Origin of the sequence: Burkholderia catarinensis (assembly GCF_001883705.2) — a bacterium.
Lineage (GTDB): Bacteria > Pseudomonadota > Gammaproteobacteria > Burkholderiales > Burkholderiaceae > Burkholderia > Burkholderia catarinensis.
Genome location: NZ_MDEQ02000041.1, coordinates 1 through 45508 on the forward strand (window position 1 = coordinate 1; position 45508 = coordinate 45508).

Below are 45508 nucleotides of genomic sequence, written 5' to 3' on the forward strand. Positions count from 1 at the left end.
GGGCGGTATACCGCTCCGTTGGGTGGTGAGTGGTGTCAGATCCATTGCTCGAACCACTCCGCCCGCCTGACTGGCGCGGACACTTAGGCGCGGTCCACTTCGGGAGCCATGGCACCGGGAAGTCATGTGTTATCCGAGCGCCTTTCTTTTGGTTACTTTTCTTTGGCAAGACAAAGAAAAGTGACCGCTGCCCCGCGCAGGGGCGACGCTAATAGACCGACACGATCGCAGGTGCTTCACGCCAAACGCTGCTGATCGACCGCCAAAACCGGCACCGCCCCTACCGGGAGGGGCAAAATAGCGAAAGGAAAAGGGCTTCCGATAGAACCCGTCGCAATTCCGCAAGACGCTTGCGTCACCCTTACCTAAACTTGATCCTGTTGAACCCTCTTACGAAACCGAAAGGAACGACCATGACGACCTCGACCGTGAACCGCCAGACATTCGACGAAGTGATGGTGCCGGTATTTTCCCCCGCGCCGTTCGTGCCGGATCGCGCAGAGGGCTCCCGCGTGTGGGACACGGCCGGCCGCGAGTACCTCGATTTCGCCTGCGGCATCGCCGTGACGTCGCTCGGCCACGGCCACCCGGAACTGCTGAAGGTCCTGGACGAACAAGGCCGCAAGCTCTGGCACATCGGCAACGGCTACACGAACGAACCGGTGCTGCGCCTCGCGAAGCGCCTCGAATCGCTGACCTTCGCCGACCGCGCATTCTTCGCGAACTCGGGCGCGGAAGCAAACGAAGCCGCACTGAAGCTCGCACGCCGCGTCGCGTTCGATCGCCACGGCGCCGATAAAGCGGAAATCATCTCGTTCGTGCAGTCGTTCCACGGCCGCACGTTCTTCACGGTCAGCGTCGGCGGCCAGCCGAAGTACTCGGAAGGCTTCGGCCCCGTGCCGGCCGGCATCAAGCACCTGCCGTACAACGACATCGAAGCCGCAAAGGCAGCGATCGGCCCGCAAACCTGCGCCGTGATCGTCGAGCCCGTGCAGGGCGAAGGCGGCGTGATCCCCGCCGATCCGGCGTTCCTGAAGGCGCTGCGCGAAGCATGCGACGCACACGACGCACTGCTGATTTTTGACGAAGTGCAAACGGGCGTCGGCCGCACGGGCCAGTTCTACGCGTACATGGACACGGGCGTCACGCCGGACATCCTGACGACCGCCAAGGCGCTCGGCAACGGCTTCCCGATCGGCGCGATGCTGACGACGAACGAACTGGCCGCGCACTTCAAGGTCGGCGTGCACGGCACGACGTACGGCGGCAACCCGCTCGCATCGGCGATCGCCGACAAGGTCGTCGAACTGATCGGCGACCCGGCACTGCTCGAAGGCGTGCGCGAACGCAGCGTGCGCCTGAAGGGCGCGCTCGAACGCATCAACGCACGCTTCGGCATCTTCAAGGACGTGCGCGGCAAGGGCCTGCTCGTCGGCGCCGAACTCACCGCAGCGTTCGACGGCCGCGCGAAGGACTTCGTCAACGCAGCCGCCGAGAACGGCCTGATCATGCTGATCGCCGGCCCGAACGTGCTGCGCTTCGTCCCGTCGCTGGTGATCCCGTTCGACCTGCTCGACGAAGGCATGAAGCGCTTCGAGAAAGCGGTCGAACAAGTGCTCGCCGCGCAGGAAGCCACCGCGCGCTGATCGGCGCACCCATCGCAGACAGGAACGACGATGCTATTTGTTCGCCCCGGCAAACTCACGGATCTCGATGCGCTCGCGCACATGGCGCGCACCGCGCAGCCGGTCCTGCACTCGCTGCCGCACGACCGCGCGGCGCTCGAAGCACGCGTGGCGCTCTCCGAGGATTCGTTTCGCGCGGACGTCGACTTCGCCGGCGAGGAGTTCTACCTCTTCGTGCTCGAGGATGCGTCGACGGGCAAGCTGCTCGGCACGGCGAGCATCGTGGCCGCGGCCGGCTACTCGGAACCGTTCTACGCGTTCCGCAACGACGCACTGATCCACGCGTCGCGCGAGCTGCACGTGAACCGCAAGATCCACGCGCTCACGATGTCGCACGAGCTGACCGGCAAGAGCCGGCTCGCCGGCTTCTACGTCGATCCGTCGCTGCGCGGCGACGCGGCCGCGCACCTGATCTCGCGTGCGCGAATGATGTATATCGCCGCGAACCGCCGCCGCTTCACGCCCGAAGTGTTCACGCTGCTGCTCGGCGTGAGCGACGGCAACGGCGCATCGCCGTTCTGGGAAGCGGTGGGCCGCAAGTTCTTCGGCCGCGACTTCACCGACGTGGACATCGCGTCGGGCGGCCGCAGCCGCACGTTCATCGCGGAAGTGATGCCGGCCTATCCGCTGTACGTGCCGCTGCTGCCGGAAGCCGCGCAGCGCGTGCTCGGCGAGCCGAACGAGACGGCGCTGCTCGCGTACGACATCCATCTCGAAGAAGGCTTCGAGCCCGACCGCTTCGTCGACATCTTCGACGCGGGCCCGGTGCTGACCGCGCAGGTCGACCGCACCGCATGCGTGAAGCACGGCACGGAGCGCGTCGTGCGCGAGGCCGCACACCAGCAAGGCGACGTCGCGTACATGGTGTCGACCGGCAGCGGCGAATCGTTCCGCTGCGTGCTGGCCGACCTGCCGGGCGACCCGGGCGACCCGGGCGACCCGGCCGACGCGCGGGGCGCCGATGCGCCGCTGGCCGGCGACGTGCGCGCGGCGCTCGATGTAAAGGACGGCGATATCGTGCGCTGCGTGCCGCTGCATCGCCGCGACGATGAAGATTTGAAGGGAGACGCAGCATGATCGTCGTTCGGGTCGTACAAACGGGCGACGTCGACGCGCTCGTATCGCTCGCGAAGGAAACCGGGCCGGGCCTGACCACGTTCAAGCCGGACCGCGACGCGCTCGCCGCGCGCATCGAACGTACGCGCCGCACGCTCGAAGGGCAGGCGGCGGCCGGCGAGGCCGGCTACTTCTTCGTGATGGAAGAATCGAAGACGGGCGACATCGCGGGCGTGTGCGGGATCGAGGCGCAGGTCGGCCTCGAACAGCCGTTCTACAACTATCGCGTGAGCACGGTCGTGCACGCGAGCCAGGAGCTCGGCGTGTGGACGCGGATGTCCGCGCTGAACATCTCGCACGACCTGACGGGTTACGCGGAAGTGTGCTCGCTGTTCCTGAGCCCGCGCTATCGCACGGGCGGCGTCGGCGGCCTGCTGTCGCGCTCGCGCTTCATGTTCATCGCGCAGTTCCGCGACCGCTTCCCGGAACGCATCTGCGCGGAGCTGCGCGGCCACTTCGACGAAGACGGCACGTCGCCGTTCTGGCGCGCAGTCGGTTCGCACTTCTACCAGATCGATTTCAACGCGGCCGACTATCTCAGCTCGCACGGCCGCAAGTCGTTCCTCGCGGAACTGATGCCGCGCTACCCGGTGTACGTCGATCTGCTGCCGCAAGACGCGCAGGACGCGGTCGGCCTCACGCATCGCGATACGCTGCCGGCCCGCAAGATGCTCGAGGCGGAAGGGCTGCGCTACCAGAATCACGTCGACATCTTCGACGCGGGCCCCGTGCTCGAATGCCACGTCAACGACCTGCGCACGGTGCGCGAGAGCGTCGTCGTACCGGTCTCGATCGGCGTGCCCGACGCACGCGACGATGGTTCGAAGTCGCTCGTGTCGAACACGTCGCTCGCCGACTTCCGCGTCGGCGTCGCGCCGGGCGTGGTCGCGAACGGCGCGTTCGTGCTGTCGGCCGACGATGCCGCCGCGCTCGACGTGCAGGCCGGCGATCCGGTCCGCGTGCTGCCGCTCAAAGTCAAACAGGGATAAACGAATCATGACGGAACTCTTCATCGACGGCGCCTGGGTCGCAGGCTCGGGCCCCGCCTTCGCTTCGCGCAACCCGGGCACCGACGAGATCGCATGGCAGGGCGAAAGCGCGTCGGCAGCCGATGTCGATCGTGCGGTCGCGAGCGCGCGCCGCGCATTTGCCGGCTGGTCGGCGCTCGATTTCGAAGCGCGCTGCGCGATCGTCAAGCGCTTCGCGGCCTTGCTCAACGAACGCAAGGAAGCGATCGCGACCGCGATCGGCCGCGAGACGGGCAAGCCGCTGTGGGAAGCGCGCACCGAAGTCGCGTCGATGGCCGCGAAGGTCGGCATCTCGATCCAGGCGTACCAGGAACGCACGGGCGAGAAGCGCCAGGACATGGCGGACGGCGTCGCGGTGCTGCGCCACCGCCCGCACGGCGTCGTCGCGGTGTTCGGTCCGTACAACTTCCCCGGCCACTTGCCGAACGGCCATATCGTGCCGGCGCTGATCGCCGGCAATGCAGTCGTGTTCAAGCCGTCGGAGCTCGCGCCGGGCGTCGCGCGCGCGACGGTCGAAGTGTGGCAGGAAGCCGGGTTGCCGGCCGGCGTGCTGAACCTCGTGCAGGGCGAGAAGGACACGGGCATCGCGCTCGCGAACCACCGGCAGATCGACGGGCTGTTCTTCACGGGCAGCTCGGACACCGGCACGCTGCTGCACCGGCAGTTCGGCGGCCGTCCGGAAATCGTGCTCGCGCTCGAGATGGGCGGCAACAACCCGCTCGTGATCGGTGAAGTCGAGGACATCGACGCAGCCGTGCATCACACGATCCAGTCGGCGTTCCTGTCGGCCGGCCAGCGCTGCACATGCGCGCGCCGCATCTTCGTGCCGCAGGGCGCGTTCGGCGACCGCTTCCTCGCGCGCTTCGCCGACGTCACGTCGAAGATCACGGCCGACGTGTTCGACGCCGATCCGCAGCCGTTCATGGGCGCGGTGATCTCGGCACGCGCCGCGGCGAAGCTCGTCGACGCGCAGTCGCGCCTGATCGAACAGGGCGCGAAACCGATCGTCGCGATGACGCAGCGCGATCCGCGCCTCGGCTTCGTGAACGCGGCGATCGTCGACGTGACGGGCGTGGCCGACCTGCCCGACGAAGAGCATTTCGGGCCGCTCGCGCAGATCGTGCGCTACGCGACGTTCGACGAAGCGATCGAGCGCGCGAACGACACGGCGTTCGGCCTGTCCGCCGGCCTGCTCGCCGACGACGCGCACGCATGGGAGCACTTCCGCCGCACGATCCGCGCCGGGATCGTCAACTGGAACCGGCCGACCAACGGCGCGTCGTCCGCCGCGCCGTTCGGCGGCACCGGCCGCTCGGGCAACCATCGTCCGAGCGCGTACTACGCGGCCGACTATTGCGCGTATCCGATGGCGTCGGTGGAAAGCACGCAACTGACCTTGCCCGCGAGCCTGTCGCCGGGCCTGCATTTCTGATCGAGGGAACGACGATGAACGCACAAGAAGCCAATTTCGACGGGCTCGTCGGCCCGACCCACAACTACGCCGGGCTGTCGTTCGGCAACGTGGCGTCGCTCAACAACGAAAAGTCGGCCGCGAACCCGAAGGCCGCCGCGAAGCAGGGGCTGCGCAAGATGAAGCAGCTCGCGGATCTCGGTTTCGCGCAAGGCGTGCTGCCGCCGCAGGAGCGGCCGTCGCTGCGCCTGCTGCGCGAGCTCGGTTTCTCGGGCAAGGATGCGGACGTGATCGCGAAGGCCGCGAAGCAGGCGCCCGAACTGCTCGCCGCGGCGAGCTCGGCATCGGCGATGTGGACCGCGAACGCGGCCACCGTCAGCCCGTCGGCCGATACGAGCGACGGCCGCGTGCACTTCACGCCGGCGAACCTGTGCAGCAAGCTGCATCGCGCGATCGAGCACGACGCGACGCGCCGCACGCTGTCGACGCTGTTCGCCGATCCCGCGCATTTCGCGGTGCACGAAGCGCTGACGGGCACGCCGGCGCTCGGCGACGAAGGCGCGGCGAACCACACGCGCTTTTGCGCCGAATACGGCCAGCCGGGCATCGAGTTCTTCGTGTACGGCCGCGCGGAATATCGCCGCGGCCCGGAACCGAAGCGCTTCCCGGCACGCCAGACCTTCGAGGCGAGCCGCGCGGTCGCGCATCGCCACGGGCTGGCCGAAGAAGCGACGGTCTATGCGCAGCAGGATCCGGACGTGATCGACGCGGGCGTGTTCCACAACGACGTGATCTCGGTCGGCAACCGCGACACGCTGTTCACGCACGAGCGCGCGTTCGTCAACAAGCAGGCGATCTACGATACGCTGACCGCCGCGCTCGACGCCCGCGGCGCGCGCCTGAACGTGATCGAGGTGCCCGATGCGGCCGTGAGCGTGAACGACGCGGTGACGTCGTATCTGTTCAACAGCCAGCTGCTGTCGCGCGCGGACGGCTCGCAGGTGCTCGTCGTGCCGCAGGAATGCCGCGAGAACGCGAACGTCGCGGCCTATCTCGACCATCTCGCGGCCGGCAACGGCCCGATCCACGACGTGCTCGTGTTCGACCTGCGCGAAAGCATGAAGAACGGCGGCGGCCCCGCGTGCCTGCGCCTGCGCGTCGTGCTGAACGAAGCGGAGCGCGCGGCCGTCAAGTCGAACGTGTGGATCAACGACACGCTGTTCGCGTCGCTCGACGCATGGATCGACAAGCACTATCGCGATCGCCTCGCACCGGAAGACCTCGCCGATCCGGTGCTGCTCGACGAATCGCGCACGGCGCTCGACGAGCTCACGCAGATCCTGCGCGTCGGTTCGCTGTATGACTTCCAGCGCTGATTCCCGCATGACCGGCGCACTGCTCGACGATTTCCTCGCATTCACGCTCGCGGGCGATGCGCCGGCCGCGAAGGACGGCGCGTGCGCGGGCGGCGCGGTGCGCTGGCAATGGCTCGGCGACGGGTTGCTCGTGCTCGAACCGGCCGCGACCGTCGACACGGCGCGTGCGAGCGTGCTCGTGTCGGCCGGCGTGCACGGCGACGAGACGGCGCCGATCGAGCTGCTGTCGATGCTCGTGCGCGATCTCGCGGCGGGCGCGCTGCCGCTCGCGTGCCGGCTGCTCGTCGTGCTCGGCAACGTGCCGGCGATGCGCGCGGGCGAACGCTATCTCGACGACGACCTGAACCGGCTGTTCAGCGGCCGTCACGTGCAGGTGCCCGCGAGCCGCGAAGCGCCGCGTGCCGCGCAGCTCGAAGCGGCCGCGGCCGCGTTCTTCGCGGCGGCGCCGGCCGGTGCCGAGCGCTGGCACATCGACATGCACACGGCGATCCGCGCATCGGTGTTCGAGCAGTTCGCGCTGCTGCCGCACACGGGCACGCCGCCGACGCGCACGATGGTCGAGTGGCTCGGCGATGCGCGCATCGCGGCCGTGCTGCTGCATACCGCGAAGGGCAACACGTATTCGCATTTCACGGCCGAGCACTGCGGCGCGCTCGCGTGCACGCTGGAACTCGGCAAGGTGCGGCCGTTCGGCCAGAACGACCTGACGCGCTTCGCGCCGGTCGACCGCGCGGTGCGCCAGCTCGTGTCGGGGGCGAGGGGCGGCCATCCGGCGCGCGATGCCGATGCCGCGGGCGGCCACCCGTCGCTGCCGCGCGTCTTCACGGTGATCGACCAGATCACGAAGCGGAGCGACGCGCTCGAGCTGTTCGTCGCGGCCGACGTCGCGAACTTCACTGCGTTCGCGCGCGGCACCGTGCTCGCGCAGGACGGCGACTACCGCTATACGGTGACGCACGACGAGGAACGGATCGTGTTTCCGAACCCGGCCGTGAAGCCGGGCCTGCGCGCGGGCCTGCTCGTCATCGACACGACGCGCGAGACGATCGCGGCACTCGTCTGACTGGTCGGCGCGGCCGCGCCTTGCGTATTTGCGACATCGTCTTGCCAGTTTCGCGGCCGGCCCGGCCGGCGTCGTGTGCGCACCGCAGCATCGCTCACTGACGGCTGCTTTGCCATGCCGGGCCGCGCGGATTGGTACAATCGCGGCCTTGCGGCTGTTGCGCCGCATCACGGCGCGGCAGCGGCATTGTCGTGATCATCCGACCCTGCAATGATGCATGCGCCCGTAGTTCCGGAACATTCGAGTATCGAGGAGAGCACCTGATGAAGTTGGATTGGCGTAAAGTGGCCGCGCATGCGGTGGTGGCGGCATCGGCCGTGGCGGCAGGCAGCGCGATGGCCGCGGATCTGAAAGAGATCCGTTTCGGCGTGGAAGCCTCGTACGCGCCGTTCGAATACAAGACGCCCGACGGCAAGCTGACCGGCTTCGACATCGACATCGGCAACGCGGTGTGCGCGAAGCTGAAGACGAAGTGCGTGTGGGTCGAGAACGACTTCGACGGCCTGATCCCCGCGCTGCAGGCGCGCAAGTTCGACGCGATCAACTCGGACATGACGATCACCGACCAGCGCAAGCACGCGATCGCGTTCACCGATCCGATCTACACGATTCCGAACCAGCTCATCGCGAAGCAGGGCGTCGGCCTGCTGCCGACCCCGCAATCGCTGAAGGGCAAGCGCGTGGGCGTGCTGCAGGGCACGATCCAGGAAGCGTACGCGAAGAAGAAGTGGGCGCCGGCCGGCGTCGAAGTCGTGCCGTACCAGACGCAGGATCTGGCCTATGCCGACCTGAAGTCGGGCCGTCTCGACGCGACGTTCCAGGATTCGGAAGCCGGTTCGAAGGGCTTCCTGACGAAGCCGCAAGGCCAGGGCTTCGCGTTCGCGGGCGGCACGGTCAGCGACACCGAGATCCTCGGCTCGGGCGTCGGCTTCGGCCTGCGCAAGAACGACGCGGCGCTGAAGACCGCGCTCGATCAGGCGCTGAAGGAACTGAAGGCCGACGGCACGATCGACAACCTCGCGAAGAAGTACTTCAGCGTGCCGGTGACGCTCAAGTAAGCGTTTCGTTCGATCGCACGATGCAAGCAAACCGGCCGCTGATGCGGCCGGTTTGCTTTTGGAGGCGGGAAACGGCGGCGCCGGCCGTCAGCCGTGCTGCGCAGGAAAGAACCGGCCCAGTTCGCGCGCGAGCTCGTTGAGCACGCCCATCTCCTGCTGGGTGATCTTGCGCGCGGGCTGCGCGCCGGACCAGTCGCCGTACAGCAGCGCGACGGTCGTCGTGCCGACGCGCACGGGCAGCAGCACGAACGCGCGCGTATCGTCGAACACGTCGAGATACCACGCGGGCAGGCGCTTGAGCATTTTCGGTTCCTGCGCCTGCTCGATGAAGATGCCGACCGAGTTCGAGATCGCGAGATGAAATACGTCGGGCTCGAAGCGCTCGTCGAAGCGCAGCCGGTCGAGCGCCGTATCGACGTCGGGACCGAAACCGAGGCGCGCGGCGAACGTGCCGTCGTCGTGACGCACGAACATCACGGTGCGCGTGAACGCGAGGCCGGCCAGCAGGCTTTCCGACGCGAGCGCGAGCACCGGCGTCAGCACGTGCTCGGACGGCAACGCGCGCAGGTCCGCCAGGCCGGCTTCGAGACATGCCTCGGGCTCGGCCTGCGCGCGCGCGATCGCATCGGCGTTCGCGCGCAGCTCGACGATCTCGCGCATCACGGTGTCGCTCGCTTCCTCGCGCGCGAGCCGCTCGGCGATCTCGACGAGCGCGTCGGGCTCCATGTCGAGTTCCGCGCCGAAGTGCTGCGCGAGCGCCGCGATGCGCGCGTCGCGCTGCGGGCTCGCGGGCATCACGAGCGCGCTCGCGACGTCGGTCGAGCAGCGGCTCACCGCGCGCAGCCAGCGGACGCGGTCGGCCGGGCCGTCATCGGTCGCATGGCCCGCGTTGCGGTGGTCGCCTTCGTCGTCGAACGCGTCGGTGCGGGCCGCGTGGTCGTGGTCGGCCATCCCCGCGCGGATCATGTCGGGCAGCCGCCAGCGCGCGGCTGCCTCGAGCCCGATCTCGTCGAAGCCGACGCCGAGCACGTCCGCGCAGGCAGCCGATTCGTCGCCGTTCAGCTCGGCCGCGCGGCGGCGGATCCGGTCCCACTCGCTGTCGAGATAGCAGACCACGAGCAGCTTGCCGACCTGGCGCATCAGCGTGCAGACGACGGCTTCCTCGCCCCCGCGCAGCTCGGCGCGCTCGGTGAGCTTGCGCGCGACGCAGCCGGACAGCAGCGCGCGGTTCAGTTCGAGCTTCGCGTCGATGCGCCGCGGCGTGCTGTGGTGGAAATGGTCGACGAGCTTCAGCCCGACGACCAGATGGCCGACGGCGTCCATGCCGAGCACCATCAGTGCGCGGGTAACGGTCGTGATGTTGCCGCCGAACGCCATGTACATCGCGGAGTTCGCGAGTCGCAGCACTTTCTGCGTGAGCGCGAAATCCGACAGCACGACGCGCACGAGCGCGGTGAAGTCGAGGTCGTCGTTCTTCATCGCGGCCATCGTCGCGCGCAGCGATTCCGACAGCAGCGGGAAATCGCCCCGTTCGCTCATCTGGGCCCACAGCTTGTCGAGCAGTGCGGTGCGGGGCAGGTATTCGGTGGTTGACATACGGATCTGTCCGGTTCGCCGCGCGCGTCAGGCGGCGGCGTGCAGGTGCAACTGCTGCGCCTCGAAGCGCCGCGCGAGCTCCTCGGACGGCAGCGCCTGGCAGACGAGCCAGCCCTGGATATGATTGCAGCCCATCTCCGTCAGCAGCTCGCGCTGCGCCTCGGTCTCGACGCCTTCGGCGACGAGTTCGAGATCGAGCGTCTGCGCGAGGCCGACCACCGCCGACACGATCGCACGGTCATTGCGCGAGGTCAGCAGGTTCTCGACGAAACTGCGGTCGATCTTCAGCTTCGCGAGCGGGAAGCGCTGCAGATACGCGAGGCTCGAATAGCCGGTGCCGAAATCGTCGATCGCGAAGCGGATGCCGAGATCGGTCAGCTCCTCGAGCAGCCCCTTCGCATGCGCGGGATCGTGCATCAGCAGGCTTTCGGTGATTTCGAGCACGATGCGGCGCGGGTCGATGCCCGTCAGCGCGATCGCCTCGCGCACGCTCTGCGTGAAGCGCGGGTCGCGGAACTGCTGCGGCGACACGTTGACCGCCACGTACTGCAGCGCGAGCCCCTGGCGGTCCCATGCGACGAGCTGCATGCACGCGGCCTTGAGCACCCAGTTGCCGAGATAGTTGATCAGGCCGATCGATTCGGCGAGCGGAATGAAGGTCGCCGGCGGCACGAGACCGTGCACCGGATGGCGCCAGCGGATCAGCGCCTCGACGCCGACCACCGCGCCCGACTGGCTGCGCGTGATCGGCTGGAAATGGAGCGAAAACTCGCCGTTGCGCACGCCGTCGTACAGGTCGGCTTCGAGCTTCAGCCGTTCGGCGTCGGCCGGATCGTCGACGGGCGCATGGAACGCGAGCGCGTTGCCGCCCGATGTCTTTGCCTGCGCGAGCGCATGGTCGGCGCGGCGCAGCAGCGGGCTGTGGTGCTGCGCGCGATGCGGCGCGGCACGTTCGTCCGGGTAGAGCGCGATGCCGATGCTCGCGGACAGGTGCACGGTCTGCCCCTGGTACACGTAGGGCTCGCGCACGGCGGCCTGCAGCCGGCGCGCAAGCGCGTCGGCTGTATTGCTCGCCTGCGTGCGGTCGGATGCGCTGAGCACGACCGCGAACTTGTCGCTCGCGACGCGCGCGAGCTGTTCGTTCGGCGTGACGAGCGCCTTCAGCCGCTGCGCGGTTTCGCGCAGCAGCGTGTCGCCCGCGTCGTAGCCGAGCGCGCGGTTGATCCGCTGGTAGTCGTCGAGGTCGAGCAGCAGCAGCGCCGCGCAGGTGCCGTGCTCGTCGGCGGCCTGCTGCGCGCGCATCAGCGCAGGCACGAGCGCGGACAGGTTGTCGAGCCCCGTCATCGGATCGTGGTGCATTTCGTATGTCAGGCGCGCCTCGAGCGCGCGCCACGACGACACGTCGAACGCCGCGATCGCGAAGCCGTCGACCCCGAGGTGGCGGCTCTTGAACGCGCGGACCTCGACGTCCAGCGGGTAGGTGAGCGACTTGACGATGCACATCGTCGCCTTCTCGACCAGGCCGGAACGCGCGGCGCGCGCAAGCAGGCCTTCGAGCGCCGGGGTATCCTGTTCGGCGATCAGGTCGCGCAGCGTCAGCGTGTGCAGGTAGTCGCGGTGGTAGCCGATGAAGCGCAGGCTCGCGTCGGACACGTACAGAAAGCGCAGCTCGCGGTCGACATGGGCGAGGAAATCCACCGTGCCGACCGTCTGTTCCAGCCAGTTGCGCACGGAATCGTCGCGGCGCGGCGCGCCGGCGCGCGCGGGCATCAGCGCGCCGCCCGACCAGGCGAAGCGGCGCAGCGTATGCAAGGCGCTGCGCCAGGAGCCCTTGCGTGGCGTCTGTTTCCTGTTGGCTTCCATGTTTCTCGCTGACGTGAAGGGCTGGAACCGGTTGTCCGGAAGGAATAACGGCAGACTGTGCGGAATCTTTAACGGGCCGGCCGCGGATGGCGCTGCCGCCGGGCCGGATTCGGGTACCGGGCGTTCGACAGGCGAACGCCGGCGAGGCCTACATCGAGGCTGACTTTATAAGAAATGAGGACGCAGATGAAGCGAAAACTATTGCTGGGCGCCGTGGCAGCGCTGGTGGCCGGTCATGCGCTGGTGGCGCAGGCGGAACTGAAGCCGGGCGCCGCGGCGCCCGATTTCACGACGCAGGCGTCGCTGGGCGGCAAGACTTACACGTACTCGCTCGCGGACACGCTGAAGCAGGGGCCGGTCGTGCTGTATTTCTACCCGGCCGCGTTCACGAAGGGCTGCACGATCGAGGCGCATGCGTTCGCGGATGCGGTCGACCGTTACAAGGCTTACGGCGCGACGGTGATCGGCGTATCGGCGGACAATATCGACACGCTGACGAAATTCTCGGTGAGCGAGTGCCGGAGCAAGTTCCCGGTCGCGGCCGATCCGGACGCGAAGATCATCCGTGAATACGACGCGAAGCTGCCGGCGATCGACCGTGCGAACCGGGTGTCGTACGTGATTTCGCCGGAAGGGAAGATTCTCTACGAATACACGAGCATGTCGCCCGACAAGCATGTCGAGAACACGCTCGCCGCCGTGAAGGCGTGGGCCGACGCGCATCCGAAGCAGTAAGCGGGCGCTCGGGGGCGCCCTGGGGCGCCCCGGGCGTCAAAGCGGCCCGTCATGCGGGCCGCGCGGCACGGAGAAGCGCGCCGCGGCGTGCCGGGCCGCTACGCGCGCAATGCCTGCTCGATCGGCACGCCGCCGCCGACGAAGCCGACGATCTTGCGCGAGATACCGAGCTTGATCGCCTCGATCGCGGCCCAGGCAACATCCTGGCGCGACACGGGCGGCGCGTGGTCGAGCCACGCGTCGGTCAGCGCGATCTTGCCGACGCCCGGATCGTCCGTGAGCGGGCCCGGGCGCAGGATCACGTAGTCGACGCCCGACGCGATCGCGCGGTCGTCGCCTTCGCGCTTCATCTGCGAATAGTGGCGCAGCGCGTCCGGGCTGTGCTCGGGCCGGTACGCGGACAGCGAGCTGATCACCACGAGCTTCTGCGCGTTGTAGGCCAGCGCGTATTCGGCCGCGCGGGCGACCGCGTCGCGGTCGACCTGTTCCTCTTCGGCCGCGCCGTCCGATTCGGCCGAACCGGCCGCGTAGATCACGTGCGCGATGCCCTGGAAGGCGTGCGAGAAATCGTTCGTCAGATCGGCCTCGACGACCCGCGCGCCCGCCAGCGCATAGCCGTGCCGGCGCACGAGCGCCGTGACCTCGAACTCCGGCTGCTTGAGCAGCAGATCCGCGCAGGCCTGGCCCGTTCGGCCGGTGGCGCCAATCAGCAGTACCTTCGTCGTCATGAAACCGCTCCTTGCTCGATGCGTCATCCTTCCAGATAGGGACGGACGACCGATAACTCAAGTGTAATGTCGATTTGGCCCGGCGGCGGGTGTGTAATAAGGGGCATACCGGCATCGGGCATACCGGCAGCGGGCATACCGGCGAAGGCACGCGATCTCCGGTGGCGCGACTGAGGTTCCGGCCATCATTCATTCATACGGACGCGGGAATGACGCGCCGACCGGCTATCATGTGCGCGATGGATTTTTCGCCGCTACGCCATACAACGCGTCGGCCCACTGGTTGGAGTACACATGGCATTACCCCTGGACAACGTCAGCATGGCCGTGTTTTGCGACTTCGAGAACGTCGCGCTCGGCGTGCGCGACGCGAAGTACGAGAAATTCGACATCCAGCCCGTGCTGGAGCGGTTGCTGCTGAAGGGCAGCATCGTCGTGAAGAAGGCCTATTGCGACTGGGATCGCTACAAGGGCTTCAAGGCGTCGATGCACGAGGCGAGCTTCGAGCTGATCGAGATTCCGCACGTGCGCCAGTCGGGCAAGAACTCGGCCGACATCCGGCTCGTCGTGGACGCGCTCGACCTCTGCTACACGAAGTCGCATGTCGATACGTTCGTGATCATCAGCGGCGACTCGGATTTCTCGCCGCTCGTGTCGAAGCTGCGCGAGAACGCGAAGAAGGTGATCGGCGTCGGCGTGAAGAACTCGACGTCGGACCTGCTGGTCGCGAACTGCGACGAATTCATCTTTTACGACGATCTCGTGCGCGAGCAGCAGCGTGCGCTCGCGAAGCGCGAACAGCAGCGCACGGGCAACAGCGGCGCGAAGCGGCCCGACGAGCCGTCGCGCAAGCACGACATGGATGCGCGCAGGGCCGAGGCGATCGCGCTGGCGGTCGAGACGTTCGACGCGCTGGCGTCGGAGCGGGACGACGTCGGCAAGATCTGGGCGTCGGTGCTCAAGAGCGCGATCAAGCGCCGCAAACCGGATTTCAACGAGTCGTACTACGGGTTCCGCGCGTTCGGCAACCTGCTCGAAGAAGCGCAGGCGCGCGGCCTGCTCGAAGTGGGGCGCGACGACAAGTCGGGCGCGTTCGTCTCGCGGGCACGCCAGCCGGCGGCCACGGAGCACGTCCCGACGGCTGGTGACGGCGGTGCCGCGCACCACGGCGCGCGCGCGGCGAAGCCGGCGCGGGCCGGGCGCGAGCCGCGACGTCGCGGGCAGCGGGCGGAAGCGGTCGTGCACGAAAGCGTACAGGTCGAAGCGGAAGAGGCGGCCGTCGACGAATTCGTCGACGCAGCGGCGGTCGTGCCGGTTGAAACCGCCGAAGCGAACGAAACGAACGAAACGAACGAAATGGCCGAAACGGCTGATGCGCACGGCGACGCGAAGGATGGTCGCAAGCGCGCGCGCAAGAGCACGGCGAAGAAGACCGGCGCGAAGAAGGGCGCCGCCGCGAAGGGCGCAGGCCGTCGCGGGGCCGGGAAAGCCGAAGACGCGGCGCAGCACGGCGGCGACAAGCATGCGCACGGCAACCCTGCCGACGACACGCATCGCGAGGCCGGGCACGGTGACGTGCGGCATGCCGCCGTGACGCACGCCGCGCCGGCGGCCGGTGATGTCGGCGGCGAGGTTGCGGCCGCGCAGCCCGCGCATGACGCCGCGCCGGTCGAATCGGCCGTCGAAGCGCCGGCCGACGCCAAGCCCAAGAAGCCTGCCCGCAAGGCGGCGCCGCGCGCGCGCCGTCCGCGCAAGACGACGGCGGCCGCCGAGTGACGGCCGCCGGCCGGGTGCCGCCCGCAGCGGCGCGGCGCCCGGCTCGCGCAATACCGGCCGGCGCAACGCCGGCCGGCCTGCCGAGCTAGACAGCGTGACTCCCGTGCGGCTCTGGCAGCAATGCTAACCCGCGTTTGATTCCTCACGGCAGGCCAGCCATTGCCTCACGGGAGTCATATCAGCCGTTCAGCACATACGGACGCGTCATCACTTCGAGGAAGTGGCCGTCCGGATCGTCGAAATACACGCCGCGGCCGCCGTTGTGGCGGTAGATGTCGCCGGGTTGCCGCTTCGCCGGATCGGCCCAGTGCGGCAGCCCGCGCTCGCGAATGCGCGCGTACACACGCTCGAAGCCCGCTTCGTCGGTCAGGAACGCGTAATGCTGCGCCGCGATCTCCCCCGCCTTTTCGTAAAAATCGAGCGACACGCCGTTGTCGAGCGGGACGACCAGCATCGGGCCGAACGGCGTCGGCGATGGCAATTCCAGAAGCTCGGTGAGGAAGCGGCTCGACGCGTGCTTGTCGCGGCACCAGACGATCGTATGGTTCAGCTGGACATTCATGGTGTATCCCCGTGAAGGGGCACCGTGGTGGGCATGGACTCACGATAGCCGATCGCCGCCGGTGTTCAAGCGCGGAAAGCGGCCGCCCGGCGGGCGGCCGCTGCCGTCACTCTCCGGCGACCGCCGGCCCGCCGGAATTCCCGCGGCGGTTGCGCCGCTTCTCGAACCGCACGCGCAGCCGGTCCATGTACAGGTAGACGACCGGCGTCGTATAGAGCGTCAGCACCTGCGACACGATCAGGCCGCCGGCGATCGCGATCCCGAGCGGCGCGCGCAGCTCGGCGCCGTCGCCGCTGCCGAACGCGAGCGGCAGCGCGCCGAACAGCGCGGCCATCGTCGTCATCATGATCGGGCGGAAGCGCAGCAGGCACGCCTCGTGGATCGCGTCGAACGACGACTTCTGGTGGTTGCGCGTCTGGTCGATCGCGAAGTCGACCATCATGATCGCGTTCTTCTTCACGATGCCGATCAGCAGGATCACGCCGATCAGCGCGATGATGCTGAACTCGGTCTTGAACAGCAGCAGCGCGAGCAGCGCGCCGACGCCGGCCGACGGCAGCGTCGACAGGATCGTGATCGGGTGGATGTAGCTCTCGTACAGGATCCCGAGCACGATATAGACGGCCAGCAGCGCGGCGAGGATCAGGATCGGCTGGTCGTTCAGCGACTGCTGGAACGCCTGCGCGGTGCCCTGGAAGCTGCCGACGATCGTCGGCGGGACGCCCACTTGCGCCATCGTCTGGTAGATCACCTGCGTCGCCTTCGACAGCGATACGCCAGGCGGCAGGTTGAACGAGATCGTCGTCGCGACGAACAGCCCCTGGTGGTTGACCGACAGCGGCGTCGTGCTCGGCCCGAACGTCGCGATCGCCGACAGCGGGATCATCGTCGACTTCGACGTCGACACGGACGCGCCCGACGACGCGCTCGACTTGCCGCTGGCCGCGATCGAGTTGAGCGCCTGGTTGCGCGCGGAATCGGACGCAATCGCCGCGGCGCTCTGCGCGGCCGTGCCGGCGCTCGACGTGCCGGCCGACGTCGCGACGTAGGTGCCGGCGGCCGCATTGGTGGTCTGCGAGCCGTTCGCGCTGCCGCCGGACGTGCTGACCCACACCTGGTTCAGCATCTCGGGGCTCTGCCAGTATTTCGGCGCGACTTCCATCACGACGTGGTACTGGTTCAGCGGGTTGTAGATCGTCGAGACCTGGCGCTGGCCGAACGCGTCGTACAGCGTGTTGTCGATCTGCGCGGGCTTGATGCCGAACCGCGCGGCCGTCGCGCGGTCGATCGTCACCATCGCCTCGAGGCCGCCTTGCTGCTGGTCGGAATTCACGTCGGTCAGCTCGGAGCGCTTTTGCAGCGCCTCGGTCAGGATCGGCCCCCACTTGTACAGGTCGGCGCTCGAGTCGCCGAGCAGCGTGAACTGGTACTGCGCATTGCTCTGCCGGCCGCCGACGCGGATGTCCTGCGCGGCCTGCAGGAACGTGCGCGCGCCGGCGACGTCCGCCAGCAGCGGGCGCAGTTGCTGGATCACCTGGTCGGCCGGCAGCTTGCGCTCGGTGCGATCCTTCAGCGTGACGAACATGAAGCCCGAGTTGGTCTGCGTGCCGCCGGTGAAGCCCGCGACGCTCTTCACGTTCGGGTTGCCCTGCACGATCCGCATCATCTCGGAGAACTTCAGCTTCATCGCCTGGAACGACGTCGACTGGTCGGCCTGGATGCCGCCGATCATCAGCCCGGTGTCCTGCTGCGGGAAGAATCCCTTCGGCACGACGATGTACAGGTAGACGTTCAGCCCGATCGTCGCGAACAGGATCATCAGGATCAGCAGCGGCCGGCGCAGCGCCCACGACAGCGAGCGCTCGTAGCCGCGCTGCATGCGCGCGAAGCAGCGCTCGAGGAAGCGCCCGAAGCGGCCTTCGCTTTGCGGGTCGTGCGCCTCGGGCAGCAGGCGCGCGCACATCATCGGCGTGACCGTGAGCGACACCGCGAGCGACATGGCGATCGCGAGCGACAGCGTCAGCGCGAACTCGCGGAACAGGCGCCCGACGATGCCACCCATCAGCAGGATCGGCAGGAACACCGCGACGAGCGAGATGCTCATCGACAGCACCGTGAAGCCGACCTCGCGCGCGCCGTCGAATGCGGCCTGCATCCGCGACTTGCCGCTCTCGATGTGCCGCGAGATGTTCTCGAGCACGACGATCGCATCGTCGACGACGAAGCCGGTCGCGACGATCAGCGCCATCAGCGACAGGTTGTCGATCGAGAAGCCGAGCAGGTACATCGCGCCGAACGTGCCGACGATCGAGATCGGCACCGCGACGCTCGGGATCAGCGTCGCGCGCCAGTTGCGCAGGAACAGGAACACGACCATCACGACGAGGCTGATTGCGATCAGCAGCGTGTGCTCGGTGTCCTTCAGCGATGCGCGGATCGTCGTCGACCGGTCGAGCACGGGCGTGACCGTGATGTCGGCCGGCAGCGACGCGGTGAGCTGCGGCAGCGCCGTGCGCACGCGGTCGATCGTCTCGATGATGTTCGCGCCGGGCGAGCGGTAGAGGATCACGAGCACCGCGCGCTTGCCGTTCGACAGGCCGAGGTTGCGCAGGTCCTCGACCGAATCGACGACGTCGGACAGGTCGGACAGCCGTACGGCCGCGCCGTTGCGGTACGCGACGACGAGGTCGCGGTATTGCGACGCCGAGGACGCCTGGTCGTTCGTATAGAGCTGGTAGCGCTGCGGGCCGAATTCGATCGCGCCCTTCGGCGCGTTGGCGTTCGCGGATGCGAGCGCCGCGCGCACGTCCTCGAGGCCGATCCCGTAGTGGAACAGCGCTTGCGGTTCGAGCTCGACGCGCACGGCCGGGTTCGCGGAACCGCTCACCGAGACCTGGCCGATCCCGTCGATCTGCGACAGCGACTGCTGCAGCACCGTCGACGCGGCGTCGTACAGCTTCGCGGGCGACGAGGTGTCCGACGTCAGCGACACGATCATGATCGGCGAGTCGGCCGGGTTGACCTTGCGGTAGGTCGGGTTGCTCTTCAGCGAGGCGGGCAGGTCGGCGCGCGCCGCGTTGATCGCGGCCTGCACGTCGCGCGCGGCGCCGTCGATGTCGCGGTTCAGGCCGAACTGCAGGATGATCCGCGCATTGCCAACCGTGCTGGTCGACGTCATTTCGGAGACGTCCGCGATCGAGCCGAGGTGTCGCTCGAGCGGGCTCGTCACGCTGGTCGCGACGGTCTCGGGGCTCGCGCCCGGCAGCGACGCCTGCACCGAGATGGTCGGGAAGTCGACCTGCGGCAGCGGCGACACCGGCAGCTTGATGAACGCGAACAGGCCCGCGAGCGCGACGCCGAGCGCAAGCAGCGTCGTCGCGACGGGGCGGGTGATGAAGGGGCGCGACAGGTTCATTGCTTACGCATCCGTGCGCGTGCCGGCACCGGGGCCGTGGCGCTCGAACCAGCCGCGCACGCGGCGCGCGAGCGAGTCGAAGCCGAGATAGATCACGGGCGTCGTGAACAGCGTCAGCACCTGCGACACGATCAGGCCGCCGGCGATCGCGATCCCGAGCGGCTGGCGCAGCTCGGAGCCCGCGCCGGAGCCGACGATCAGCGGCACCGCGCCGAGCAGCGCGGCGAGCGTCGTCATCAGGATCGGCCGGAAGCGCAGCAGGCACGCCTGGAAGATCGCCTCGCGCGGCGGCTTGCCTTCGACGCGCTCGGCCTCGAGCGCGAAGTCGATCATCATGATCGCGTTCTTCTTCACGATGCCGATCAGCAGCACGATGCCGATGATCCCGATGATGTCGAGGTCGTGCCCGGTGATCATCAGCGCGAGCAGCGCGCCGACGCCGGCCGACGGCAGCGTCGACAGGATCGTGATCGGGTGGATGTAGCTCTCGTACAGCACGCCGAGCACGATGTACATCGTGATGACCGCCGCGAGGATCAGGAACAGCTGGTTCGACAGCGACGCCTGGAACGCGAGCGCCGCGCCCTGGAAGCGCGTCTGGAACGACGCGGGCAGGGCGATGTCCTGCTCGGCGGCCTCGATTGCCTTGACGGCCTCGCCGAGCGATGCGCCGGGCGCGAGGTTGAACGAGATCGTCGTCGACGGGAACTGCGACAGGTGCGCGACCAGCAGCGGCGACGGCCGCTCGTGGAACGATGCGATCGACGACAGCGGCACCGGGCCGCCGCCCGCCGACGGCAGGTAGATGTCGTTCAGCGATTGCGTGTAGTGCTGCTCCTTCGGCTCGGACTCGAGAATCACGCGGTACTGGTTCGACTGCGTGAAGATCGTCGACACGATGCGCTGGCCGAACGCGTCGTACAGCGCGTTGTCGACGGTCGCCGGCGTGATGCCGAAGCGCGCGGCGCTCGCGCGGTCGATCTCGATGTAGACGGACTGGCCGTTGCCCTGCAGGTCGGTCGCGACGTCGGCGAGCGACGGCTCCTGCTGCAGCCGCGCGACGAGCTTCGGCACCCAGGTCGCGAATTCGTCCGAGTTCGGGCTCGTCAGCATGAACTGGTACTGCGTCGGGCTGACGGTCGAGTCGATCGTCAGGTCCTGCACCGACTGCATGAACAGCGAGATGCCCGTGATGTTCGCGACGCGGTGCTGCAGGTCGCGGATGATCTGCGCGGCCGTCTCGGTGCGCGCGTCGCGCGCCTTCAGGTTGATCAGCATCCGGCCGCTGTTCAGCGTGATGTTGCTGCCGTCGACGCCGATGAACGACGTGAGGCTGTCGACGTTCGGATCCTTCAGGATCTCGGTCGCGAGCGCCTGCTGGCGTTCGGCCATCGCGCCGTACGAGATCGACTGCGGCGCCTGCGTGATCGCCTGGATCACGCCGGTATCCTGCGCGGGGAAGAACCCCTTCGGTATGTACACGTACAACAGGCCGGTCAGCACGAGCGTCAGCAGCGCGACGACGAGCGTCGAGCGCTGGCGGTTCAGCACCCATTCGAGCGCCACCGCGTAGCGCGCGATCACCCAGTCGATCGCGCGGTGCACGCGCGCCTCGAAGCGGTGGCTCTCCGGCGGCGGCGAATGACGCAGCAGCTTCGCGCACATCATCGGCACGAGCGTGAGCGACACGATCGCCGAGATCACGATCGTCACCGCGAGCGTGATCGCGAATTCGTGGAAGAGGCGCCCGACCACGTCGCCCATGAACAGCAGCGGGATCAGCACCGCGATCAGCGACACCGTCAGCGAGATGATCGTGAAGCCGATCTGCCGCGAACCCTTCAGCGCGGCCTCGAGCCCCGATTCGCCTTCCTCGACGTAGCGCGCGATGTTCTCGATCATCACGATCGCGTCGTCGACGACGAAGCCGGTCGCGATCGTCAACGCCATCAACGACAGGTTGTTCAGCGAGAAGCCGGCCATGTACATCACCGCGAGCGTGCCGATCAGCGACAGCGGCACCGACAGGCTCGGGATGATCGTCGCGTAGACGTTCGCGAGGAACAGGTACATCACCAGCACGACCAGCCCGACCGCGAGCAGCAGCTCGAACTGCACGTCGCGCACGGCCGCGCGGATCATCGTCGTGCGGTCGGTGACGATCTGCACGTCGAGCGCGGCCGGCAGCGTTTCCTGCAGCTTCGGCAACTGCGCCTTGATCGCGTCCACCGTCTGGATCACGTTCGCGCCCGGCTGGCGCTGCACGTTCAGGATGATCGCGGGGGTCGAATTCACCCACGCGCCGAGCTTGGTGTTCTCCGAGCCGGCGACGACCGTCGCGACGTCGGTCAGCATCACCGGGCGGCCGTTCTTGTACGCGACGACGGCGCTGTTGTACTGGTCGGCGCTCGTGAGCTGGTCGTTCGCGTTGATCGTGTACGCGCGCGTCGGGCCGTCGAAGTTGCCCTTCGGCGTGTTCACGTTCAGGTTCGAGATCGTCGTGCGCAGGTCGTCGAGGTTCATCCCGTACTGCGCGAGCGCGGTCGGGTTCGCCTGGATCCGCACGGCCGGGCGATTGCCGCCCGACAGGCTGACGAGGCCGACGCCCGCGACCTGCGAGATCTTCATCGCGAGGCGCGTGTCGGCCAGGTCCTGCACCTGCGTGAGCGGCAGCGTCTTCGACGTGACGGCGAGCGTGATCACCGGCGCGTCGGCCGGGTTGACCTTCGCGTAGATCGGCGGGGCGGGGAGGTCGGACGGCAGCAGGTTGCCGGCCGCGTTGATCGCGGCCTGCACTTCCTGCTCGGCGATATCGAGCGGCAGGTCGAGCGAGAACTGCAGCGTGATTACCGACGAGCCGGCCGAGCTTTGCGACGACATCTGGTTCAGCGACGGCATCTGCCCGAACTGCCGTTCGAGCGGCGCGGTGACCGACGAGGTCATCACCTCCGGGCTCGCGCCCGGGTAGAAGGTCTGGACCTGGATCGTCGGGTAATCGACTTCGGGCAGTGCGGCGAGCGGCAGGAAACGCAGCGCGACGAGGCCGGCCAGCATGATCGCCGCCATCAGGAGGGCGGTGCCGACCGGCCGGAGAATGAAGAGGCGGGATGGATTCATCGAGCGGCCCGCGCGTTACTGGGCCGCGGGGGCCGCTGCCTGCGACGCGCCGTGCTGGTGTCCGCCGCGATGGCCGCCGGCGCCCGATGCACCCGACGCCGCGCCGGCGCCGCGCGCGCCCGACGCGCCTTTCGGCTTGTCGGCCGGGATCGAGATCTTCGCGCCTTCGCGCAGGCGGTCGGAGCCGTCGGTCACCACGCGCTCGCCGATCGCGACGCCGCTGACGATGCTCGTGCGTTCGCCGTCGACCGGGCCGATCGTGACCTTGCGCACCGTCACCGTGTTGTCGGGTTTCACGACGTAGACGAACTGGCCGATCGAGCCCGTCAGCACCGCGGACGTCGGCACGATCGTCGCATTGCGCATCACGTCGACGAGCAGCCGCGTGTTCACGAACTGATTCGGGAACAGCATGCCTTCCTTGTTATCGAAGTTCGCGCGCAGCTTGACCGTGCCGGTGCTCGTGTCGATCTGGTTGTCGAGCGTGGCGAGCGAGCCCGTCTCGAGCGGCACCGTGTTGTTGCGGTTGTACGCGGTGACCGACAGCTTCTGGCCCGCGTTCACCTGCTTGAGGATCTGCGGCAGGTTGTCTTCCGACGTCGTGAAGATCACGCTCATCGGCTGCAGCTGCGTGATCACGACGAGGCCGTTGGTATCGCCCGGCGTCACGTAGTTGCCGGGGTCGACCTGGCGCAGGCCGACGCGGCCCGATACCGGCGCCGTAATGCGCGCATACGTGAGGTTCAGCTTCGCGGAATCGATCGCGGCCTGGTCGGTTTTCACCGCCCCTTCGTATTGCTTGACGAGCGAAGCCTGCGTATCGACGGTTTGCGACGCGATCGAGTCCTGCGACAGCAGCGTCTGGTAGCGCTTCAGGTCGAGGCGCGCTGTCGCGAGCAGCGCCGAGTCGCGCGCGTGCGTGCCTTCGGCGTTCTCGAGCGACACCTGGTACGGGCGCGGGTCGATCTGCGCGAGCACGTCGCCCTTCTTGACGATCTGGCCTTCCTGGAACGACACCGATTGCAGGTAGCCCGACAGTTGTGTCTTGACCGTCACGTTCGCGAGCGGCGTCACGGTGCCGAGCGCGGACAGCACGATCGGCATCTCGCCCTGCGTCGCGGATGCCACTTGCACCGGCTGCGGAATGTTCGCCATCGCGGCGGGGCCGCCGCGGCCGCGATGGCTGCCTGCGCCGCTGGCGGCACCACTGCCCGCGCTTGCGCCGGTCGCCGCGCTGGCTGTTGCCGGCGTGCGGCTCCACGGGTGCCACCACAGCAGGCCGCCGATGACGACGACCGCGAGCGTCCCGATCATCAGCGTGCGGCGCGGGCGCCGTGCAGCGGGGGAGACGGGGTCTTGCGAAGGGGGCGTGGGCTTTTGTTCGTGATCCATCGTGTTTTGTCAGGAAGACGGCGCGGCGGGCCGGGATTCGGACTGCTCAGGGCGGCGCGTGGGCAAGCGGTACCGGGATGGGGGCCCGGCTCGGTCCGGGGCCCTCCCGGCCCGCGCGGGAAAAGAGCTGTGCGCACCGCGAATGCGGCGCGACGATGGGCATGATCCTACGTCCCGTCCCCGTTACAGTCCAGCGGTCTATCTTTCAACGGGTTACGGTCGTTACAGAACACGACAGAACGATGACGGAACGATTACATGCTGACGCGCCGGGCCGGCGCGCCGCCGATCTCGCGGGTGATTCTCGCGATGCATTCGTGCAGCGCGGGCACCACGTGTTCCTGCAGCCATTCGGGCGGGCACTGATGCGCCGCGCCGCCGCAATTCACCGAATAGCGCTGGCCCGACGGGCCGACGAAACCGGCCGCGACCGCATTCAGGCCCTCGCGCCATTCGCCGATCGCGATCGCGTGGCCGTCGCGCATCGCTTCGTCGAGCGCGGGGGTCAGGCGCGCGGACACGTGCGGCCAATCGTCGCCTGCCGTGGTGCGCAGCGAGTCGAGCAGCAGGCGGCGCTCGTCGTCCTCGAGTGCGGCGAGATACGCACGGCCCACCGCCGTGCGCGCGATGTCCATCCGCGAGCCGATCTCGAGGCGCGTGACGAGCACGGCGGAGCGCGGCCGGATCACGTCGATCGCGACCATGTCGAGCCGGTCGCGCACCGCGAGGTGCACGGACAGCGACGTGCGTTCGGCCAGCTCGATCATGAACGGCCGCGAACGCGCGCGGATGTCGAAGTTGCGCAGGAAGCCGTGGCTCAGTTCGAGCACCGACGCGGTGAGCACGAAGCGCTCGCTGTCGGGCAACTGGAACAGGAAGCCGGCGCTGACGAGCGTCGCGGTAATGCGCGAGACGGTCGGCTTCGGGATGCCGGTCAATTCGGTCAGCTCGCGGTTGCTGACGGGCGCGTCGGCAGCCGCGATGCGGCGCAGCACGGCAAGGCCGCGGGCGAGGGCGGTGATCTCGTCGGGCGACGATTCACGATCCCGGGACCCGGGAGGGGTTACAGTTGTCGACACGAGGGGTTCTCTCTATTTCCGAAACTCGATTTCAATTTTGTTGGTATTGTAGGACTATTGTCAAAAGATGCATGTTCCATGGGTGAACCGGTCATTCGATGAGATTTTGCGGGTTCACCCTTGGTTTATTAGGAAAACGCTCAAATGAGCGTTGCCGGAAAGTGCATGAGCCGGTGCAAATACCGCTTGACTTGTCGGGCGGAAACGGAAAGAATGTCTCACGTTTTCGAAACATCGTTTCAAGAGTTTAACCGGCAACGATGTTTCGCGCAGTCTCTCAGGTTCTAGCACGGCCCTCGGAATGGCTAGAACTTTTTTAGCGCCACGGTCTCCGTGGCGCTTTTTTTTTTGCCCGTCATCCGGCGACTGCCCGGTTGGCCGCGCCGGCAAGACCGCTGTTCCGACGGCAGGCAGCGCCTGCCGCTTCCCGCACCTCCCAACGCCCGGCCCATGATTTTAATTAAATTCGGCTATCGGGACGATTTCCACAATACGCCGTCAATCTTCCTTCCCCCGCGCGCCGTGCGTGCGCCAGTCGATCGCAGGTCCGCCAGGTAGCCCCGATCCGTCCGAATCCGTCTGCTGCGCCGACGCGCGACTGCGGTCCGACGCGAGCCCGGCTGGCACCGGCCGTGCGCGACCAGCCGGCCTCGCACCCGCCACCGTACTGAGCATGACGCCCGCGCGCGCTGGCACCCCCCTACGCAAAAGTAGGGGGGTGACCCATCCCGGGCCGACGCGCGCATCTGCAGAATCCAGATACGGGTCAGTGCATGACGTCACCAGCCCGCGTCCGCAGCAGAGCATGACGTCCAGCGCGTATCGCTGGTTGACCCCTAGGATGGAGGTCATATGTTCAGTACCCGCGCGTATTGCAGCAGTGTGGCGGCACTGTTGCTCCTCTTGTGCGCCGTTCCTTCGTTTGCCCAGTCGTTTCGTGTTCAATGCCCGCCCACCACGCCGTCCCATCCGACCGCGCTGGCGCCCGGCGTCGGCGAGCCCGCCTACACGAAGCCGACCTACACGGGCCAGAATTCCACGTCGACCGGCACCGTGAACGGCGCGATCAAGTGCCAGCAGATTTCGGGCGGCGACGGTTACGCCACGATGGCCAACGGCGTGCAGACCTACCTGTTCGCGTTCGGCCCGCTGTCCGGGCTCGCGGACATCGCGGCCGGCCGGCCCGGCACGGAGCTCGCGTCGGTGTTCAACACCGTCGGCGACCCCAGAACCGACCCGACCTACAACGGCGCGGTCGGCCTTGCTCCCGATCCGGATGCGGGCGGCGCGCTGACCGGTCACGTCGACCCGCGCCCGATCATGGACATCGGCGTGATGAACGGCAACGAGCCGGCGCCGCTGATGGCGATCGACGAGGACGACGAGTTCTTCCTCACGCTCACGAACGTCGGGATGATCATGCGGCCGGACCTGTTCGAAAGGCACACGGTGCACTTCCACGGCTATCCGAATGCGTCGTCGTTCTATGACGGCGTGCCGGATGCGTCGGTCGCGATCAACATCGGCGCGAGCTTCACCTACTACTATCTCGCGCCGGATGCGGGCACCTATTTCTGGCACTGCCACATCACGCCGCCGGAACACCTGCAGATGGGCATGGTCGGCCAGATCTACGTGCGGCCGCGCCAGGACCGCGTGCCGAAAGGTGTCTCGCTGTACGAGGCGCTGGTGACGCAGCAGTCGGACCTGCGCACGCGCTGCGGCAACGACATTCTGTGCTCGACGCCGCTGCCGACGCGCAACAACGGCCTGGTGCGCGCGGCGAACGCGAGCATCCCGCCGACCTCGCCGGAGACGCTGTCGCTCTACGCGTACAACGATGGCGACGGCTCGACCGCGTACGACGTCGAGTACCCGATCCAGATCCACGGCTTCGATCCGAATTTCCACTTCGTCGGCATGACGTTCAATCCGGAGCCGTTCACCGACATGAAGGACAAGTTCTTCATGCTGAATGGCCGCAGCTATCCGGACACGGTGACCGAAGGGCCGATGTCGACGCCCGCGTCGGACAGCTCGATGCATCCGTCGCAGCCGCTGGCGACGCTGATCAACATCCCGGCCGGCGGCAGGGCGCTGTTGCGGATCTCGGATCTCGACGTGACCGAATACCAGACGCTGGCGTCGCTCGGCATCCCGATGCACGTGATCGCGATCAATGCCCGCCTGCTGCGCGACATGGCCGGCAACAACACGGCCTATGACACGAACTCGATCACGCTCGGTGGCGGCGAGTCGCTCGACCTGATTCTCGACGCCAGCGACAAGTCGAAATACCACTCGGGCCAGGTGTTCTACCTGTACACGCCGAACCTCGATCACCTGTCGAACGATCAGGAGAATTTCGGCGGCCTGATGACCGAGGTTCACATCTGCAGTGCGGTGGATCCGATCACGAAGCATTGCACTCTTTGATGACCAGGGCCTGCCCGAGTCGTCGGGCAGGCCCTGCCGGGAAGTCCTGCACTGAGGAGAAAAGCCGTGGGACACATCACTCACCATGCGTGGACCGCGACGCTCGCCCGTCTTGGCCGGCTCGTCTGCGTCGGCGTTGCGACGCTCGCCGCGTTGCTGTCGATGCACGCGCAAGCTGCGGCGCCGGGCATCACCGGCAAGGTATTCAACCTCACTGCCCAGGAGGCGCGCATCACCCAGCCCGATGGCACGAGCGTCTATTCGTGGGGCTACGGCTGCGCGGCGACCAGCGCGACGCCGCTCGTCTTCTCGCCGTCGACGATTAGCGGCGCGACCTGTCCGACGATGCAGATTCCCGGCCCGACGCTGATCGTCAGGCAGGGCGACATCATCACCGTGACACTCACCAACAACCTGCCGGCGGCGGCCGGCAACACGTCGATGCTGTTTCCCGGCTTCGTCGTGTGCACGGGCACCCTGAGCCCGGACGGCAAGACCTGCAGCGGCACGTCGGCCGGCAACGGCGTGCCCGGGCTGCTGGCGCAGGAAGCGCAGCACGGCGCGACGGTCACCTACACGTTCGTCGCGGCGACGCCGGGCACGCATACGTACTACAGCGGCACGCAGGGCGATCTGCAGATCGAGATGGGGCTGTACGGCGCGATCATCGTGCTGCCGAATACGGCGGTCAACACGGCGGGCTGCATGGCGCTGCCGGATTCGGGCAGACCGTTCGGCCAGCACGATTTCCGCAACGCAGTGGCGGCATTCGACAACAGCGCGGCCTGCTATGACCGTGAGTATCTTTTTCAGTTCTCCGAAATGGATCCGCGCATCCATCAGCAGGCGGAACAGCAGGTCGCGGCGAATACGTCGTGCACCAGGCCGACCGGCTGCATGACCGTCGAGACCGAGCCTTATCACCCGGCCTATTTCATGGTCAACGGCCGTTCGATGCCGGACGACATGGATCCGAACTACGCGCCGCAGTACCCGCACCAGCCGTATAACGGCAACCCGCACATGCATCCGGGCGAACTGGTGCTGCTGCGGATCATCGGCACCGGCCGCTGGCAGCATCCGTTCCACGAGCACGGCAATCACGTGCGCGTGCTGGCGCGCGACGGCAACCTGTTGCTCAGCCCGGTCGACCCGAACCACCCGGCGAACCCGCGACTGCCGGCCGGCCCGCTGCTGTTCACGACCACCACGACGCCGGGCGCCACGATGGACGGGATTTTCTACTGGACCGGCAAGGGCCTGAACTGGGACGTCTACGCGCACTACGCGGGCGACGGTTCCGTCTGCGTGCCGGACGCGAACGGCTACTACACGACGGCGTCGAATCCGCCGGCCCCGCGCAACGCGCCGAATTACTACGAGTGGTGCCAGGACCATGGCAAGGCGCTCGAGAAGGCGCCGTTCGGCAAGGTCGCCAGCGGCGGGCCGGTCACGTTGCCGGACTCGAACATCCTGACGAACGGTTTCTGGTATGGCGGCAGTCCGTATCTCGGGCCGGACGCGACCGTGCGTGCGACGGCGCCCACGGGCACGTCGCCACCGAGCAACACGATCCTGAACCCGCCGGCGACGGAAGCAGGCTTCGCGTTCATGTGGCACTCGCATAACGAGCGCGAGATCACGACGAACAACATCTTCCCCGGCGGAATGATGATGATGATGCTCGTTGATCCTCCGGTATTTCCGATCGACGAATCCAATTAGGGGTGGGGAGAAAGGCGATGAGATCCACCAAGCTCACGGCGACGCTCCTTGATCTGTTCAAGGCGGGGGTCGCGGCATCCATGTTGCTGACGGCAGGCGAGGCATGTTTCGCGCAATCGGTCGTCAATCTGACGGCGAAGGCGTCCACGGCGTTGATGCCGGACGGGCAGTCCGTGCCGATGTGGGGCTACAGCTGCACGCCGGCCGCCGTCGCGACGGTGCCGGCCGCGAATGCCACCTGCGCGGCGGCGAATCCGGCCGCCGGCGCGAACTGGTCGCCGGTGGTGATCACCGTGCCGGCAGGGCAGTTGCAGATCAACCTGACGAACAACCTGCCGGCGCCCGTGCCGACTTCGCTCGTCATCGTCGGCCAGCTCGGCGGCGGTCTGGGCGACAAGCCGACGGCCATGCCGAGCCCGCCCCATCCGACGCAGACCGCCACGACCTGGCCGATCGTCACGGCGACCTCGACCGCGCCGATGGCATCGTTCGTGCCGCCCGCGCAAGGGCCGCGCGTCGAGTCGTTCGGGACCGAGGTGGTGTCGTCGACCGATCCGAAATCGCACACGACGCTCACCTGGGCCAATCTCAAGCCCGGCACCTACCTGCTCGAGTCGGGCACGCACCCGTCGATCCAGGGGCCGATGGGCCTCTACGGGGTGCTGGTGGTGAAGAGCCCGAGCGTGCCCAGTTCGACGTGCGCATCGACGAACCAGGCCTATCCGAACACGGCGTCCTGCTATGACGCCGACGTGCCGCTCGTGATGGGCGAGATCGATCCGGTGCAGAATGCCGCGGTCGCCGCGGCCGTCGCGACCAAGGGCTTCAGCGAAACCGCCGCATGGTCGGGGCAGCCCGGCGGGTGCGGCGACTCGAAGTCGGTCACGTTCGGCACCTGCTATCCGCCGGTGGTGAACTACGATCCGCGCTATTACCTGATCAACGGCGTTGCCTTCGATCGCACCAACCCGAACGCGTCGGCCTTTGCGCCGAGCGCGACCGTGCCGGCGTCGACCGGGCAGGTGCTCGTGCGCCTGGTGAACGCGGGGCTGCGCATGCACGTTCCGGCCGTGGTCGGCGCGCAAACGGGCAATCCGTCCGTTCCCGGCTTCGCGCTGATTGCCGAGGACGGCAACGTGCTGCCCGGCGCCGCGCACATCCAGAACGCCGTGTTCATGGCGGCCGGCAAGACCTATGACGTGATGGTGAACGCACCGGCCGCGGGTGCGATGCCGGTGTACGACCGCGAGTTGAGCCTGTCGACCAACAATCTGCGCGATGGCGGGATGCAAGGCTATATCGCGGTCAACAACGCCGTACCGTCGGCGACCGCCGGCATCGGCGAAACGCCGACCGCCGCGGGCGCGAACTACTACTTCGTGCCGGGCACGACGCTCACCGTGTCGGATCCGGCCAAGGGCGTGATCGCGAGCGACTCCGGCGTGTACGGCGTGAAGGTCCAGACGCCGCCCGCGAGCGGCACGCTCAAGCTGAATGCGGACGGTACGTTCACGTATCTGTCGAGCAGCGCGACGAACGACAGTTTCGTCTATCAGTCGACCAACGGCACGCCGCCGGTGACGGCGAAGGTGACGTTGACCGCCTGCACCACGAGCAACAAGTGCCTGTCGGTCCCCACGGCGGGCAATGCGAGTTTCGCGAGCAACATCGCGTCGCAAATCCAGATCGGCGCGCCGGGCGTGCTCGCCAGCGCGAGCGATCCGGCCGGGTTGCCGCTCACCGCGAAAATCGTCGCGTCGAGCGCGACGAACGGCACCGTGACGCTGAATCCGGACGGATCGTTTACCGCGGTGCCGACGACGCCGCCGCTGGCCGGCAACGGCGCGTCCGCGCAGACGATGACGTTCCAGTACAAGGTCACCAATACGCAGAAGCAGACGAGCGCGAATGCAGGGACGGTGACCGTGACCTTCAATCCCGGCAGCGGGCTTGTCGTGAACGTGATGGATGCGCCGAGCATGGCGCCGGATGCGACCGCGCCGAACAAGGCGGTCAAGCTCACCGACTATCGCTGGATCATCGAGGAAGACCGCACGATGCAGATCGATCCGGCCTGCCAGGTGAATTCGGCGACGTCGCGGCCGGCGAACTGCCCGCCGCTGCCGGTTCCGAGTCTCGGCACGAACTTCCACACGAGCTACATGCCGGTGGTGGCGGCGGGCTGCGTCGGCACCGTGGCGTGCGAATCCGGGCAGACCGTGTACGACCCGGTCTCCAACACGCACGTGGCGACCGTGTGCGACGTCGGTAACGGCGTGTGCCGCACCGGCCCGAACGTCTCGCAACAGGCGCCGGTCGATCCGAAGTACGTGGCGCTCGATCCGACCAAGCATTACTACATCTCGATCCTGCCGGGCGACGCCGGCAACACGTTCACGAACGGCGGCGGCGTGCCGCCCAACACCACGCGGCAATTCAGCATCGCGCTCGACTGCCCGTCGGGTCCGAGCGGCGCGGATTTCGCGCCGGGCACGGGCAAGTGCGGCCACGGCATGGGCGGCGCGCCGATTTCGCCCGCTCAGATCACGGCCGCGAAGGCAGGGCAGACTGCCGCCGGACAGGCCGGGCAGCTCAACGTGCTGCTGACGGAAACGCCGTACCAGACCGCGAAGCTGTCGGTGTTCGTGTTCGAGGACGATGCGCCGCTCAACGGCGAAGTGGATGTCAGCGGCGGGACCGACGGCTTCGGCACGGCCCGCGAGCCGGGCCTCGGCGGCTTCGAAGTCAAGCTCTGGGACGATGCCGGCGGCACCGGCGACCCGACCGGGCAGATGACCTACGACATGTTCAACATGCCGCTGTCGAACTCGCTGCAGGGCACCGTCGACCCGCTCACCGGGCTCAATGCGTGCCCGATCTCGACGGCGACCGACGGCATGGTCGGCATGATTCCGACCTGCCCGAAATACGAATCGGATGGCAAGACGCTGTCGCCGCTCGTCGGCCAGGCCGTCATCGCCAACCTGATGCCGGGCCGCTACGGCGTGATCGCGACGCCGGCGGCCGACCGGATCGGCCGCGGCGAGGAATGGCTGCAGACCAACACGCTCGACGGACAGAAGGCGCACGACGCGTTCATCAAGGTCGGCGGGCCCGCGTACTTCCAGGAGTTCGGGCCGGCCGGCTATCACGTGTCGATCGGCTTCGCGAATCCGAAGACCATCAACGCGCGCAGGACCAACGCGGCCAAGACCGGGCTATGCGACACCGGCGCATGCCCGAACACGATCACGGGCCGCGTGACGAACCTGCACTACGGCCGCCCGCCGAACGAGACCCTGTACAGCAGCGGGTCGCACGATTCGCTGGCGTTCTCGCAATGCTATGTGAGCGTCGGCGATCCGGACGGCGAGGATTACGGCTTCACGAAATGCGACAGCCAGGGCCGGTTCACGATCAGCGGCCTGCCGAGCGGCACGACGCGCATCACCGTGTTCGATCAATGGAACGACCAGATCGTCGACGGGCTGGCCAAGGCGGTCCAGTTGCCCGCGGCCAACGGGAGCACGACGGTCGACTTGGGCGACCTGTCGGTGCTGCAGTGGCAGACGAACCTCTATACGCGGACCTTCATCGACCTGCACGGCGACGGCATCTCGCATCCGGACGATCCCGGCGTCGCGCTGGCGTCGACCAACCTGCGGTTCCGCGACGGCAGCGTCGCGACTTTCAACAATACGGACGGCAACGGCTACGCGCCGTTCAACGAAGTGTTTCCGCTGTTCAACTGGTATGTGGTCGACGATGACCTGACGCGCTTCAAGACGACCGGCACGCACGTGGTGTATGACGCGGGCGGTCCGGTCGACGGCACCGGCGTGCCCGGCAGCGGGAACTCGACGGTGGCCGCGAACTTCGCGAACACGGTCGAAACCGTGCCCCTGCCGTCGAACCTGCAGGTGCCGGGCGCCCGGTATTGCGCGGACGCGGACTGCGCGTCGGCCGGCAACGGCTCGACCGGGCGGGTCGATCCGCCCTGGGTGACCTCGGAAGCATGGCAGGGGTTCTCCGGCCAGAACTCGTTCATCGAGTTCGGCAAAGCGCCGTTCGCGAAGGGCGAGAACGGCGGGATACGCGGCGAGGTGATCTATGCGTCGACGCGGCCGTTCGACGATCCGACGCTGCTGATCCACACGAAGTGGACCCCCAACGTGCCGAACGTCACGGTGAACCTGTACCAGGAGGGCACGGCGACGGACGGCACCACCAACCTGACGCTGGTCGATACGACCAAGACGGCGAGCTGGGACGACTGGGCGCAGGGCTTCCGCGCGGACGGCGTGACGCCGAACATGAACTGCCCGGGCCAGGATCCGAACGACCCGTTCTACTTCACGCTGAAGAACAGCACCAACTGGCTCGATCCGCAACATCGCCAACTGCCCGCGAACGCGCAGTACAAGTGCTACGACGGCATGCATGTGTTCAACCAGATCCAGCCGGCGCCGTATGACGGGATGTACAAGTTCCCGAGCGTGACGGCGACGAATTCGAGCGGCAAGCCGGTCGCGTCGAACTGCACGATCTGCGTCGGGAAGAATCCCGTCGACGGCACGCCGATGCTGCCTGCCGGCAAGTACGTGGTCGAGATCATCGTGCCGCCGGGCTACGAACTGGTGAAGGAGGAAGACAAGAACATCCTGATCGGCGACAACTACATCGCCCCGGTGACGCAGCAGTTCGGCGGGATCGGCGCGATCTTCATCCTCCCCGACCAGGCCGCGGTGAACTCGACGTACAACCAGAACAACGCGCAGAACATGACCACGAACCTCGGTTCGACGCCGCATGCCGAAGGCGACACCGGCAGCGTCGAGCGGTTCTGGCCGTGCGTCGGCGAGTTGCGCATCGTGCCGGACTACATGAGCCTGTTCCCGGGATCGAAGGAAGTCGCGCCGTTCGCGGGCGCTTCCCGGCATCTGTGCGACCGCAAGGAGGTGATGCTCACCGACGAGGAATCGGTGCTCGCGAAGTTCTGGATCTTCAGCTCGACACACGTCAGCGCGCACTACACGGGCTTCATGCTCGACGACTTCTCGTCGGAGTTCGATCCGTATTCGCCGCAGTTCGGTGAAAAGTTCGCGGTGCCGAACGTGCCGATCTCGTTCAAGGATTTCTCCGGCAACGAAATCTCGCGCACCTACTCGGATCAATGGGGCATCTACAACGGACTGACGTTCTCGACCTGGGAAGTGAATCCCCCGAACCCGACCGGTTATGCACCGACGATGATGGTGGCATGCATGAACGATCCGGGCCCGATCCCCGATCCGAAGCACCCCGGCAAGACGATGTCGGACCCGCTGTACAACCCGGCATACAGCCAGTTCTGTTACGAGATTCCGTTCATGCCCGGACAGACGCAGTACATGGATACGCCGGTGGTGCCGGTGCAGGCCTTCGCCGACGGCTACAACCAGCCCGATTGCGCGTATCCGGATGCAACGCCGGCGATCTCGAGCGTGACCGGCGACACGATCGGCGCCGGTGCGGGCCCGTGGGTCAGCGCACCCGGCAAGCCGCTGACGATCACCGCGCTGGGCGACCAGCAGGTGCCGAACCATGCTTACACGGGACCGAACCAGAGCACGGCGCCGTTCAACCAGAAGTTCATCACGCGCCACTACGGCTTCGGCGGCAAGCAGGGCTCGGGCAAGGTCACGATCGCGGGGGTCAACGCGACGGTCGTGTCGTGGAGCGACTCGAAGATCGTCGTCCTCGCGCCCGACCTGAGCATTCCGGCGCTCCCGTCGCTGACGGTGCCGTCGACCTGCACGATCCAGCAGATGGGTGCGCCCGCGACGCAGTGCGGCGAGCTCGTGATCACGGCCGACAACGGCAAGCGGTCGATCGATGCGATCACGGTGACGATCGGCGGCAAGGCGCCGACCTACGTGAGCGGCGAGAACGGCGCGAGCAATGCGCTCCAGACCGCGATCAACAATGCGAGCGCGGGCGACATGATCGTCGTCGGTCCGGGCACGTACAACGAGATGCTGGTGATGTGGAAGCCGGTGCGGCTGCAAGGCGTCGGTGCCGCGTCGGTGACGGTCAATGCGAACACGCATCCGTCCGGCAAGCTCGATCCGTGGCGCAGGCTGATCGCGTGCCTGTTCGGCACGTCGCTCAATGGCGGGGTGATTTCGGCCGCGTACGATCCGACGAAGCCGATCTCGTCGACCAACAACCCGTACGATCCGTCGGGCACCTATCAATGCTCGACGCAGATGCAGGGGCACGTGGATCCGATCCCGTTCGAGCCGACCGTCGGTTGGGACGGTATGCAAAACGGCAACCTGGGCGAGCTGCTGATGGAGCCGTCGCTGATGGGCGCGTATGAAGGCGCGGGCATCACGGTGCTGGCCAAGGGCGTGCAGCCGAGCACGAACTGCACCGCGAACGGCGTCTGCACGCTGCTCACGAAGCACGATTGCACGACGGACCCGAACAACCCGAACTACAGCAACTTCCTGTGCAACCCGTCGCGCATCGACGGGATCACGGTCACCAACAGCTCGCAGGGCGGCGGCGGGATCTTCCTGCATGGCTGGAACCACTACACGGAGGTATCGAACAACCGCGTGACCGGCAATGCCGGCACGCTGTCGGGCGGCATCACGGTCGGCCAGGTGGAAGTGCCGGACGGCACCATCGCCGCGGACGGCGTGACGCAGTTGCCGTTCATGTACAACACGTTCGTCAACGTTCACCACAACGCGGTGACGGGGAACGCGTCGTACGGCGACGAGATCAACTCGACCACGCCGTCGGCGGCCGGCGGCGTGACGATCTGCTCGGGCGCTGACTACTACCGCTTCAACTACAACTGGGTATGCGGCAACATCAGCGGCGGTGACGGCGGCGGCGTCGCGCACTTCGGGTTCAGCTACAACGGCGACCTGTCGCACAACGTGGTGTTGTTCAACCAGAGCAACAACCCGACGCTTCCGACGTACGGCGGCGGCATCATCGCGCAGGGCGTGCCGCCCGACGGCACGTTCTGCGAGAACTCCCTCGTCGACGTCGATTGCGCGCCGCAACTGTCCGACGGCATCGGCCCGGATCTCGTGATCGACGGCAACCTGATCATGGGCAATACCGCGGAAAGCGGGAAGGGCGGCGGCCTGCGGCTGCAGAACGTCAACGGCACGGACGTGCAACGCAACCTCGGCAACCCGAACAAGTGGTACGAAGTGCGCGTGATCAACAACATCATCGCGGACAACGTGGCCGGCTGGTCGGGCGGCGGCGTGTCGCTGCAGGATGCGGTGCGCGTGAACTTCATCAACAACACGGTGATCGCGAACGATGCGACGGCGTCGGCGGGCGTGCTCTTCAATACACCGGCCGCGTCACAGTCGAACGTGCCGCCGCCGGGATGCACGAGCAGCCCGAACAGCGCGGACTCGACGTGTACGAGCTTCATCGAGGCATCGACGCAGCAGCCGGCCGGGCTGGAGACGACGACTCATACGCAGAACCTGATGGCGGCGTTCGTCCCGCCGGCGAATTTCAAGGGGCACGTCAGGTGTCCCGAGAACGCGCCGAACTGCACGAAGTTCTCGAACCCGGTGCTGACCAACAACCTGTTCTGGCAAAACCGCTCGTTCTACATCTCGGTGAGTTCGCAGCCGAACCCGAACATACCCGGCGTGCAGAACGCGGTCACGTTGAATCCGGTCCTGAACCAGAAGGGGCAGTCGACAGGCTTCTGCGTAACGGGTGGCCAGACGCCGCCGGTCTATTGGGATATCGGCGCGTACGGCGACACCGGGCCGGCCAATCACCAGTCCGGGCTGACCATGAACCCGCGGCACTCGATCATGACCAGCACGGCGGGCTACGGCGCGACCAACATCGCCGCGGATCCGCAGACGGTGGGCCAGTACTGCAACGGTTCGCGGGTGCCGCCGGAAGCCGGCGGGAACGGCTTTGCCGTGCCGCCCGGGATTGCCGACGCGGTGATGCCGAACCCGCTGTTCGGCCTGATGCCGACGGCCACGCCCGATGAAGGCAACCAGTGGATCAACATGTCGTACGGGCCGCTGTCGCTGTTCAACGAGGCGCTCACGCCGGGCAGTGCGGGTTACAACGTGATGATGGGCAACTACTCGATCAAGGGCACGTCGCCGGCGATCGGGGCGGCTACGGGATCCGGCGCGCCGAAGCACGACATCTTCGGCACGCCGCGGCCGCAAGCCAACGGCTACGACATCGGTGCGGTCGAGTACGTGGCGCCCGGCCTGCTCGGCGGCCTGCTTGGTGGTGGCGGTGCGCCGATCGACCCGCTGGCACTGGGCGGCCAGCCGTCCGGCCTGGGCGTCCTCGCCCCGCTGGGCGCCGGCGGGATCGCGGGCCTGCTCAACGGTCTCGGGCCGCTGACGCAGATCCACGCCCCGGCGCTGAGGCGGCCGCTTGCGGGTGCGCCGCGGTTCGCGCCGGCAGCGCGGCCGCTGCCGGCCGGTGCGTTGACGCAGTCTCCGGCGCTCGCGCGGCCGCAGTCGGGTGTGCTGCTGCAGGCACCGACGCCGCAGCGCAACCGTGCGCCGACGCAGACGCAGACCCGTACGCAACCGCGCACGCCGCCGCGGCCGCCGGTGCCGACCCCGGCGCAGGCGACACCCGCGACGATCACCGGGGCGCTGCAATGAAACGCGCCGCCCTGCGCACGGCATCGGCGCTGCTGCTCGCGGGCGGCGCCTGCCTCGTCGCGGTCCGGCCTCAGCCGGCCGCGGCCGGGCAGGATGCGCCGGCCGGGCCGGCGGCCCGCCGGCCCTCGCCTTACCTGCCCGTGAGCCTGCCGCGGCAGGCGAAGGCCTATTACCAGATGGCGAAGGGCATCGACGACCTGCACGTGCGCAGCACCGCGTCGGGCAACCTGATCCGCTTCAGCTACCGCGTGACCGATCCGGAGAAGGCGCGGCTGCTCGGCGACACGAAATCGACCGTCTATCTGTACGGCGAAACGAGCCACGCGATGCTCGTGATTCCGGTGATGGACCAGATCGGCGCGCTGCGGCAGACCGGTCAGCTGGAGACCGGACACGAATACTGGATGGTGTTTTCCAACAAGGGAGGGCCGATCAAGCGCGGCGAACGGGTCAGCATCCTGATCGATTCGCTGCATATCGACGGGCTGGTGGTCGAGTAATCACATACATGCGCATGCCGCCGCGCATCGGCAACGGGCGGCCTGCATGCGGGGAGAGCAGTCATGAACCGGTTTCTTTTCAAGTCGATTTCGGCGGCGTGCGCCGCCGGCTTTCTGACTTACGGCCAGGTCGCATCCGCGGCCTCGGCGGCGGGGAACGCGCAGGCAGCGTCGGCGTCGCATATGGACGCGGCGCAGATCGCCGAGCGCAATGTCGCGGCCCGTGGCGGGCTGCAGGCGTGGCGGGCGGTGTCGTCGATCAGGATGACGGGGCAGCTCGATGCGGGCGGCAAGAAGAACGTCAGGCTGCCGTTCACGCTGACGTTGAAGCGTCCGCACAAGAGCCGGCTCGAAATCGAGTTCGAGCAGCAAACCGCGCTGCAGGTGTACGACGGCTCGCAGGGCTGGCTGGTCAGGCCGTACCTCGGCCGCAACGATGTCGAGCCGTATACGCCGGCGCAACTCAAGTCCGCCGCGGCATCCGCCGAACTCGACGGTCCGCTGATCGACTACGCGAACAAGGGCACCACGATCCAGGCGCTTGGCACGGAGCAGGTGGAAGGGCATCGCGCGTATGTGCTGAAGCTGACGTCGAAGGATGGCGCGGCGCGGCGCCTGTGGGTCGACGCGTCGAGCTTTCTCGAACTGAAGATCGATGGCGAGCCGCGCGTGCTGGACGGCAAGACGCATGGCGTCACCGTTTTCTATCGCGATTACAGGAAGGAGAACGGCCTCGTCATGCCGCACACGCTCGAGACCGTCGTGAGCGGCGTCAAAGAGACGCACCGGATCACGATCGAGCATGTCGCGCTCAACGCGACGGCCGACGACGCGATGTTCGGCAAGCCGCCGCTCACCTTCGCGAAGGCGCCGAGTCACCCGGCCGACATCCGGACGAGGTGACGGCCATGGGACGGATCGGATCGTGGGTGCTCGCCGGCTGCGCGATGGCGGCCTTGTGCGGGTGCGAGCAATTGCCGGGGCAGGGCCTCGGCGTGGACCAGATCGTCGAGAAGAATATCGCGGCGAGAGGCGGGATCGACGCGTGGCGCAAGGTCCAGACGATGGTCTGGTCGGGGCATGTGGATAGCCCGAACGCGCCCGTGCGCAACATGCCGTTCATCCTCGCGATGAAGCGGCCGAACAAGACGCGCTTCGAGATCACCGTGCTCAACCAGAAGGCCGTGCGCGTGTTCGACGGTCGCGAAGGCTGGAAGCAGGGCGCGAGCGGCGGCGGCGGTCTGCGGCCGTACGCGCCGGGCGAGCTGACGTCCGCGCGCGACGAGCAGGTGATCGACGGTCCGCTGATCGACCACGATGCGAAGGGTATCGCCGTGACGCTGGACGGCGTCGACTCGCTCGGCGGACACGATGCGTACCGCCTCGCTGTGAAGCTGCCCTCCGGCGCGGTGCGGCATGTGTGGATCGACGAGCGGACGTTCCTGGACGTGAAGGCCGACCGCCAGGTGCGCGGGCCGAGCGGCCCGCTCACGGTGGAGGTGAACTACGGCAACTTCAAGCGCATCGACGGCCTGCAGATCCCGCTCAGGATCGAGAGCGGAACGGCGGCCTCGCCGACCAAGGACACGCTGGTCATCGACAAGGTGTCGCTGAATCCGCCGCTCGACGATGCGCTCTTCGCCCGGCCCGTCTCGCCGGGCGGACGCCGTCCGGCGTCGCTCGATGCGAACGTGTCGCCGGCGCCGCCGGGCGCCGGCCGGCCGACGGCACGGCCATGAACGGCATCCGGGGGCGACTGCGCGCCCTCGCGGCGGCCTACCCGCCGGCCTCGCGCGGGCGGCTGGCGCGCTGGGCGTTGCTGGCCGCGTTGTGCGCAAGCGCGGGCCACGCGATCGGCGGCGAGGCAGCGGCGCCCGTCGTGCCGACGGACGCGGGAGAAGCGATCTTCCAGCGCGGCATCCTCGGTTCGGGCACACCGCTCGAAGCCGTGCATCAGGACGGCGTGCGCCTGCAAGGCGCCGCCGCCGCCTGCATCAATTGCCATCGGCGCAGCGGGCTGGGCTCGAAGGAGGGCAACAACACCATCCCGCCGATCACGTGGCGCTACCTGGTGCATCCACGCGCACAGACCGCCGAGGATCTCGACATCCCGTACGTTCCCGGCATGCGCACCGACCGCGAGCCGTACACGGAAGAACGGCTCGCGCGCGCCGTGCGCGACGGGATCGACCCGGAAGGCAGACCGCTCGGCAGGCTGATGCCGCAATACGCGCTCGGCGACGCCGACATGGCCGCGCTGACCGGCTATCTGAAGCGCCTCGATCGCCGCACGCCGTCGGGCGTGACGGACACGGTGCTGCATTTCGCGACGATCGTCACGCCGGACGCGGACCCGGTGAAGCGGGCGGGCATGCTCGACGTCCTGCAGCACTACTTCGCGGACAAGAATGCGTTTCCGTTCGGCACGACGCCGCCGCTGCGTTCCACGCGAAAAATGATGTTCATGGTCAATCGCCGCTGGGAACTGCATGTGTGGGAACTGAAGGGGCCGCCCGACACGTGGCATGCGCAGCTGACGCAGTTTCTCGCGCGGCAGCCGGTGCTGGCCGTGGTGTCGGGGCTCGGCGGCAGGAACTGGGCGCCCGTCCACGACTTCTGCGAAGAGGAGGCCGTGCCCTGCCTGTTTCCGAATGTCGAAGTGCCGGTCGAGACCGATCGCGATTTCTATTCCGTGTACTTCTCGCGCGGCGTGCTGCTCGAGTCGGACCTGATCGCGAAGCGCATCCTGGACGAAGCCGGTGCGCGGCCGCCGCCGCAAGCGGTCAAGACGGTCTGGCAGGTCTATCGCAGCGGCGACAACGGCGAGCGCGGCGCACGCGCGCTGGCTGCCGCGCTGAAGGCGCACGGCATCGCCGTGTCGAATCGCGCGCTTGCGTCCGGCGACAGCGTTGCACACGCGTTGCGCCGGATGCCGCGCGACGACGTGCTCGTGCTGTGGCTGCGGCCGCCCGACCTCGCGGCGCTCGCTCATGTGCCGCCCGCGTCGGACACGGTCTTCATGTCGGGGCTGCTCGGCGGGCTCGACAACACGCCGCTGCCGACGAGCTGGCGCGGCGTGACGCGCATCGCCTATCCGTTCGACCTGCCCGAAGGGCGGCGCGTGCGCGTCGACTATGCGTTCGGCTGGTTCTCGATCCGGCGCATTCCGATGGTCGCGCCGCAGGTGCAGGCGGACACGTATCTCGCATGCGGCCTGCTCGCCGAGACGCTGAGCCATCTGGTCGATGCGTTCGTGCGCGAGTATCTCGTCGAGCGCATCCAGGACATGCTCGAGCGTCGCATCCTGACCGGCTACTACCCGCGCCTGACGCTCGCACCCGGGCAGCGCTTCGCGTCGAAGGGCGGCTATATCGTCCGCTTTGCCGGGCCGGATCGCCTGAAGATTTCCGCCGACGGGGGCTGGATCGTCCCCTGAGCGGCCGCACGCGCCGAGGTGGAGTAGGGATCAGACCGCGTAAGGAGGGAGACGCCCCATGCCGGTTTTCGTGGGCGCTTCGCACAATGAAGGCATCGTCCGACGTGCGCATGTCGCGTCGGAACGTGGCGACTCACGGCTTGGGGGGAAACAGCCATGACAACGTTCCTGATCGGCCATCGCGCGCGTCCTCGCTGGAGGCATGGCGGCTGGATGGCCGTGCTCGCGGCGCTCGCATTGCTGCAGGTGTCCGTCGCACAGGCGCTGCCGATCTTCGCGCGCCAGACCGGGCAGAGCTGCGTCGCGTGTCATGCCGGCGGACAGTTTCCGGAACTCACGCCGTATGGGCGCTTGTTCAAGCTGAATGGTTATACGCTCGGCGAGCGCACGATTCCGATCGCGGCGATGGCCATCGGCGATCTGAGCACGACGCGCGGCAACACCGACGCCAGCGGCAACAAGATCAATCCGAAGAACGCGCTGCCGATCTTCGATTTCGCGAGCGTGTTCCTTGCCGGGAAGATCACCGACAAGATCGGCGGATTTGCGCAGTTCACCTACGTAAACTACGATCATCAGGACGGTAGCGGGAAATGGAAAGGCCACTGGACGTCGGACAACACCGACTTCCGCTTCGTCGACCGGATCATCACCAGCGCGAACGATCTGATCCTCGGCGTGACGATACACAACAACCCGACCGTGCAGGACGTATTCAACACCGCGCCGGCCTGGGGCTACCCGTACATCTCGTCGACGATCAGTCCGGTCGCCAAAATCCCGAGCCTGCCGCTCCTCGAAGGCGGGAGCCTTGCGACGCAGGCCGTCGGCACGGGCGCCTACCTGTACTGGAACAAGCTGGTGTACGCCGAGCTGACCGCATACAGTACGGCCGACGGCATCTGGTCGTTCCTGAGCCATGGGAACAAGCCAGGGGATCCCGTCCACCCGCAGATCTATCTGCGTGGCTACAACCCGTACGCGCGCATCGCGCTGACGCGCGACTGGGGGCCGCATAGCCTGATGGTCGGCGCGTTTGGCTTCAGTGCCGAAGTTTATCCGAACGACCCGAACAATTTCCCGATCTTCGGCACCGGTGTCACGCGTTATCGCGACTACGGCTTCGACGCGCAATACGAGTACCTGCTCGAACCGCACACGGTCACCGCGCAGGCGCGCTATGTGCGAGAGAACATTCACGATCCGAACAATTTCGTGCTGGCCGACAACACAGCGGCGAATCTCAACTCGCTTCGGCTCAAGGCCTCGTACATTTACCAGAACAAGTACGGCATCGCGTTGTCGTTCTTCAACACGACAGGCACGCCGGACAGCGCGCGCTACGCAGCCAGCGCGAACTTCTATCCGAATACGCAGGGCTGGATGCCGGAAATCTTCTGGATGCCGGTTCAGTACGTGCGCGTCGGCCTGCAATACACGCACTTCACCCGGTTCCTCGGCGCGGCGACCAACTTTGACGGCAACGGGCGCAATGCGAGGGACAACGACACGCTGTTTCTCTATCTATGGGTCGCATCGTTCTGACATCCCGTCCGGCGTTTCCCGCACACCGGACCGACAGAAGCACGCGCAGCGAGCGGGCGTTGCGCATCTCGCATCGCGTCGCGATGCGAGCACGGTTCGCCGTCGATCGGAATCGATTCGGCAGGCGAAGGAAGTTGCGGCAAGGAGGTGTCTGACATGAACAAGGTGGCCCATATCGTCTCGCTCGCGATGGTGCTGGCCGGGGCGGGTTGCCACGACCTGGAGCGGTCGCGGCAGGTCGACAACCCGGCGGTGTCGGGCAAGACCATCGCGCTGCAGGTGTGCTCGAACTGCCACGGCGCGACCGGCGTGTCGGTGTCGCCGATGTTTCCGAAGCTGGCCGGACAGCGCAAGGAGTACCTCGTCGATCAGCTGACCGACTTCAAAAGCCACGCGCGTGCCGATCCGAACGCGAAGCGGTACATGTGGGGCTTCACGCATCTGACCGACAGGCAAATCGACGAGATCGCCGCCTATTTTGCAGGCCAGGAGGCGGTGCCGGGCGAAGCCGGCGATCCCATGCAGCTCGACGCGGGCAAGGCGATTTTCGTGGGGGGCCTGCCGGACAAGGGCGTGATGGCCTGTATCGGGTGTCATGGCCAGCATGGCGAGGGCATGAGCCGGTTTCCGCGTCTCGCCGGTCAGCATGCGGACTACGTGGTGAAGCAGCTCAGGGTCTTCCGGGAATCCGAGACACGGCCGCGCGGCGCGATCATGAAGTCGGTGTGCGCGAACATGACGGAGCAGGACATGCGCGCCGTCGCGGCCTATGTCGAGGCATTTCCGGCGGAGGCCGGCGTACGGGTGAATCCGCCGGAAGTCGGTGCATCGACGAGCCCGGCGGAAACCGGCGTAGCGACGAACGCACCGGAGGTCGGCGCATCGGTGAACCCGCCGGAGGCCGGTGCATCGGTGAACCCGCCGGAGGCCGGTGCATCGATGAACGCGCCGGAGGCCGGTGCATCGATGAACGCGCGGGAGGTCGGTGCATCGACGAACTCGCCGGAGGCCGGTACATCGGCGAACCCGCCGGCCAACCAATGAGCAAGCGCCGCCGAATCGGCGTCGCATGCGGCACGCGCCGCGCGGCGGGCAGGCGGCCGGCGCCGGCGGTGATCATTTAGGTGTCTCGTCTCCCCCGGGGCGGGGCGCCTCTTTTTCTTCCAACCCCGAGCGGTTCCATTCCGGTGAATACCATGAAAGCGATGCAATCCTCTCGCGGCGATGCGGCTTCCGTTGCCGCGTCGCCGTATCGGCAAACAGGTGCGTTGCGGGAGGTTCGGGCAGTCGAACTGGGCGACGACCGTCCGTTCCTCGCGCGCCTGTCGCTGCTCGACTGGCTGTTCGCGCTGGCGCTCGTGGTAGGCGCGGGCTATGCGTTCGTGCACTACGACGCGCACATGGATTACTACGACCGGGCGGTGATGATCGGCACCGTGCCGGCGCTCGTCGCGCTCGGCTGGCGCTGGAAGCCCGCCCGGCTGATGATGGCGTCGATCGCCGTGCTGTCGCTGCTGTCGATCCAGATCTACCAGGGTGATCTCGCGCGCGCCGATTCGGCGTTCTTCCTCAAGTACATCCTGTCGAGCCAGTCGGCGATCCTGTGGATGAGCGCGCTGTTCGTGCTCGCGACGATCTTCTACTGGATCGGCTTGCTCGCGCGCTCGGAAACAGGGGCCGCGATCGGCCAGAAGCTCACGTGGGCCGCCGTGTTGATGGGCTTCACGGGGCTGATGGCGCGCTGGTACGAGTCCTACCTGATCGGTGCCGACGTCGGACATATCCCCGTATCGAACCTCTACGAGGTGTTCGTCCTGTTCAGCCTGATCACCGCGCTGCTCTACCTGTATTACGAAGGTCACTACGGCACGCGCGCGCTCGGCGCGTTCGTGCTGCTGGTCATCAGCGCGGCGGTCGGCTTCCTGATGTGGTACTCGGTCGCGCGCGATGCGCAGCAGATCCAGCCGCTCGTGCCGGCGCTGCAGAGCTGGTGGATGAAGATCCACGTGCCGGCGAACTTCATCGGCTACGGCAGCTTCGCGCTGTCGGCGATGGTGTCGGTCGCCTACCTGATGAAGGAGCGCGGCGTGCTCGCCGATCGCCTGCCGACGCTCGAGGTGCTCGACGACGTGATGTACAAGTCGATCGCGGTCGGTTTCGCGTTCTTCACGATCGCGACGATCCTCGGCGCGCT

27 protein-coding genes are annotated in these 45508 nt (G+C 67.3%); 19 read left to right on the forward strand and 8 right to left on the reverse strand.

Features of this window, described 5'->3' with window-relative positions:
• Positions 1-413: 413 nt before the first annotated feature.
• The 7 genes from BFF94_RS35050 (at position 414) to BFF94_RS35080 (ending at position 8737) form a co-directional block, all read left to right on the forward strand.
• Positions 414-1646 (forward strand): aspartate aminotransferase family protein, encoded by a 1233-nt coding sequence (locus BFF94_RS35050; protein ID WP_128842297.1) that lies wholly within the window; start codon positions 414-416, stop codon positions 1644-1646.
• A 30-nt stretch (positions 1647-1676) separates the two neighbouring features.
• On the forward strand, positions 1677-2762 hold the full coding sequence (gene aruF, locus BFF94_RS35055; RefSeq protein ID WP_128842296.1) for an arginine/ornithine succinyltransferase subunit alpha: 1086 nt from the start codon (positions 1677-1679) through the stop codon (positions 2760-2762).
• A complete protein-coding gene (gene astA, locus BFF94_RS35060; protein WP_128842295.1) occupies positions 2759-3790 on the forward strand; it encodes an arginine N-succinyltransferase in 1032 nt (343 codons plus the stop codon). The genes aruF and astA overlap by 4 nt, the downstream gene beginning before the upstream one ends.
• Before the next feature lie 7 nt (positions 3791-3797).
• Positions 3798-5261 carry a succinylglutamate-semialdehyde dehydrogenase gene (astD, locus tag BFF94_RS35065; protein WP_128842294.1) on the forward strand — a complete coding sequence of 488 codons (1464 nt, stop codon included), beginning with the start codon at positions 3798-3800 and terminating at the stop codon, positions 5259-5261.
• 14 nt (positions 5262-5275) lie between these two features.
• Positions 5276-6616 carry an N-succinylarginine dihydrolase gene (gene astB, locus BFF94_RS35070; protein ID WP_128842293.1) on the forward strand — a complete coding sequence of 447 codons (1341 nt, stop codon included), beginning with the start codon at positions 5276-5278 and terminating at the stop codon, positions 6614-6616.
• Positions 6600-7679 carry a succinylglutamate desuccinylase gene (gene astE / locus BFF94_RS35075; RefSeq protein WP_219140386.1) on the forward strand — a complete coding sequence of 360 codons (1080 nt, stop codon included), beginning with the start codon at positions 6600-6602 and terminating at the stop codon, positions 7677-7679. Before astB ends, astE begins: the two co-directional genes overlap by 17 nt.
• 263 nt (positions 7680-7942) lie before the next feature.
• Positions 7943-8737, forward strand: coding sequence for an ABC transporter substrate-binding protein (locus BFF94_RS35080; RefSeq protein WP_219140387.1), 795 nt, complete (start codon positions 7943-7945; stop codon positions 8735-8737).
• An 87-nt stretch (positions 8738-8824) separates the two neighbouring features.
• Here the strand turns inward: BFF94_RS35080 and BFF94_RS35085 are convergent, their stop codons facing one another.
• Together BFF94_RS35085 and cdpA are read right to left on the reverse strand one after the other, a co-directional pair.
• The gene (locus tag BFF94_RS35085; RefSeq protein ID WP_219140388.1) at positions 8825-10333 is read right to left on the reverse strand and encodes an HDOD domain-containing protein; all 1509 of its coding nucleotides are present in this window, start codon (positions 10331-10333) and stop codon (positions 8825-8827) included.
• A gap of 27 nt (positions 10334-10360) precedes the next feature.
• Complete coding sequence (gene cdpA, locus BFF94_RS35090) at positions 10361-12103, reverse strand: cyclic di-GMP phosphodiesterase CdpA (RefSeq protein ID WP_201260366.1); 1743 nt, start codon at positions 12101-12103, stop codon at positions 10361-10363.
• A gap of 279 nt (positions 12104-12382) precedes the next feature.
• Between cdpA and BFF94_RS35095 the strand changes: the two genes are divergently transcribed.
• Positions 12383-12931, forward strand: coding sequence for a peroxiredoxin (locus BFF94_RS35095; protein WP_128842290.1), 549 nt, complete (start codon positions 12383-12385; stop codon positions 12929-12931).
• A 98-nt stretch (positions 12932-13029) separates the two neighbouring features.
• On the opposite strand, the gene BFF94_RS35100 is transcribed toward BFF94_RS35095, so the two are convergent.
• Positions 13030-13659, reverse strand: a complete 630-nt coding sequence (locus BFF94_RS35100) for an SDR family oxidoreductase (protein ID WP_128842289.1) — start codon at positions 13657-13659, stop codon at positions 13030-13032.
• A gap of 294 nt (positions 13660-13953) precedes the next feature.
• Here BFF94_RS35100 and BFF94_RS35105 point away from each other — a divergent pair, with 294 nt between their 5' ends.
• Complete coding sequence (locus BFF94_RS35105; RefSeq protein ID WP_219140389.1) at positions 13954-15435, forward strand: NYN domain-containing protein; 1482 nt, start codon at positions 13954-13956, stop codon at positions 15433-15435.
• Positions 15436-15613: 178 nt separating this feature from the next.
• On the opposite strand, the gene BFF94_RS35110 is transcribed toward BFF94_RS35105, so the two are convergent.
• The 5 genes from BFF94_RS35110 to BFF94_RS35130 all read right to left on the reverse strand — a co-directional run bounded on the left by BFF94_RS35110 (position 15614) and on the right by BFF94_RS35130 (position 25000).
• Positions 15614-15997, reverse strand: a complete 384-nt coding sequence (locus tag BFF94_RS35110; protein ID WP_128844972.1) for a VOC family protein — start codon at positions 15995-15997, stop codon at positions 15614-15616.
• A 106-nt stretch (positions 15998-16103) separates the two neighbouring features.
• A complete protein-coding gene (locus tag BFF94_RS35115; protein WP_128844975.1) occupies positions 16104-19412 on the reverse strand; it encodes an efflux RND transporter permease subunit in 3309 nt (1102 codons plus the stop codon).
• Positions 19413-19415: 3 nt separating this feature from the next.
• A complete protein-coding gene (locus tag BFF94_RS35120; RefSeq protein ID WP_128844977.1) occupies positions 19416-22529 on the reverse strand; it encodes an MdtB/MuxB family multidrug efflux RND transporter permease subunit in 3114 nt (1037 codons plus the stop codon).
• Between the two features lie 15 nt (positions 22530-22544).
• On the reverse strand, positions 22545-23921 hold the full coding sequence (locus BFF94_RS35125; RefSeq protein WP_219140390.1) for an MdtA/MuxA family multidrug efflux RND transporter periplasmic adaptor subunit: 1377 nt from the start codon (positions 23919-23921) through the stop codon (positions 22545-22547).
• Positions 23922-24175: 254 nt separating this feature from the next.
• The gene (locus tag BFF94_RS35130) at positions 24176-25000 is read right to left on the reverse strand and encodes an IclR family transcriptional regulator (RefSeq protein WP_128842197.1); all 825 of its coding nucleotides are present in this window, start codon (positions 24998-25000) and stop codon (positions 24176-24178) included.
• An 852-nt stretch (positions 25001-25852) separates the two neighbouring features.
• Between BFF94_RS35130 and BFF94_RS35135 the strand changes: the two genes are divergently transcribed.
• The 10 genes from BFF94_RS35135 to BFF94_RS35180 form a co-directional block, all read left to right on the forward strand.
• Complete coding sequence (locus BFF94_RS35135) at positions 25853-27436, forward strand: multicopper oxidase domain-containing protein (protein ID WP_128842198.1); 1584 nt, start codon at positions 25853-25855, stop codon at positions 27434-27436.
• A gap of 66 nt (positions 27437-27502) precedes the next feature.
• A complete protein-coding gene (locus BFF94_RS35140; RefSeq protein ID WP_128842199.1) occupies positions 27503-29161 on the forward strand; it encodes a multicopper oxidase domain-containing protein in 1659 nt (552 codons plus the stop codon).
• A gap of 17 nt (positions 29162-29178) precedes the next feature.
• The gene (locus tag BFF94_RS35145; protein ID WP_219140391.1) at positions 29179-37833 is read left to right on the forward strand and encodes a choice-of-anchor Q domain-containing protein; all 8655 of its coding nucleotides are present in this window, start codon (positions 29179-29181) and stop codon (positions 37831-37833) included.
• Positions 37830-38333 carry a hypothetical protein gene (locus tag BFF94_RS35150; RefSeq protein WP_219140392.1) on the forward strand — a complete coding sequence of 168 codons (504 nt, stop codon included), beginning with the start codon at positions 37830-37832 and terminating at the stop codon, positions 38331-38333. Before BFF94_RS35145 ends, BFF94_RS35150 begins: the two co-directional genes overlap by 4 nt.
• A gap of 63 nt (positions 38334-38396) precedes the next feature.
• Positions 38397-39236 (forward strand): outer membrane lipoprotein-sorting protein, encoded by an 840-nt coding sequence (locus tag BFF94_RS35155; RefSeq protein ID WP_201260451.1) that lies wholly within the window; start codon positions 38397-38399, stop codon positions 39234-39236.
• Positions 39237-39241: 5 nt separating this feature from the next.
• On the forward strand, positions 39242-40072 hold the full coding sequence (locus BFF94_RS35160; RefSeq protein ID WP_128849040.1) for a LolA-like protein: 831 nt from the start codon (positions 39242-39244) through the stop codon (positions 40070-40072).
• On the forward strand, positions 40069-41769 hold the full coding sequence (locus BFF94_RS35165; protein WP_219140393.1) for a c-type cytochrome: 1701 nt from the start codon (positions 40069-40071) through the stop codon (positions 41767-41769). The genes BFF94_RS35160 and BFF94_RS35165 overlap by 4 nt, the downstream gene beginning before the upstream one ends.
• A 156-nt stretch (positions 41770-41925) precedes the next feature.
• Complete coding sequence (locus tag BFF94_RS35170) at positions 41926-43314, forward strand: cytochrome C (protein WP_128846920.1); 1389 nt, start codon at positions 41926-41928, stop codon at positions 43312-43314.
• Positions 43315-43470: 156 nt separating this feature from the next.
• Positions 43471-44358, forward strand: a complete 888-nt coding sequence (locus BFF94_RS35175; protein ID WP_246637485.1) for a c-type cytochrome — start codon at positions 43471-43473, stop codon at positions 44356-44358.
• A 152-nt stretch (positions 44359-44510) separates the two neighbouring features.
• Positions 44511-45508: cytochrome c biogenesis protein (locus BFF94_RS35180; protein WP_246637486.1), on the forward strand; the 998-nt coding region annotated here is incomplete at its 3' end.

Excerpts from the sequence above, each read along its gene's own strand:
- BFF94_RS35175 (WP_246637485.1), top strand. The coding sequence starts at position 43,471 with ATGAACAAGGTGGCCCATATCGTCTCGCTCGCGATGGTGCTGGCCGGG.
- BFF94_RS35125 (WP_219140390.1), bottom strand. The coding sequence starts at position 23,921 with ATGGATCACGAACAAAAGCCCACGCCCCCTTCGCAAGACCCCGTCTCC.
- BFF94_RS35095 (WP_128842290.1), top strand. The coding sequence starts at position 12,383 with ATGAAGCGAAAACTATTGCTGGGCGCCGTGGCAGCGCTGGTGGCCGGT.
- BFF94_RS35120 (WP_128844977.1), bottom strand. The coding sequence starts at position 22,529 with ATGAATCCATCCCGCCTCTTCATTCTCCGGCCGGTCGGCACCGCCCTC.
- BFF94_RS35110 (WP_128844972.1), bottom strand. The coding sequence starts at position 15,997 with ATGAATGTCCAGCTGAACCATACGATCGTCTGGTGCCGCGACAAGCAC.
- BFF94_RS35160 (WP_128849040.1), top strand. The coding sequence starts at position 39,242 with ATGGGACGGATCGGATCGTGGGTGCTCGCCGGCTGCGCGATGGCGGCC.
- astA (WP_128842295.1), top strand. The coding sequence starts at position 2,759 with ATGATCGTCGTTCGGGTCGTACAAACGGGCGACGTCGACGCGCTCGTA.
- BFF94_RS35155 (WP_201260451.1), top strand. The coding sequence starts at position 38,397 with ATGAACCGGTTTCTTTTCAAGTCGATTTCGGCGGCGTGCGCCGCCGGC.
- BFF94_RS35100 (WP_128842289.1), bottom strand. The coding sequence starts at position 13,659 with ATGACGACGAAGGTACTGCTGATTGGCGCCACCGGCCGAACGGGCCAG.
- cdpA (WP_201260366.1), bottom strand. The coding sequence starts at position 12,103 with ATGCCCGCGCGCGCCGGCGCGCCGCGCCGCGACGATTCCGTGCGCAAC.
- BFF94_RS35150 (WP_219140392.1), top strand. The coding sequence starts at position 37,830 with ATGAAACGCGCCGCCCTGCGCACGGCATCGGCGCTGCTGCTCGCGGGC.
- astD (WP_128842294.1), top strand. The coding sequence starts at position 3,798 with ATGACGGAACTCTTCATCGACGGCGCCTGGGTCGCAGGCTCGGGCCCC.
- BFF94_RS35105 (WP_219140389.1), top strand. The coding sequence starts at position 13,954 with ATGGCATTACCCCTGGACAACGTCAGCATGGCCGTGTTTTGCGACTTC.
- BFF94_RS35135 (WP_128842198.1), top strand. The coding sequence starts at position 25,853 with ATGTTCAGTACCCGCGCGTATTGCAGCAGTGTGGCGGCACTGTTGCTC.
- BFF94_RS35050 (WP_128842297.1), top strand. The coding sequence starts at position 414 with ATGACGACCTCGACCGTGAACCGCCAGACATTCGACGAAGTGATGGTG.
- astE (WP_219140386.1), top strand. The coding sequence starts at position 6,600 with ATGACTTCCAGCGCTGATTCCCGCATGACCGGCGCACTGCTCGACGAT.
- aruF (WP_128842296.1), top strand. The coding sequence starts at position 1,677 with ATGCTATTTGTTCGCCCCGGCAAACTCACGGATCTCGATGCGCTCGCG.
- BFF94_RS35080 (WP_219140387.1), top strand. The coding sequence starts at position 7,943 with ATGAAGTTGGATTGGCGTAAAGTGGCCGCGCATGCGGTGGTGGCGGCA.
- BFF94_RS35170 (WP_128846920.1), top strand. The coding sequence starts at position 41,926 with ATGACAACGTTCCTGATCGGCCATCGCGCGCGTCCTCGCTGGAGGCAT.
- BFF94_RS35165 (WP_219140393.1), top strand. The coding sequence starts at position 40,069 with ATGAACGGCATCCGGGGGCGACTGCGCGCCCTCGCGGCGGCCTACCCG.
- BFF94_RS35145 (WP_219140391.1), top strand. The coding sequence starts at position 29,179 with ATGAGATCCACCAAGCTCACGGCGACGCTCCTTGATCTGTTCAAGGCG.
- BFF94_RS35115 (WP_128844975.1), bottom strand. The coding sequence starts at position 19,412 with ATGAACCTGTCGCGCCCCTTCATCACCCGCCCCGTCGCGACGACGCTG.
- BFF94_RS35085 (WP_219140388.1), bottom strand. The coding sequence starts at position 10,333 with ATGTCAACCACCGAATACCTGCCCCGCACCGCACTGCTCGACAAGCTG.
- astB (WP_128842293.1), top strand. The coding sequence starts at position 5,276 with ATGAACGCACAAGAAGCCAATTTCGACGGGCTCGTCGGCCCGACCCAC.